General features: G+C 31.7%; 50 protein-coding genes and 1 riboswitch (2 of these 51 running past the window's edge). Of the genes, 27 read left to right on the forward strand and 23 right to left on the reverse strand.

Annotated features, from left to right (window positions below; all coding sequences use genetic code 11):
• Positions 1-536, forward strand: partial view of a helix-turn-helix domain-containing protein gene (locus QBK95_RS09810; protein ID WP_280933111.1) — the 3' portion only. The gene continues 337 nt to the left of window position 1, outside the view; the window shows 536 of its 873 coding nt (coding positions 338-873); its start codon lies off the left edge, out of view; the stop codon is at positions 534-536.
• On the opposite strand, the gene QBK95_RS09815 is transcribed toward QBK95_RS09810, so the two are convergent.
• Complete coding sequence (locus QBK95_RS09815) at positions 533-1,153, reverse strand: L-threonylcarbamoyladenylate synthase (RefSeq protein WP_280933113.1); 621 nt, start codon at positions 1,151-1,153, stop codon at positions 533-535. The two genes, QBK95_RS09810 and QBK95_RS09815, sit on opposite strands and share 4 nt — an antisense overlap.
• 393 nt (positions 1,154-1,546) lie before the next feature.
• On the opposite strand from QBK95_RS09815, the gene QBK95_RS09820 reads away from it, so the two are divergent.
• The 12 genes from QBK95_RS09820 to QBK95_RS09875 all read left to right on the forward strand — a co-directional run bounded on the left by QBK95_RS09820 (position 1,547) and on the right by QBK95_RS09875 (position 16,890).
• A complete protein-coding gene (locus QBK95_RS09820) occupies positions 1,547-2,668 on the forward strand; it encodes a hypothetical protein (protein WP_280933115.1) in 1,122 nt (373 codons plus the stop codon).
• Between the two features lie 9 nt (positions 2,669-2,677).
• Positions 2,678-3,184 carry a hypothetical protein gene (locus QBK95_RS09825; protein WP_280933117.1) on the forward strand — a complete coding sequence of 169 codons (507 nt, stop codon included), beginning with the start codon at positions 2,678-2,680 and terminating at the stop codon, positions 3,182-3,184.
• Between the two features lie 247 nt (positions 3,185-3,431).
• Entirely contained in the window at positions 3,432-4,790 is a 1,359-nt protein-coding gene (locus QBK95_RS09830) for a DEAD/DEAH box helicase (protein ID WP_280933118.1), read from the forward strand.
• A 36-nt stretch (positions 4,791-4,826) separates the two neighbouring features.
• On the forward strand, positions 4,827-5,429 hold the full coding sequence (locus QBK95_RS09835) for a hypothetical protein (protein ID WP_280933119.1): 603 nt from the start codon (positions 4,827-4,829) through the stop codon (positions 5,427-5,429).
• Positions 5,430-5,438: 9 nt separating this feature from the next.
• Positions 5,439-5,993 carry a metal-dependent hydrolase gene (locus tag QBK95_RS09840; RefSeq protein ID WP_280933121.1) on the forward strand — a complete coding sequence of 185 codons (555 nt, stop codon included), beginning with the start codon at positions 5,439-5,441 and terminating at the stop codon, positions 5,991-5,993.
• Positions 5,953-6,738, forward strand: a complete 786-nt coding sequence (bla, locus tag QBK95_RS09845; RefSeq protein ID WP_280933123.1) for a subclass B1 metallo-beta-lactamase — start codon at positions 5,953-5,955, stop codon at positions 6,736-6,738. Before QBK95_RS09840 ends, bla begins: the two co-directional genes overlap by 41 nt.
• A 3-nt stretch (positions 6,739-6,741) precedes the next feature.
• Positions 6,742-8,517: an ABC transporter ATP-binding protein gene (locus QBK95_RS09850; protein WP_280933125.1), complete on the forward strand. Its 1,776-nt coding sequence runs from the start codon at positions 6,742-6,744 to the stop codon at positions 8,515-8,517.
• A 390-nt stretch (positions 8,518-8,907) separates the two neighbouring features.
• A complete protein-coding gene (locus tag QBK95_RS09855; RefSeq protein WP_280933127.1) occupies positions 8,908-10,602 on the forward strand; it encodes a M66 family metalloprotease in 1,695 nt (564 codons plus the stop codon).
• Between the two features lie 97 nt (positions 10,603-10,699).
• Complete coding sequence (locus QBK95_RS09860) at positions 10,700-12,721, forward strand: DUF5060 domain-containing protein (RefSeq protein ID WP_280933128.1); 2,022 nt, start codon at positions 10,700-10,702, stop codon at positions 12,719-12,721.
• A 57-nt stretch (positions 12,722-12,778) separates the two neighbouring features.
• Positions 12,779-14,446: a DUF4832 domain-containing protein gene (locus QBK95_RS09865; protein WP_280933130.1), complete on the forward strand. Its 1,668-nt coding sequence runs from the start codon at positions 12,779-12,781 to the stop codon at positions 14,444-14,446.
• Between the two features lie 141 nt (positions 14,447-14,587).
• On the forward strand, positions 14,588-15,379 hold the full coding sequence (locus QBK95_RS09870; RefSeq protein ID WP_280933131.1) for a COG1361 family protein: 792 nt from the start codon (positions 14,588-14,590) through the stop codon (positions 15,377-15,379).
• Positions 15,380-15,555: 176 nt separating this feature from the next.
• Positions 15,556-16,890 (forward strand): DUF3179 domain-containing protein, encoded by a 1,335-nt coding sequence (locus QBK95_RS09875; RefSeq protein WP_280933238.1) that lies wholly within the window; start codon positions 15,556-15,558, stop codon positions 16,888-16,890.
• 78 nt (positions 16,891-16,968) lie between these two features.
• Here QBK95_RS09875 and metE read toward each other — a convergent pair whose 3' ends face one another.
• Positions 16,969-19,287, reverse strand: coding sequence for a 5-methyltetrahydropteroyltriglutamate--homocysteine S-methyltransferase (gene metE / locus QBK95_RS09880; RefSeq protein WP_280933133.1), 2,319 nt, complete (start codon positions 19,285-19,287; stop codon positions 16,969-16,971).
• A gap of 167 nt (positions 19,288-19,454) precedes the next feature.
• Positions 19,455-19,645, reverse strand: a riboswitch (cobalamin riboswitch).
• A gap of 154 nt (positions 19,646-19,799) precedes the next feature.
• Here metE and QBK95_RS09885 point away from each other — a divergent pair.
• The gene (locus QBK95_RS09885) at positions 19,800-20,039 is read left to right on the forward strand and encodes a CDGSH iron-sulfur domain-containing protein (RefSeq protein WP_280933135.1); all 240 of its coding nucleotides are present in this window, start codon (positions 19,800-19,802) and stop codon (positions 20,037-20,039) included.
• 57 nt (positions 20,040-20,096) lie between these two features.
• Here QBK95_RS09885 and QBK95_RS09890 read toward each other — a convergent pair whose 3' ends face one another.
• On the reverse strand, positions 20,097-20,510 hold the full coding sequence (locus tag QBK95_RS09890; RefSeq protein WP_280933137.1) for a MotA/TolQ/ExbB proton channel family protein: 414 nt from the start codon (positions 20,508-20,510) through the stop codon (positions 20,097-20,099).
• A 212-nt stretch (positions 20,511-20,722) separates the two neighbouring features.
• Between QBK95_RS09890 and QBK95_RS09895 the strand changes: the two genes are divergently transcribed.
• Both QBK95_RS09895 and QBK95_RS09900 read left to right on the forward strand, forming a co-directional pair.
• The gene (locus QBK95_RS09895; protein ID WP_280933139.1) at positions 20,723-21,799 is read left to right on the forward strand and encodes a sensor histidine kinase; all 1,077 of its coding nucleotides are present in this window, start codon (positions 20,723-20,725) and stop codon (positions 21,797-21,799) included.
• On the forward strand, positions 21,789-22,499 hold the full coding sequence (locus QBK95_RS09900) for a LytR/AlgR family response regulator transcription factor (RefSeq protein WP_280933140.1): 711 nt from the start codon (positions 21,789-21,791) through the stop codon (positions 22,497-22,499). The genes QBK95_RS09895 and QBK95_RS09900 overlap by 11 nt, the downstream gene beginning before the upstream one ends.
• Before the next feature lie 12 nt (positions 22,500-22,511).
• Here the strand turns inward: QBK95_RS09900 and QBK95_RS09905 are convergent, their stop codons facing one another.
• Complete coding sequence (locus QBK95_RS09905; protein WP_280933142.1) at positions 22,512-26,081, reverse strand: tetratricopeptide repeat protein; 3,570 nt, start codon at positions 26,079-26,081, stop codon at positions 22,512-22,514.
• Positions 26,082-26,619: 538 nt separating this feature from the next.
• Between QBK95_RS09905 and QBK95_RS09910 the strand changes: the two genes are divergently transcribed.
• The 3 genes from QBK95_RS09910 to QBK95_RS09920 all read left to right on the forward strand — a co-directional run bounded on the left by QBK95_RS09910 (position 26,620) and on the right by QBK95_RS09920 (position 31,953).
• On the forward strand, positions 26,620-28,212 hold the full coding sequence (locus QBK95_RS09910) for a hypothetical protein (protein ID WP_280933143.1): 1,593 nt from the start codon (positions 26,620-26,622) through the stop codon (positions 28,210-28,212).
• A 25-nt stretch (positions 28,213-28,237) separates the two neighbouring features.
• Entirely contained in the window at positions 28,238-30,346 is a 2,109-nt protein-coding gene (locus tag QBK95_RS09915) for a hypothetical protein (protein WP_280933146.1), read from the forward strand.
• Positions 30,347-30,588: 242 nt separating this feature from the next.
• A complete protein-coding gene (locus QBK95_RS09920; RefSeq protein WP_280933148.1) occupies positions 30,589-31,953 on the forward strand; it encodes a T9SS type A sorting domain-containing protein in 1,365 nt (454 codons plus the stop codon).
• A 389-nt stretch (positions 31,954-32,342) separates the two neighbouring features.
• On the opposite strand, the gene lpdA is transcribed toward QBK95_RS09920, so the two are convergent.
• A complete protein-coding gene (lpdA, locus tag QBK95_RS09925) occupies positions 32,343-33,749 on the reverse strand; it encodes a dihydrolipoyl dehydrogenase (protein WP_280933149.1) in 1,407 nt (468 codons plus the stop codon).
• Between the two features lie 248 nt (positions 33,750-33,997).
• Between lpdA and QBK95_RS09930 the strand changes: the two genes are divergently transcribed.
• The 7 genes from QBK95_RS09930 to QBK95_RS09960 are packed head-to-tail and all read left to right on the forward strand — an operon-like array spanning position 33,998 to position 39,346.
• Positions 33,998-35,566 (forward strand): hypothetical protein, encoded by a 1,569-nt coding sequence (locus QBK95_RS09930; RefSeq protein WP_280933151.1) that lies wholly within the window; start codon positions 33,998-34,000, stop codon positions 35,564-35,566.
• Between the two features lie 38 nt (positions 35,567-35,604).
• The gene (locus QBK95_RS09935) at positions 35,605-35,907 is read left to right on the forward strand and encodes a hypothetical protein (protein ID WP_280933153.1); all 303 of its coding nucleotides are present in this window, start codon (positions 35,605-35,607) and stop codon (positions 35,905-35,907) included.
• Positions 35,908-35,919: 12 nt separating this feature from the next.
• Positions 35,920-36,462 carry a GNAT family N-acetyltransferase gene (locus QBK95_RS09940; protein ID WP_280933155.1) on the forward strand — a complete coding sequence of 181 codons (543 nt, stop codon included), beginning with the start codon at positions 35,920-35,922 and terminating at the stop codon, positions 36,460-36,462.
• Positions 36,462-37,619 (forward strand): serine hydrolase domain-containing protein, encoded by a 1,158-nt coding sequence (locus QBK95_RS09945; RefSeq protein WP_280933156.1) that lies wholly within the window; start codon positions 36,462-36,464, stop codon positions 37,617-37,619. Before QBK95_RS09940 ends, QBK95_RS09945 begins: the two co-directional genes overlap by 1 nt.
• Positions 37,620-37,633: 14 nt before the next feature.
• Positions 37,634-38,173, forward strand: a complete 540-nt coding sequence (locus QBK95_RS09950; protein WP_280933157.1) for a hypothetical protein — start codon at positions 37,634-37,636, stop codon at positions 38,171-38,173.
• A gap of 46 nt (positions 38,174-38,219) precedes the next feature.
• The gene (lspA, locus tag QBK95_RS09955; RefSeq protein WP_280933159.1) at positions 38,220-38,738 is read left to right on the forward strand and encodes a signal peptidase II; all 519 of its coding nucleotides are present in this window, start codon (positions 38,220-38,222) and stop codon (positions 38,736-38,738) included.
• A gap of 2 nt (positions 38,739-38,740) precedes the next feature.
• A complete protein-coding gene (locus tag QBK95_RS09960) occupies positions 38,741-39,346 on the forward strand; it encodes a carboxymuconolactone decarboxylase family protein (protein WP_280933161.1) in 606 nt (201 codons plus the stop codon).
• 195 nt (positions 39,347-39,541) lie between these two features.
• Here the strand turns inward: QBK95_RS09960 and QBK95_RS09965 are convergent, their stop codons facing one another.
• Entirely contained in the window at positions 39,542-40,465 is a 924-nt protein-coding gene (locus tag QBK95_RS09965) for a hypothetical protein (protein ID WP_280933163.1), read from the reverse strand.
• Positions 40,466-40,830: 365 nt separating this feature from the next.
• Here QBK95_RS09965 and QBK95_RS09970 point away from each other — a divergent pair, with 365 nt between their 5' ends.
• Positions 40,831-41,880, forward strand: a complete 1,050-nt coding sequence (locus tag QBK95_RS09970) for a VOC family protein (RefSeq protein WP_280933164.1) — start codon at positions 40,831-40,833, stop codon at positions 41,878-41,880.
• 318 nt (positions 41,881-42,198) lie between these two features.
• On the opposite strand, the gene QBK95_RS09975 is transcribed toward QBK95_RS09970, so the two are convergent.
• The 17 genes from QBK95_RS09975 to QBK95_RS10055 form a co-directional block, all read right to left on the reverse strand.
• A complete protein-coding gene (locus QBK95_RS09975) occupies positions 42,199-43,614 on the reverse strand; it encodes an SDR family oxidoreductase (protein WP_280933165.1) in 1,416 nt (471 codons plus the stop codon).
• 87 nt (positions 43,615-43,701) lie between these two features.
• Complete coding sequence (locus QBK95_RS09980) at positions 43,702-44,097, reverse strand: VOC family protein (protein ID WP_280933166.1); 396 nt, start codon at positions 44,095-44,097, stop codon at positions 43,702-43,704.
• A 123-nt stretch (positions 44,098-44,220) separates the two neighbouring features.
• A complete protein-coding gene (locus tag QBK95_RS09985; protein WP_280933169.1) occupies positions 44,221-44,625 on the reverse strand; it encodes a helix-turn-helix domain-containing protein in 405 nt (134 codons plus the stop codon).
• Positions 44,626-44,768: 143 nt separating this feature from the next.
• Complete coding sequence (locus QBK95_RS09990; protein ID WP_280933171.1) at positions 44,769-45,896, reverse strand: DUF418 domain-containing protein; 1,128 nt, start codon at positions 45,894-45,896, stop codon at positions 44,769-44,771.
• A 277-nt stretch (positions 45,897-46,173) separates the two neighbouring features.
• Positions 46,174-47,646: a serine hydrolase gene (locus QBK95_RS09995; protein ID WP_280933173.1), complete on the reverse strand. Its 1,473-nt coding sequence runs from the start codon at positions 47,644-47,646 to the stop codon at positions 46,174-46,176.
• 119 nt (positions 47,647-47,765) lie between these two features.
• Positions 47,766-48,479, reverse strand: a complete 714-nt coding sequence (locus QBK95_RS10000) for a helix-turn-helix domain-containing protein (RefSeq protein ID WP_280933175.1) — start codon at positions 48,477-48,479, stop codon at positions 47,766-47,768.
• A gap of 665 nt (positions 48,480-49,144) precedes the next feature.
• Positions 49,145-49,564, reverse strand: coding sequence for an OsmC family protein (locus tag QBK95_RS10005; RefSeq protein ID WP_280933177.1), 420 nt, complete (start codon positions 49,562-49,564; stop codon positions 49,145-49,147).
• A 63-nt stretch (positions 49,565-49,627) separates the two neighbouring features.
• Positions 49,628-50,344 carry an isochorismatase family protein gene (locus tag QBK95_RS10010; RefSeq protein ID WP_280933242.1) on the reverse strand — a complete coding sequence of 239 codons (717 nt, stop codon included), beginning with the start codon at positions 50,342-50,344 and terminating at the stop codon, positions 49,628-49,630.
• A gap of 70 nt (positions 50,345-50,414) precedes the next feature.
• Complete coding sequence (locus QBK95_RS10015) at positions 50,415-50,966, reverse strand: OsmC family protein (RefSeq protein WP_280933179.1); 552 nt, start codon at positions 50,964-50,966, stop codon at positions 50,415-50,417.
• 24 nt (positions 50,967-50,990) lie between these two features.
• The gene (locus QBK95_RS10020; RefSeq protein ID WP_280933181.1) at positions 50,991-51,746 is read right to left on the reverse strand and encodes an SDR family NAD(P)-dependent oxidoreductase; all 756 of its coding nucleotides are present in this window, start codon (positions 51,744-51,746) and stop codon (positions 50,991-50,993) included.
• Between the two features lie 86 nt (positions 51,747-51,832).
• Positions 51,833-52,696: an AraC family transcriptional regulator gene (locus QBK95_RS10025; RefSeq protein ID WP_280933183.1), complete on the reverse strand. Its 864-nt coding sequence runs from the start codon at positions 52,694-52,696 to the stop codon at positions 51,833-51,835.
• Between the two features lie 141 nt (positions 52,697-52,837).
• Complete coding sequence (locus QBK95_RS10030) at positions 52,838-53,539, reverse strand: DUF3667 domain-containing protein (RefSeq protein ID WP_280933185.1); 702 nt, start codon at positions 53,537-53,539, stop codon at positions 52,838-52,840.
• Positions 53,540-53,741: 202 nt separating this feature from the next.
• On the reverse strand, positions 53,742-54,590 hold the full coding sequence (locus tag QBK95_RS10035) for a GNAT family N-acetyltransferase (RefSeq protein ID WP_280933187.1): 849 nt from the start codon (positions 54,588-54,590) through the stop codon (positions 53,742-53,744).
• Positions 54,591-54,673: 83 nt separating this feature from the next.
• Positions 54,674-55,123 carry a hypothetical protein gene (locus QBK95_RS10040; RefSeq protein WP_280933188.1) on the reverse strand — a complete coding sequence of 150 codons (450 nt, stop codon included), beginning with the start codon at positions 55,121-55,123 and terminating at the stop codon, positions 54,674-54,676.
• A 120-nt stretch (positions 55,124-55,243) separates the two neighbouring features.
• Positions 55,244-55,777, reverse strand: a complete 534-nt coding sequence (locus QBK95_RS10045; protein WP_280933190.1) for a ClbS/DfsB family four-helix bundle protein — start codon at positions 55,775-55,777, stop codon at positions 55,244-55,246.
• Between the two features lie 143 nt (positions 55,778-55,920).
• A complete protein-coding gene (locus QBK95_RS10050) occupies positions 55,921-57,309 on the reverse strand; it encodes a pyridoxal phosphate-dependent decarboxylase family protein (protein ID WP_280933191.1) in 1,389 nt (462 codons plus the stop codon).
• A gap of 198 nt (positions 57,310-57,507) precedes the next feature.
• Positions 57,508-57,671, reverse strand: the 3' portion of a protein-coding gene (locus QBK95_RS10055; RefSeq protein WP_280933192.1) for a hypothetical protein. It continues 319 nt past the right edge of the window; 164 of the gene's 483 nt are visible here — the last part of the coding sequence; the start codon falls outside the window, past its right edge; the stop codon is at positions 57,508-57,510.

Genomic DNA, 57,671 nt, shown 5'->3' on the forward strand with positions numbered 1-57,671 from the left:
ATCAATTATTGGAACAGGCAAAAAAAGGAATCGTATTTCATGGAGATACTAAACGAAGAATTGGTGCTCATATCGAAGCACTAGGAATGCTCGATTCTTTTGACAGATTGCTAGGTATTCTAAAAATCTTTAAAGAAATGCAACAAACCCAAGAGTATTCGATCCTCAATGCAGAAGGTTTTATCATAGAAACATCACTGCAAGATAATAATCGTATCAATCTTATTTTCAACTTTGTACAAAAAGAATTTACCAGACAAATCCCGCTAGAAGAAATTGCTGATATTGTAAGCATGAGTGTACCTGGTTTCTGTAGGTATTTCAAAAAAAATACAGGAAAAACATTTATTCAATTCGTTAATGAATACAGACTGGTCCATGCTGCTAAGTTGTTACACGAAAAGCAAACCAGCATAACGGATATATGTTACGAAAGTGGTTTTAGTAATTTTTCTCACTTTAATAAATTATTCAAGCAGTTTTCAGGTAAAACACCAAGTACCTATAGAAATGAGTTGAAATATGTAGTTTCTTAAATAATATCTATCGCACCTTTTCCTTCGCGAATCAAAATCGGATCTCCACTGGTTAAATCTATTACCGTAGAGGCAATGTTATCACCATATCCTCCATCGATAACAATATCAACAAGATTATTCCATTTCTCTAATATCAACTCAGGATCAGTAGTGTATTCTATTACCTCATCTTCATCATAAATCGAAGTAGACACTATCGGATTACCCAATTCTTCTACAATTGCTTTACAAATGTCATTATCAGGTACCCTAATTCCTACTGTTTTTTTCTTTTTAAAAACGGTGGGGAGATTATTACTTCCAGGAAGTATATATGTATAAGGACCAGGAAGTGTTCTTTTTAGAAGCTTAAAAGTACTATTATCTATTTGCTTTACATAGTCCGAAAGATTACTTAGATCACTACAAATAAATGAAAAGTTAGCCTTAGCCAGTTTTACGCCCTTAATTTTAGCTATACGCTCTAAGGCTCTGTTATTAGTGATGTCACAACCCAAACCATATACCGTATCCGTAGGATAAATCACTAAACCACCATCACGAAGACAATCCACAACTTGTTGTATCTCCCTTGGATTAGGGTTTTCATTATATAGTTTTATTAGTGTTGCCATACTCTAATTAAGTGGGATAAATATACTGTTTTATGATAAATAAACTGAAAATATATTGATGAGATAAAATATATAATTGAATATTAATTACAAATCAAAATTTCTTACCATATTGCATATTTTTAATAAAAGTTTTACCCTTATATATATGCATCTATATATTTAAAACCCTAATTTAAGAATTAATGTTTTCGTATTTATTTTTCAACCTTATCATAGATTTTTAATAAATTAATTAGGTAACAATTCTGGTTTAATGGTTACTATATAATACTAGATGTTGTTTTTATAAGATAATTTGTTAGTAATATAGATATAAAACTGTTGTACATCTTGTGGGGTAAGCTGAAAAACCTATAATAGAGTAGGCAGGAATTAAATTAATTAAGTTTTATGAAAATTTTATTAAAGTATGTCTCATTAGTATTGATAACCTTTGTAATTATGGGTTGTCAAAAAGATGAATTACCGATTACGGAAAGTAGTTTAAATGACGATGCAAAATCTTGGTATGATAAAAATCATAACTTAAAAATGAATGAGAACCCTAATTATTATGGAGAACCTAATTGGGAAAAATCATTTCAGATTGAAGGTAATGTATATATTCCAATTACTTCTATCCCAAAAAAGAAGAATAAAGGAAACCAAAAAGAATTCAAAAATAATTTAAACAAAATATACGTTACATCATATTTAATCCTTATTCAAGAAGATAATAATAGCTTTAAAGAAATTTTAAAAGTATTTATTACTGATGATGTTAATAGCACACAAACAATTTCTAAAACATTACAATTACCTTCTCTAGAATATGAATATACATCCAATGATAATTTTTCTGGAGTAAATGTTAAGTATAGAACCACTGAAAAAACAGGAATATTTTATGGGTTGCCAAGTTTGTCATCAAATACTCTTTCTGCTAAATCGGGTTGTGAAATGTACAATATTGTACAAACAATATATTACGATGACGGCTCTATAGAAGAAAATGTTCTTGGTACGTTTCAGGTGTGTGATAACGAAGATCCTCACCTTGGAGATGATGATGGTGATGGTGGAGGTGGTAATACAGGTAATACTGAAGAAGAAGAAGTTTTTCCTTTTGCAGATTGTTCGAGTTGGGAATATGCAAATATTGGAGGTGTTAAAGTAGCTGCTGTTTCAGGAATATCAGGAATTTTTTTTAATGGAGATATAGAAAGTAATGGTATAGGATATCATGGGCAAGATGCAAAGTGGGGTACTCTTTATTTCAGAGCACCTTCTTTATGGACTAATGGTAGAGCTTCAACACTGACTGCTATTGCTGTAACTACTGCTACTACCGAAACACAGAAATGGTATTTAGAAACAGAAAATGTTAGTTTAATGCAACTCGAGTTAAAGTGGTATAGAGAAATAGAAAAGGCTATGGAAAATATTGGTGGATCTGTATCAAGAAATAATCTTTATGGTGTTTTTAATGCTGCTCCTTATAGAGAAAGTGTTAAACCAACTAATTGTGGCTAAATTTTAAAAATGAAAATATATTTTATAAATATTATAGCAGTATTAATGATGATTAACTCTTTCCAACAAAACCTCATCGGTAAACATATAAGTCAAATACCCGAAGCTCATTTAAAGAAGGACAAAGAAAGTAATAGAATAAAGATTTACGATGTCAATAAAAATTATCATTTTTTTGGTGAAAAATGTAATTCCATCTCCATTGCTACAAATAAGAATGATATTATTCAATATTTTACTTTCTTTTTGTTTGAAATAGTAGATCAATCATTTTTAGATTTAGTTATTAAGGAATATGGTAATCCTAGTCTAATATATAATATTGACCAATTCGCAAGTGGTGAGGAAAAAATATCAAATACAGGATTCAGTTCTAGGCCAATAACTCTAAAAGAATGTGGGCTTAATGACAATCCATTTTTGATTATATGGGAAAAACAAGGATATAAAATAGAAATTCAATTACATCGCGAGAGTAATTATACTATGTTTACAATTGGTAATAGAGATTTTTAAATTACCAATTCTAAGTACTGTAAAGCCTCATTAAGTTGAAGCTTTTTATTAATATGCGTTCTTTATTTTTTTTTCTAGGATTAGATTAAAAAAATTCTGTTTTCATATCAAAATATAAAATGACCTAAATTTATTTAAAAGACTACTTGTTTTGTTTACTTTTTAGGTTTAAACTATTATATTATCCATGTTTATAGACACTTTTTGTGGTCAAATAAATTACTTTCGCGTATAAAATACTTTTAAAGTGACTTTTAGAGATCTAAATTTAAGTACACAGCTCCTCAATGCATTGGATGATCTGGAATTTGTAACCCCTACTCCTATTCAGGAGCAAGTTTTCTCGACAGTAATGTCTGGTAAAGATGTGGTAGGTATCGCGCAAACTGGAACAGGAAAAACATATGCTTATATGTTGCCCATTCTTAGAATGCTTAAATACTCAGTTCAGCAAAACCCTAGAATATTAGTACTTGTTCCTACAAGAGAACTTGTGGTGCAGGTTGTAGACGAAATAGAAAAACTATCTACCTATATTAATGTAAGGGTAACTGGAGTTTATGGAGGAACTAATATTAATACACAAAAACAAGCCGTTTCTGAAGGATTAGATATTGTAGTAGCTACACCAGGTCGCCTATATGATCTTGCCGTAAGCAGAGCACTGCAACTTAAATCAATCCAAAAAATAGTGATTGACGAAGTAGATGTAATGCTTGATTTGGGTTTTAGACATCAATTAATGAATATTTTTGATATTTTACCTAAGCAACGACAAAATATTATGTTCTCGGCTACAATGACGGATGAAGTGGATCAAATGATTACTGAAATCTTTACCAATCCAAAAAGAATTTCGGTTGCTAAAAGCGGTACACCATTAGAGAATATCAAACAATTTGGGTATAAGGTTCCTAATTTTTATACCAAAGTAAATTTATTGGAACACCTGCTTTCAGATAAAGAAACCTATCACAAGACATTAATCTTTGTAGGGTATAAGAAAATTGCAGATCGATTATTCGAAGCATTAGAAAAGAACTATAAAGAAGAAATATGCATCATACATTCTAATAAAACCCAGAATTACAGGCTTAGAAGTATTGAACAATTTAGGAAAGGTGAAAATCGTATTCTAATTGCAACCGATGTAATGGCTAGAGGTTTGGATATAGACAATGTAAGTCAGGTTATAAATTTAGATACACCTGAATATCCAGAAAACTATATGCATCGAATTGGTAGAACTGGTCGTGCAGAAAAAGAAGGTGTCTCTTTTGTCCTTACTACAGAAAAAGAACAAGAATATTTAGATGCTATCGAAGGGTTGATGGAAATGCAAATAGAACAAATCGACATTCCTGACTTTATAGAGATCTCTGAGCAACTTACTCCAGAAGAGCAACCAAAAATTAAAGAAATCTACAACCCTCATAAACGTCCCAATGACGAGGACGTCGGTCCAGCATTTCACGAAAAATCTGCAAAAAACAGTAAAGTTAATTTAGGCGGAAAATATAAACGCGAAATCAAAAAGAAGTATAAAAAGCCGAAAACCAAAGGTGACAAAACCTTTAATCTAAAGCATAAAAAAAAGAAGAAATAATCAATATTCAATTAAGAGAAATATAGAACACTAATTATGGAGAACAAAAAAAAGACTATTTTTCTTAAAGGAAGTATCCAAGAATATATTTACTTATCTTATCTATATCTATTAGTCGTTGGTACATTAAGCTATTCCATCTATTATTCTTTTTTGGGGATAAATATTATTAAATACTCTACGGTATTAGATATTTTATTAAGTCCAATTGTAATTTTAACAGAGCATATCAAAATTCCATTATTCATGGGAGGTTATCTATTAGTTATAGTGCTATTAATATGGTGGTCACAAAAACGAATAAAGAAGAAGCTAAAAAAGGATGTTACCCTAGAAAAAGAAATTAGTCTAAATAAACGATACGCATCCCTACAGTTTATTAAATTTTTAATCCCGATTATGGGTACGTTTGGTTTTTATATAGGGTATGCATTAGGTGGAGGTTACAAAGTAAATAAGAATATTAAAAATGGTGACTATAAAGTCAATAAAATCATCGAATTTACCGATGGAAACACTCAAAAAGTAAAGCTGATTGAATTAAATAGTCAATATGTTTTTTATGTAATCGAAAACGATAAAAAAGTATCTATTTCACCTATTTCTGGAAACATCAAAACAATACACCCAATTGACTAATCATTAACAATGGCTTCAATATTTGGACATGCATTTACAGCCTATGCGCTAGGAAAAGGGTTTAGTAAAGAAATCACAACCTGGAAATTTTGGATACTAGGCATTGCCTGTTCTATACTTCCTGATGCAGATGTTATTAGTTTTGCTTTTGGTATTCCGTATGAAAGTTTTTGGGGGCATCGCGGGTTTTCACACTCATTAGTATTCGCATTACTATTTGGTTTTTTGGTAACATTACTGTTTTATAACAAAAAATTAATGACTAAAACGGGAATGCTATTAGTACTGTATTTTACTATATGTACTGCATCTCATGGAATATTAGATGCAATGACCTCTGGAGGATTAGGTATTGCCTTCTTCTCTCCTTTTGATGATACTCGATATTTTTTTCCTTGGAGACCCATTCAGGTTTCGCCCATTGGTGCAAGTAAATTCTTTAGCATTTGGGGCATTAAAGTATTGTTAAGTGAATTGATCTGGATCGGTATTCCCGCAGGTATTTATATCTTAGCAATTAAGTATGTCAAAAAGCGAAAAATCCAATCCAAAACACAATCTTAAAAAAACCGCTAAACTGCTTCTGATTATAGTGTGTTTTTTATGTGTTGCCTCTTGTAAAAAAACATTCGATAACGAACAGATCCATATTTCTGAAGATCTTCAACTGATTCGGTTAAATGAGCATAGCTATATTCATACTTCATACATTACCTTAAAAAGTGGATCGACATTTCCCTGCAATGGTTTTGTATACCTAAACAAAAATGAAGCATATATTTTTGATAGTCCAGCATCCGATATAGCTACTACAGAATTAATTAGTTGGATACAAAAAGAACAAAAAGCAACTATAAAAGGAGTAGTTTATAATCACTTCCATTCGGATTGTACTAAGGGAATGTATATTTTTAAAGAAAATAAAATTCCAACGATTGCAAGTACTAAAACCAAAGAGCTTCTGATCAAAGAAAAAGCTCCGATACCCGATCAGGTTTTTAATGAAAAGATAGCATTACAACTACATACCAAAAGTATCTATAATTCATTCTTTGGAGAAGCACATACTATAGATAATATTGTATCCTATTTCCCTGAAGAAAAAATCCTTTTTGGAGGATGTATGATTAAAAGTATCGATGCTAAAAAAGGTAATCTTGCTGATGCAAATTTATTAGAATGGTCGAATACGGTTGCTAAGATTAAAAAAGTCTATCCAGATGTGGAAATTGTGATTCCAGGACACGGAAAATCGGGAGATCAAAGTCTCTTAGATTACACAATTAACCTATTCAATACCGAAAATTAAGATATGAGAGAATTCCAACAGAACCATACTTCCAAGAATAAAAAGAAACCAAAAGTAACCATCTTACAAGCTTTTAAAACGATAATCTGGCCAAGAAGAAATTTGGTGTTTATTGGTCTTATTCTAATTTTTTTCAATAGAGTTGCAGGTTTGGTTTTACCTTGGAAAAGTAAAGCTCTGTTAGATGATGTTGTACCTAGTCGAGATATGAGACAATTGTATGAATTACTTATTATTGTTGGGGTTTCAATACTGATTCAAGCAACTACTTCTTTTTTGTTAACCAGAGTTTTAAGTGTACAAGCACAATTTTTAATTTCTGAATTACGGGCCCAAGTGCAAAAAAAGGTACTCTCCTTGCCTATCAGCTTTTTTGACAATACAAAATCTGGAGCTTTAGTATCCAGAATTATGAGTGATGTAGAAGGTGTCCGTAATTTAATCGGAACAGGATTGGTGCAATTGGTTGGTGGTATATTTACCGCTATAGTTTCGGTTGTATTACTTATTGATATAAATTTATGGATGACACTATTTGTGTTAATCCCTATTACCTTATTCGGAATAGTGGCCTTAAAAGCGTTCAAGTACATTCGTCCAATTTTTAGAAAACGTGGTGTTATTAATGCAGAGGTTAAGGGACGATTAACTGAAACATTGGCTGGTGTTAGGGTTATAAAAGGCTTTGGTGCAGAAGAACAAGAGAGTAAAGTATTTGAAGAAGGAGTAGATCGTTTATTTCAAAATGTAAAAAAGAGTTTAACCGCTACTGCACTGATGACCAGTTCTTCTACCTTTTTATTAGCTGGTATTGCCTCTACAGGAATTATGGGGATTGGTGGATATTATATGATGGAAGGCGTTATGACTGCAGGTCAGTTTTTATCATTTACGATGTATTTAGCCTTTATGATTGCTCCTATCGTACAAATGAGTAATATCGGTAGTCAATTAACTGAAGCATTAGCTGGTCTGGACCGAACAGAAGAGCTCATGAATATGGATCCAGAAGAAGATCCAGAAAATCGTACTATACAATTAGAAAAGATACAAGGTGATATTATTTTTGACGATGTGTCTTTCTCTTATGAAGAAGGCAAAGAAGTATTGCATAACATCAGTTTTAGGGCTCCTTCTGGAACAGTTACTGCTTTGGTAGGAAGTTCTGGTTCGGGTAAATCCACCATTGCAGGATTATCAGCTACATTTCTGAATCCAAAATCTGGTCTTATTACTATTGATAGTCATGACATTTCTAAAGTAAATCTAAGTAGTTATCGACGTAATCTAGGAGTTGTTCTGCAGGATGAGTTTTTGTTTGAAGGTACCATAAGAGATAATATCTTATTTCCCAGACCAAATGCAACCGAAACTCAATTACAACAAGCTGTCATAGCAGCATATGTCAATGAATTCACAGATCGTTTTGATGATGGATTAGATACCTTAATAGGAGAACGTGGTGTAAAACTATCAGGAGGACAACGCCAGCGTATTGCTATTGCTCGAGCAATTCTTGCAGATCCTAAAATCATCATTCTGGATGAAGCTACCTCAAATCTAGACACAGAAAGCGAAGCATTAATACAAAAGAGTTTAAGTGAACTTATGAAAGGACGTACTACATTTGTAATTGCGCATAGATTAAGTACTATTAAAAGAGCAGATCAGATATTAGTTATTGAATCTGGAAATATCGCCGAACGCGGAACTCACGAAGAATTGATTGCTGCAGAAGGACGATATTTTGATCTGTATACATATCAGGCAAGAATTTAAATAGTATTACATTTTAATATCAATAGATCACATTCCTAATTCTCGAGGAAAAAAACTTCTCCTTTATTTCTAAATAAAGGAGTATCATAAAACTGTTTCTTACACGATGCTATCATCATACATAAAATCATGATGCTATTTAGGACGCTCAAGTTCTACTATATATAACTCTACATAAAACTGTTTGTTTGTTTTATAAAACTTATCCCCCTGATTATCAATTTATAATATGTAAATGTCCGTTTTTGGTAATCAAAGTCCGTTTTTGCAATTTTTTATAAATAACATTACCATAGATTTGTCGTTTTGACAGGGTATACAATTATTATTAATGATTGTAAATTATTAATTCAAACCAATAAGTTCCTAAAACCTACAATAATCTTAACCATGAAAAAAAACATTTTTATTCTATTATTATTTGCGTTCACATTGATTAATTGCAGTAATGATGAACAAATAGGATCCTCGGATTCATCCAATCCCACTAATTCAGCCGAAAGTATAGAGGTATTTCTTGGACAGACTCATATCCTTCAACCCGAAGACCCTTTATTTGGTTTGGTGAGTGAAAGGGATGCTTTAATTAAAGTACAAGTAATATCAGAAAATGGTGGTCAAGCGCCAATAGTAAATGCTATTTTATCATTAAACGGCACCACACAAACCTTACAATTAGAAGGTCCTTCAGAACTACCTACATCCTTTGAAATAAACCCTGGTAAAGTACAACATACTTTTGACGATAGCTTTACTGCAACCATTACTAAAGATTGGATCAAACCAGGGCTTTCAATTCGAATAGAAGCTGGAGATGAAAATAAACAAATTGATAATTTAAAAATTGGAGCGCCAAACAAAATCATTATGACAATGTTTGATACGCACTTTTTTCAATATTCAGTTGGAGATTATCCAACAGGTTGGAAAGAAGAACTAGAAGCCAAATGGCCATCTTCAGGAATTGAACTTATCAGAGTACCTAATGTTGTATTTTCTGAGTTAACAGTTCCACCCAGAGGAGGTAATATCATAGCTGCTCGAGTTTCTTCAAAAGAAGAATACAAAGATATTACAGGTTATAATTTTGATGGAGAACAAGCCACAGCCTCACAATGGAACAGGGCTCTAAAAGAAGCAGCAGGAAAAAAAGGTAGATACTCTTTGTTTTACACTAACATTTATGGTGTTTTTTCTGGAGGACAAGCAGGCGGATTTGCTGGAGTAGGAAATGGCAAAAAAATAGGGTTACTACATCATGAACTTGGCCATGCTTTTTCATTACCACATTGGGGTAACAATAATGAATATCCTTATAAAGGAGACATGCACGGAATAGAGGCTCCAGACATTCATAATAAAACACATGCAGGTCCCACTTGGGCTTATGATCCAGTTAAGAAGTACCTTATTCCACCAACTATACAGGAAAATACAATAGGATGGAAAGGCGAAGTCGGACAATACAAAATAGATCCAATGCAAGGTGGCGGAACAGGATCTCAAGAACAACAATATCTACTAAATCATTTTTCTGATTACTCTGTAAACAAAATGAGAAATTATCTTCAAAATCATATTGTTATCTGGAACGAACAATCAGGAAACTACGCCAGTTGGGACTCTAATACTGGGGGTTATAACAATATTTTGGATAATAATGGAGTGAATTTTGCTAAAGAAAGAAATGTTGAAGTTCTAAGTGTTATGGCTGGTGTGAGCTCTTTAACTCCACAAGCTAATATTATATATCCACCAATTGGTCCATACCAGAGTGGTCTTATAGATCTTTTTAATCCTGAAATTGAAGAAGATAGATTAAAAGCGGATGAAATATATTGTCCAAATGGTGGTTGTGATGTAAGCCTAAGAATAGTCCAAGGTGGAATAACCAAATTGTATATGTTACCATTAGAGATGGATACTTCTGTAGAACCGTCGAATGCAAGAAGCTACAAAACAAAAGCTCTTAACCTAAGAGCTAGTGAAGGTACTGTTACTAAAATAGAGTTATTATCGACGCCTGATGTTGAAAAAAACGGCTTACCTGATAGTCCAATAGTACTATACACTTGGAACAACTAATACAATATAATACTACCTCTATGATTTTTGATTTCTTCTATTTAACAGCTTCAAGGCAATAAATAGTTATTAAACAGAATTTAAATCAAACCATGTTATGAAAATTTATCTAATCTTGTCATTTTTGTTATTTTCTATTTTTATTAATAGTCAAACCATCACAGGTGAACTGCAAAAATGGCATCGGATCACACTCACATTCAACGGTCCTACAGTAGATGAAAACGATGCTACAAACCCGTTCAGAAACTACAGAATGAATGTCACTTTTACTGGTCCTTCAAATCAGGTTTATGAAATCCCAGGTTTTTTTGCCGCTGACGGAAATTCCGCTAATACATCTGCTACTACAGGCAATAAATGGCGCGTACATTTTGCTCCAGATGAAGCAGGCCAATGGTCATATACGACCTCTTTCAGAACTGGTAATGATGTTGCTATAAGCACTAATACATCAGAAGGAACAGCAACCTCTTTTGATGGTACTACTGGTACAATTACAATAAACGCAACCGATAAAACAGGAATCGATAATAGAGCCAAAGGTCGTTTAACTTATGTGAATCAACGCTATTTACAATTTGCCGAGAATAATCAATACTTCCTAAAAGCTGGAGCTGATTCTCCTGAAAACTTTCTTGCTTATGATGATTTTGATGATACCCAACCTTCTAAATCCTGGTCTCCGCATGAGATGGATTGGACCGCAGGTGATCCAGTATGGCAAAACAACAAAGGAAAAGGTATTATTGGTGCTATTAATTACCTTTCTTCAAAAGGGATGAACGTTTTTTCATTTTTAACCATGAATGTGAACGGTGATGGAGATGATGTATGGCCATGGATCGCTTCTAATACAAGAGATAGATTTGATGTTTCAAAACTAGCACAATGGGAAATACTTTTTGATCACGCAGATGCAAAAGGAATGTTTTTACATTTTAAAACTCAAGAAACAGAAAATGATCAATTATTGAATAATGGAGATCTGGGCATAGAACGAAAATTATATTATCGAGAACTTATTGCCAGATTTGGACATCATCTTGCATTAAACTGGAATCTTGGAGAAGAAAATGTGCAATCTGAACAGCAACGTAAAGATATGGCTCAATATTTCTTTGATACAGATCCATATAATCACCTTATTGTAATGCATACAGGTCTTGGTGGATACAATAATTATACACCTTTACTAGGCAACAATTCTAAATTAACTGGTGCGTCTTTACAAACCCAGATAAACGATGTTCATGAGGTTGTAAAAGATTGGGTAGAAAATTCTGAAAACGCAGGAAAACCATGGTGTGTTGCTAGTGATGAAATTGGCCAATCTTCTATTGGCGTAGCGGCAGACAGTGATTATAATGGAGACACAGGAAGTCAAAATGACAATCGCATTGCAGTAAGAGGAAAAACACTTTATGGAACTTTATTAGCAGGTGGTCATGGCGTAGAATATTATTTCGGTTATCAAACTGGTGAAACCGATCTGTCTTGCGAAGATTTTAGAAGTCGTGCACATAAATGGGAAGATGCAAAAATCGCCATTGATTTTTTTCAGACATATCTCCCTTTTACAGAAATGAATAGTAGTGATAATTTGGTCTCGAACACTGATGCATATTGCTTTAGTAAAAAAGACGAAACATATCTAGTATACTTACCAGCAAATGAAACTACTTCAATAAATCTAGGTACTAACGGAGATATATATGAAGTACAGTGGTTTAACCCTAGAAATGGTGGAAATTTACAAAACGGAAGTATTACCTCTATTACAGCTAGTGGTTCAACTACTATTGGGAATCCTCCTACCGAATCTGACAAAGACTGGTTAGTTTTAATACGAAACAACACGATCCTTTCTAATCCAGAATTTATATCTGATGGTTTTACAATGTATCCAAATCCAACAAACTCCTCGTTTACTATCGATGGATTAACCCAAGAGATGTATCATCTAAAAGTGATTAATGCTGCTGGACAGGTAATTTTTAAAACAACCGTATCCAATACTAGAAATAAGGTATTAACTAATAATCTGAGCAAAGGAATTTATTTTATCAAAATATCTGATGATCAGAATGAAATCTCTAAAAAATTAATTATTAACTAATTCAAATTTACTTTAAAACACACATATTATTTTACTCCAAAAAAAAGATCAAACCTAATGAAAAAGACTATTATTTTATTGCTATTAAGCATCGTCATACAATTTAAGAGCACTGCTCAGACTGAAATTAATCATACCTACACTAAAACTGAAGGTCCAGACAAAAACCCTTTAAAAGGTTGGAATTCTGGATGGTGGGATAGTTATGATATAGCATCTGTGGGTTTTCAATATTTAAAATGGAAAGATTTTGAGCCTACCAATGGAAATTTCAATTTTGATGCTGTAGAAGATGTTATAAATCGACCAGGATCAACTGGAAGACATGTTATCTTAAGACTATATGCAGACTGGTTTGGTGCAAATCAAACTTCTGATGCTGGACCTTCATGGCTTTACAATGATTTAGGAGTAGCCAGATTACAGTCTGGTGGTAAATATATTACCGATTATAATAATACAAATTATATAAGTCAAGCTATAGAAGCTATAGAAGCATTGGCTGATCGTTATAATGATGACCCTAGAATATATGCTATTCAATTAGGTGTGTTAGGATATTGGGGAGAGTGGCATACCTTTAGTTATGACGACCCTAATTTTGATATTTCTGAGACTGCCAGAACACAGATAATTAGTGCCTATAAAAGTAATTTTTCTAACAAACAATTGATGGGTCGCTACCCATGGAGAGATCCTTTATCTTCTACTGGCGGTATAGGTTTCCACAATGATTTTTTTGTTCCAAACAATGGACATAGTGATGAGTTTGATGATGCAATAGATCAAGGAAATAAATGGCGTCAAGGGCCTGTAGGAGGCGAAGTTCCTCCAATCGATAATAGTGAAGAATTTATGACTGCATTATATGAAACTCCTAAAGGAATGAGTATGATTGAGACAGGGCATTATTCTACCATGAAAGTTGGTAGTGATGAGAGACCTTGTGCAAACAACTCAAATAGTCAAAGATGTCAGGGTTTTATGGCGATGCATCGTAAAATGGGATATAACTTTCAAATCGAATCCGCTTTGTTTGCAGAACGTTTAGCAAATTCTGATAACCTATCTGTAACGATAACCATTTCTAATATTGGTGTAGCGCCTCTATACTATGATTGGGATGTTCAGTTTGCCTTAGTTGATCAAAATAACCTGCCAGTACAAGTGTTTGATAAAACATACGATTTGACAACTATAGTAGATAATTCATCTAAAACGATCACGCTATCAAGTGCATTAAATGTATCTGTAGGTGATTATCGATTAGCAATACGGTTAATTCAACCAGATGCTGATACACCCAAAAATGCACCTTGGAAATTAGATGCTAGAAATACCTATATTCTTTTTTCTAATGAAATGACTGTCATTGACGGGCAGTGGAATGCCAATAATGCTTTAGTTGGTGGATGGTCTATTTTAGGAGATGTTACGGTTCAAGATGCTACCTTGGGAGTAACTACTTTTGATCCACTAGAAAACGCTATAAACATTTATCCTAATCCGTCTAATAAGCATTTAACTATACTGGATAAGAATAATATAGGATTAAATGAAGTACAATTTATTGATATGACAGGACGAATAATTCAAAAAACTTATATAGAGAGTTTAACTAATAATACAAAGACAATAGATATTTCGCATCTGTCGGCTGGTGTATATAATTTAATTCTTAATGCTGACGCTGGTAAAGTCCAAAAACGATTTGTAAAACAGTAAAATATTATAAATCAAGGATTTTTTGCTATCTATAAAGAAGCACTTTATACAATTAAAACTACCGTTTATACATAGGGTAACGTTTCTGCTTTTAATTGTACATACATTAGTTCTTCATTAAGAATAACAAAAAAAGACCCTATGAAATTAATTAAAAAAAATGCGCACTTAAATGTTTATATATTATTGTTATCTATAACACTAATACAAATTAGTTGTGACTCAGATAATGATGATAGTATAGTTATACCTGATAGTAATCTTATTACTATTAGCCAATCCGAAATCAACTTTGGTGAAGTTGTTCAAAATACTTCTGGAAAAAATCAGAATGAAATAAGTGAAGTTACACTTACGTTGACTAATAATTCAGATGAAATTCTAAATAGCTTGGGAGCTTCTATTGAATTTCCAGGAAGCGTAAGTGTTAACCTTTCTTTTTCGCCATTAGATCCAGGAGAATCTATTGATGTTCCTTTTACATTTGCTCCTGGAAATCTTGAACCTGGAATATATACAGGTACAGCTACACTTACTCCATCCATTGGAGAACCATTAGAAGTAAAATTGGAAGCTACAGTTATTGCCGCTTCTGATAATGCTGGCAAAATTAGTTTAAGTTCGAACGTAGTAGATTTTGGTGAGGTTACCCAAAGTACTTCTGGAAAAAATCAAAACGAAGTAAGTGAAGTTACGCTTACCTTAACAAACAACTCAAATGAAATTTTGCAAGGTTTAGCATCTTCTATTGAATTTCCTGGAAGTGTAAGCGTTAAACTTTCTTTTTCTCCTTTAGCACCAGGCGAATCTATAGATGTTCCTTTTACATTTGCTCCTGGAAATCTTCAACCAGGAATATATACGGGTAAAGCTACTCTTACCCCTTCTATAGGAGAACCCTTAGCAGTTGAATTAAAAGCAACTGTTATCTGAGTTTTCAATAATTCAATTGTCAATGTTAAGCACGTTAGAAAATATTTTCTAGCGTGCTTTTTCATGAATTTTATATTCAGGAGATATTATAATTCAATGATTATCACATTAATTTTGTCGGGATTACTTCTATATAGCGACTGACTAAAAAAATAAAATCCTTGCACAAATTCTTGATGTACATATTGATGTTATTTACTATTGGTTCTTTGCAGGGACAAAAACAGTACTATGAGTACTTTTTGGATTTCTTTCGCACTGCAAATCCAGAAGTGCATAAAAATGCTCTAACTCATATTAAAACGAATTGGTCAGAAAGCTCTGAGGTTTTAGCCATCGAAACTTTATACTTCCTCCAAAACGCAAACAATTCGCTGAAAATTCTAAACTTACTTCAGAAAAAAACAAAAAAATACTATCATCTTGATTTTAATGCATGGTATGAATATATATGGAACAAAAATTATACATATACTGATGATTATTATACATTTAAAGCGCTTTTACATCAATCTATAGATCAGCGATTTAATAAATACTTTCTCAATCGTCAAAACCAATCTGATATTAGGCTTGATGAAGTACGTTGGGGCGGCGTACTTCAGGATGGAATACCACCCTTACGAAACCCTAAGATGATCCAGGCTTCTTCAGCACAATATTTAAAAGATTCGGATATTGTTTTCGGAATTGCTATTAATGGAGATATCAGAGCTTACCCGAAACGAATTTTAGCTTGGCATGAGATGTTTACTGATATTGTAGGAGATATTCCCGTTGCAGGAGTATATTGTACACTTTGTGGTACAGTAATCCTTTATAAAACACAAAAAGATGGTGTTCAATATAAACTTGGAACAAGCGGTTTTTTATATAGATCCAATAAACTGATGTATGACCAGAAAACACAATCTTTATGGAATACACTTTGGGGAAAACCTGTAATTGGCCCATTAGTTGGAAAAGGAATTGAACTAGAGTATCTAAGCGTTGTTACGACTACCTGGGGTAATTGGAAAAAACTGCATCCAGAAACTACTGTATTATCATTGTTCACTGGTCATAATAGAGATTATGGCGAAGGAGTCGCTTATAAAGATTATTTTGCAACGGATAAATTAATGTTTTCTGTCCCCAAAAAGGATACTAAATTAAAAAACAAACAGGAAATATTAGCTATTAGATTGCCTTCAGAAACTGATGAAAACATTGCAATTTCTTCTAAATTCCTTAATAAGAATAACATTTATAGAAATCAAATTAACACTAGAAACTTTACTGTGTTTACGGATAAAAGTGGAGCTCATAGAGTATATTTTACTTTAGAAATAGAATTTTCATCTTACAATAAAGAATCTGAAGCAATCGATGCTAAAGGAAATACCTGGGTTTTATATGAAGACGAATTAAAAAACAATATCACTGGTAAGGTTTTAAAACGTTTGCCGACCCATAATGCTTTTTGGTTTGGATATAAAGCAGCCTTTCCTGAGGTAAAACTTATTAAATAACTATAAATAAGAAGACCCTAATAAAATAGGGTCTTCTTTGGTTTAAGTATACATATACCTAAGTTGGTTAAAAAATAATTAAACTATTTCTAGAACTTCTTGTCTTAATTGTTTAGCAGCTGTAACCATGATTTCAAGAGCTTTTTTAGTTTCTTCCCATCCACGAGTTTTTAGTCCACAATCTGGATTAATCCATAACTGATCTTCAGAAATAAACTGTTGAGCTTTAGCAATTAATGAAACCATTTCTTCTATAGAAGGAATTCTAGGAGCATGAATATCATACACTCCAGGCCCTATTTGATTAGGATATTTAAAATCTGAAAAAGCATCTAATAACTCCATTTGTGATCTGGAGCATTCAATCGTTATTACATCAGCATCCATATCAGCAATGTGACCAATGATATCGTTAAATTCAGAATAACACATATGTGTATGTATCTGTGTTTGATTAGCTACTACACTCGAAGATATTCTAAAGGATGCTATCGCCCATTCTAAATAACTGTTCCAATCTCGATGTTTTAATGGTAATCCTTCTCTTAATGCTGGTTCATCGATCTGTATAATTTTAATCCCATGATCTTCTAAGTCTTTTACCTCATCTCTAATTGCGAGTGCAATTTCTTTACAAGTAATAGCTCTAGGCTGATCATCTCTTACAAAAGACCATTGCAACATGGTTACTGGACCAGTAAGCATTCCTTTTACTAGTTTAGGAGTTAACGATTGTGCATATAATGTCCAATCGACTGTCATAGAATTAGGTCTATGAATGCTACCATAAATAATGGGTGGTTTCACACAACGAGACCCGTAACTCTGAACCCATCCAAACTTGGTAAAAGCAAAACCATCTAATCGTTCTCCAAAGTATTCACCCATATCATTACGCTCGAATTCTCCATGTACCAGTACATCTAGTTCTATTTCTTCTTGCCATTGGATTGTTTGTTTAATTTCCTGTTTTAAAAATTGATCATATTCTTCTTTTGAAATGTCTCCTTTTTTATACTTATACCTCCAACTTCTAACTGCTTTTGTTTGAGGAAAAGATCCGATAGTTGTAGTCGGAAAAAGTGGTAATCCCAAATCTTCACGTTGTACTTCTTTACGAAGCTTAAATGAATTATCTCTAACCATATCTTTTTCTGAAATTGTGGTTACCCTCTTTTTTACTTCTGGATTGTGAATAAGATTAGAGTTACTCCTATTAAAATGTGATGTTATATTTTTGTCGAGCTTGTCTAATATTTCATCTTCTTTATTGAAATCCACAAGTCGTTTTAACACAACTACTTCATCTAGTTTTTGTTTTGCAAATGATAACCAATCAATAAGTTCTAATGGCAAATTCTCATTTTGATTTTCGAGTTCTAAGTCACAAGGAGCATGAAGAAGTGAGCAGGAAGGTGCTATCAAAATAGTATTCTCTTTTCTTTTTGCTATTGCTTTATAAATATATTCTAAAGATTTTTGAAAATTATTTTTCCATACGTTTCTACCATCTACTACTCCTAATGAAAGTTGCATGCGTACAGGAATACTGTCAAGCACTTTATCTAATTGTTCTGGACATCTTACCAAGTCTATATGGATTGCATCAATCAGCAATTCTTCTGATATCAATTCTAAATTATCCTCAATCCCTTCAAAATAAGTGGTTACCAATATTTTTAAATCAGGAAAGGTGCTTTTTAATTTCAGATAAGTTTCCTTGTATGCTTCTTTTTCTTTCGTTGTTATATCTAATCCCAAAAATGGTTCATCTAACTGAATCCATTCAGCTCCTAACGCTACTAATTTTTTGATTATATCTACATAAACTACTAACAATTTATCTATTAGTTCTACTCTATGAAAACCTGCTTCTTTTTCTTTTCCTAATAATAAGTATGATATCGGTCCGATTAAAACAGGTTTTGTTTGTATTCCCAATTCTTTCGCTTCATAGAACTCATCAATCACTTTAGAAGAAAATTGTTGGAATTCTTGATCTTTATAAAATTCGGGAACAATATAATGGTAATTAGTATCAAACCATTTGGTCATTTCCATTGCAGTTATATCATGTTCATCATTTTGATACCCTCTTGCCATTGCAAAGTATAAATCCATTGGATTAAGGTTTCTAGCTAGTAAATTTTGATACCTTTTAGGAATAGCACCAACCATTAATGACATATCTAATACATGATCATAGAAAGAAAAGTCATTGGATGGTATTAAATCTATACCTGCTTTTTGTTGCAATAGCCAATTTTCTTGTCTAATGTTTTTTCCTACCTGAAGTAGGTTTTTGTACGTAGTTTTTCCAGACCAATACTGCTCTGAAACTTTTTTCAATTCTCTTTTGCTACCAATACGCGGGTAACCAAGGTTGTGTGTAAGCATAACTTTAAACTTTTAAAAATTAATATTAACTTTTAAAGCTCTTTGGGTAAATTAGTACGCTACGAGAATGAAGAAAATTAAAATGGTGCATATGTAATTGTTCACCAAAAAGGTAATTATTTTTTTGGTGTGCATCCAACTTAACTAAAGCTTCAATTCGCGAAAGCATAGTCAATTCAATAGTAGGCAGGTCTCCTGACTTGTAACATTTTTATCATCCTTCCCATCCAGTAACTAAGACAGTGGATATATATTGATAAAAACTATATGGTTACTTACAGTTGCGCGACAGTTCGTGATTCTCACACGATTCCCTATTAATTTACACTTAAGTAAAACCTATATTGGTTGATCTAGAATTTTATGTAAAGAACTTTCTATACTATAAAAGTAACTTAAATAATGCTATGATCCTCCTAAAAAGACGCTAAAAGAATATTATTAAACATTCATAATTTAAAACCAATCTTAACTTGATATTTAATAATTTTAGAATAGAAATATTTAAAATCATGGAAAATAATATAAGAGGTGGCGATACTCCAATCCCTTGTCAATTAGAAGCAGATAAAAATTATGCTTGGTGTAGTTGTGGTCACAGTGTTGATCAACCATTCTGTAATGGCACTCATAAAAAAGAAGGAGGTACCAACCCTTTAATTTTTAGTGTAGAAGAAGCTAAAGAAGCCTATTTATGTACATGCAAACAAACCAGTAATCCTCCTTATTGCGATGGTTCACATAAGAACTAATTAAAAAACCCTATTCTATAATACAGAATAGGGCCTTATTTTTTTATACGATTGTAGTTACGCTTCTTTATCAATCCAAGTAAACACAATAGATGCTATCCTAGAAATAATAAACACAATGAACCCAAAAATTGGAGGAAGTGCTGAAACCTTTAACCCACCAGCAAATATAGTGGTAGAGATATTTCCTATCGCCTCCAACTGATCAAACATTCCGACAATACCTATAAGTTGCCCTAGCATTCCCCAAACTAATGTTAACAAACCTATAGAATTTAGTAGTTTAATATGTTTCTGTAGGTTATTATTGTTTTTTCTTATTGCTAACACACCTCTCACTATTAAAAAAAAGACGAGTAGTAACATGATTAAAATAGGAAACATAAAAAACATTCCTCCTTCTTCTAATCTTTGAAAAAACTGAACAAACAGAAATGGGTTCTGTGCTTGCACTGTAGTTAGTGATATCATAATTTATTTTTTGAATTAAACATATTCAAAACTAGAATCTAAAGTTTTTGAAATATATTTTTTTCGTTCACTTACCAAATCCACATAGTTTTTAGCAGAATCAATACGATTTATAGAAACACCTATCGAATCCTGCAATAAAGGAATCTAAAATGGTTATTCATCCAAAAATAAGGTATGGAAAATAAAAATTACTGATATTGTAGGCTAATATGGTTTCTAAAGACATTATTCTTAAAAAAGTTGCAACAATATTACTGCATACCATATTTTGGGTGATTGTGCTTTTCTCGTACACATATTTTTTCGGTTATAACACAGAAGACATTAATTATGTTTTCTCTTTTTCTCTTTTTTTAATGCCTGTAACTATTGGCACTACCTATACAGTTACCGATATATTAATACCTAAATATCTAATTAAAGAAAAATACTTTCATTGCATTCTGTATAGTGTTTATACAATGATTATCTCTGCTTTTTTTATTGTTATTTCCTTTTTTTACGGCTTGATATTCTTATCCTCACTTAAATATGAAGGAATGGCTCCGATGACCAGAAGTCCTTTTTTTCTATTTATTGCAGTGTACTTTGTAGTTTTTATTGCCAGTGCTTTAAGTTTAGCAAAACATAATTATCAGTCTACAACTGCCAATCAAGAACTGAAAAATAGAATTTTAGAAGCTCAATTGAAGCTAAAAGAACAAGAGTTGAATTATCTAAAAATGCAAATTCACCCGCATTTCTTATTCAACACACTAAATACATTGTATGGTTTTGCATTAAAGAAATCTAATCATACACCAGAAATGATATTAAAATTATCCAATCTATTGGATTATCTACTATATCAATCAGATAAACCATTGGTTACTTTGAAGGAAGAAATAGATCACATTAAAGATTATGTAGCACTAGAACAAATGCGTTTTAGTGATGTATTAGATATCTCTTTACAATTTGAAAATGTAAACGATACCATACAGGTAGCTCCGATGTTGTTAATCCCATTTGTAGAAAACAGTTTTAAGCATGGACAAATTGTAGATAAAAAGTTATCAATATATATGCGCCTAAAATGTGTGGATAATGAAATTCATTTTTCCATAACAAATTCTATCTATCCATCCGACGAAAAGGATAATAAAGGAATCGGGTTAAGTAACATCAGAAAACGACTATCATTAGTCTATAAAGATAATCACGATCTTAACATATCGAAAGATCAGAACCTGTATACTGTAGAATTAATCTTAAAAAACCTAAAAACTCCTACTAATGAGTTCTAAAATATCATGCATCATTGTAGACGATGAACCTACTGCAAGAGATATTATCGCTGATCATTTGACAAGAATTGATCGTATTGAAGTAGTTGCGATATGCAATAATGCATTAGAGGCATTTAATTGTATTAATTCTCAAAAAGTAGATTTGATTTTTCTGGATATCAATATGCCTGAAATATCTGGGATTTCTTTTGCTAAATCCATTAACAAAGAGATCAAAATCATTTTCACCACAGCATACAGAGAATATGCCATCGATGGGTTCGACTTACATGCGGTAGATTATTTACTAAAACCTATTTCTTTTGAAAGACTCCTTAATGCAGTCAACAATTACTTCGAGATACATCATAAAGCTTCACCTATAAAAAATCAGGAAATAAAACCAAATGAATTTATTTTTGTTCGGTCTGAACGTAGAATGAAAAAAATAGATTTTGCTGAAATTATCTATGTAGAAAGTTATAATGATTATCTCAAAATCCATTGTACTCAGGAAACCATTGTAACCAGAGAAACCATTAGTAATATTGAGGCAAAACTACCAGTTCAACAATTTATGAGAACACACCGTTCCTTCATCATCTCCATACAAAAAATTGATTCTTTTTCTAATGAAGAATTAGTGTTAAACAACAAATCCATTCCCATCAGTAGAAATTATAAGAGTGAAGTACTAAATAGATTAGAAAATATCTAAAGGATCATCTGCTTAAAAGTATGCACTTGGTTTCTTCCCGAACCTATCTTCATATAACTGAGAAAAGCGCCAGACATTACTCATACCAATCGTGTAAGCAACCGCTTTTACACTTCGATATGTTTTGAGTTCTAATAATTCTCTTCCTTTTTGTAATGCTACTTCCTGTTGGAATTTTTTCGGTGTTAATCCAGTTATTCTTTTGATTTTTCGTTGAAACTGTCGTTGACTTAGAAAAAATTTATCAGCCAAAGTTGCAATATTAAATTCAGTATTCTCCAGTTCTCCTCCTATTATAATTTCTACCTCTTTTAGCCAATCAACATCTGTCTGCTTTATATCTTGTTCAAAACTTAGTTCTTCGGATACGATACTTCCAATTTGTAATTCTTTTATTTCTTCCTGTATTTCTTTTGCAACTATTTGGCGTACTTTGTATCTCTGCAACAAATTATGAACACGTGCCATGAGCTCCTCTGGAGAAAAAGGTTTACTCAGATAATCATCAACACCAATGGTCAAAGCCTGTAGCCTATTATCCGAATTGTCCAATGCCGTAAGCATAACAACAGGAAGGTGTCTATAGGATTCATGATCTTTTAACTCTTGTAACAGCTCATATCCATCCATCTCTGGCATCATTACATCAGAGATTACTAAATCAATCTTCTCCTTACCAAGAACGGATAAGGCCTGTTTACCGTTATTAGCAACAAAAGTATGGTATTTATGATCCAACAATTGCTGAATAAATCGCTGCATATCTGGATGATCTTCTACAATTAATACAGTGTAAGGATGTGTATCTTTTGCTGTATCTTTTTCGATTAGTAACAGCTCACTTGCTTCTTCCTCTTCTTCATGGGAATCCCATCCAGATACAGAAGTATCTGGAGTTTCTATAGCTTTATATGCCAACGTTAGTAAAAAGGTGCTTCCTTCCCCTAATTTGCTTTTCACAGTGATCTCTCCGTTCATCAATTGCACTAATTCTTTAGCTAACGCTAATCCAATACCTGTACCTCCTTGTAAGCTATCATCGGATGTTTTGCTCTGAAAAAAACGATCAAAAATATAAGGGAGATCCTCTTCAGGAATTCCAGAACCTGTATCGATGACACTAAATTGTAATTGATCTTCATCAATGACAGCAGAAAATGTCACCGATCCTCCTGAAGGCGTATGTTTAATTGCATTAGATAATAGGTTATTAATTACTTTTTCAAGGCTATCTCTATCCAACAACACATAGGTATCTTCTGAGATATCTGAAGTCATTTTATAATGAATATCCAAATGCTGTGTTAACGAATCAAAATTACTTACGACACGTCGTAAAAAAGGAATGATAGCAACTTCATCTTCATGTAATTCTAATTTATTGGACTCCAGTTTAGAGAGGTCCAGAATATCATTCACCAAACCTTTTAATTGTTTCGCATTACGCTCCACCATTTTTAATTGTACTTTTTGGTTTATGCTCAAAGGATCCTTTTGACTAGAAAGCATATATTGAATGGGACTACTAATCAACGTAAGTGGGGTACGTAATTCATGAGATACATTAGCATATAATCGCGATTTAGACTCATCCAGTTCTTCTAATGCTCTTTTTTGTCGGGCGATTTCTTCATTCTGAGAACGCAATAAAGAATTTGCTTTCTTTTTGTTCTTAAAGTTTCGGTATAAAGTAAACGCAATACCAATAAAGGCCAGAGAGATGATAATAGCAATATAGGTAATCCATCTATTTCGATCTAATTTTCGTTGCTGTATGGCCTCTTCCTGTTGTCTTTGGAAAGCTGCCTGCTGCTGTTGCTTATCAAAATTATAGGACATCTCCTTTTGGACCAAAGCACGTGTATTGGATTCATTAAAAAGTGAATCTTTGGTTGATTGGTATAAATCCAATGCCTCAAAAGCTTTCTCATATTGTCCACTTTCTTTATATATTGGATACAAGTATTTCGAAACAGAGTTTATTGTAGAAAAATCATTAGTAGTAATAACATCTTGCATTGTTTTTTCAAAAAATCTAAGAGCATGATCTTTTTTCCCTTTTAATAAATAGTTCTTCCCAAAAGCGATATTAAATTGCGATGTAAGTTCTTTATTACATTTCGATGCAATAGGAATACCTTTATTTAAATTATACAAAGCAGAATCTGGTTGCCTTAACCCATGATATGCAAACCCTATTGCTAAATAACTATTAGCCATATTACAACTATCTTTAAAAACCTTATACTGGTTTAAAGCCTGTACAGCATATTTTAAAGATTCATTATACTTACCAATTGTAGTAGTCATTTTACTTAAATTATTTTTTGCAAAAGCAATGGCTGAAGAATCCTTTGCCAAAATATAGCTATCCAAAGATTTTTGTAGGTATTTTATCGCTTTCTCATCTTGGTTTTGGTCTGAATAAACGCTAGATATATTGCCATAATAAATACCTTTTCTATTATGATTTTTTAGTTTTTCAGCTCCTTTCAAAGCTTCAAAGTAATATTTAAGAGCAAGATCTATTTGGTTATACTTATCATACATAAACCCCAACGAATTATACAAAACGGAGGCTTTTTCTATATTTCCTTTTTCTTTATAGTAACTAGCACTCTTATTAAGATAATAAACAGCCGAATCCTTTTGACCCATCTTCGAAAAGTAGTGTCCTAATAAATACATACTATGATTTATAAGGTCATCATCACCTATTTCTTTGCGTAATTTTAAACTGGTTTGGTAGCTTTTTAATGATTGATCTTGTTGTCCATCCCTCAAATAAATAGTTGCTATATTATCTAATATACTAGCCAAATCTTTTTTATTTCCCAATTGCTCAGATATATCAGCTGCATTTTCGCAATTAATAATAGCATCTTTATAGTTACCCTGACTTGCGAAAATGATCCCAAGATAATTATATGCGTTAACCATATTTGATAAGCTTCCTTTAAGCTTACTATCTTCTAAATCCTTTTTCGCATAATACACTGATTTATCATAGTCTTTTTTGATAAATGAAATAGCACATAAGCTTGTATAAGGTGAATCTATAATTCTCTTGTTTTTTTCAGGTAGCTTATTATAAACAGTAAGGCTTTTATCAAAATATGTTTTTGCTTCTATAATATTTTCTATCCTTTCATAACTTACTCCAATAAGATTAAACATTCTTGCTGTTAAAGTATGATAATCTTTTACTTCACTAATACTTAAAATTTCTTGGTATAAGATTATAGCCTTCTTTATATTTTCTTTTTTTTGATTATCTGAATCATTTTTCTCTAGCAGAATATCTCCTCGAAATGATTTTATAAACAATTCAGATTCTTCATCATTTACTTTTCTAGCCAACTTCATACCTTCATTGATATACTCGTCAACAAAATCATAATCATATTCTCCTTCTAAAAACTGATTAATTATTTTTTTATATGCAAGTAGTTTCTTATCACTTGAAACGTCCGATTCAATCACAGAAGTCAAACTATCTATAACCTTCTCTTTTTGAGAAAAAATATGATTACTACCTAGTAAGCAAAGAAAAAATATGATTAGAGGGAACTTTGTTTGCATAAATCAGTTGTTAAGAATACGTTAATTCTCTTAAATATATTAAATATTAATGACCAAAAGCCCTTCTCATAGAAAAAAGCGGGGAAACCTACCTTCTATCATCTTTATACATTACATGCATGTCGCGTTTTGTCTATTCATGTCCAATCTTGTATAGAAATGTCCATCTATGAACGGCGATGTCCATTTTTGGCTATTCGCTAACTAACTGACATACTTATGTTTGCAATCATAAATCACAAGCTCTATTTATAAACAATATAAAAACTATGATTATGTCAATTACAACTATACATCTACGAATAAGTACATCTACTAAAGCTAAATATGAATTATTAGCTAAAGTTAACCTTATGATAATACTACTATTAGGACTTATTATCTATAGGGTAAACGCATAAGGTGGTAGTAATTTAGAATCCACAAAACCAGATATCACTAATGCTGGTAAAATTAATCAACAGTCAAAAGGATTCAATTATTCATCATTATAGCCTTCAAAAGAAACAGAAAATTAAAAAAATAAAATCCATTTATTATGAAAAATATCCACAAACAAAACAGTAATAATGTATTATTTACAAAAACCTTTACTTTACTTACATTCTTATTAGTAGGTTTCAATATAGGTAACCTTAACGCTCAAACATGGACTGATAAATTAGGAAATGCCGAGAAATTTAAATTGGATGAACTGGTCATTAATACCGATTTTACCTCGAATGATAGAAGCGCACATCTTATCCTTAATGCTGGTAAAAAAAATCCATCTAGCGGATATAAAAAATATCATACGTGGCTTCTATCCAGTGATAAGGATAATGGGAATTTTTATATCTCTAATGCGAGCTACAACGACAGTAATACAATACCAAAATTTAATCACCTAGCAATTTTTGAAAGGGATGGAGATTTAGCAATCGATGGCCGTCTGAAATCCAAAAATTTGCAATTAGATTATGACATGAGATTAAATGGTAGTGAACATAAGGGAGTATTTCTTGGAGAAGGGATTGGTGATTACATTTTATATAGTTCCCCTTACAAACGTTTTGTTTCATTAAATGCTGAACAAAGTATTTCCTTTGTCGTAGATAAGCCAAAAACCTTGGATGAGGTTGTAAATCCACAATTTGAAATTAGCGAAGGTTTGGCAGAAATGAAGGTTCCTTTAGAAATTGAGTCATCGGCAGCTATTGATTTAGATGTAAAAGGTGATATCAAAGCTACAAAAATACACTTAGAGGAACTAAAATTAGGAAATACAACTTTTACCGAAAGTAATTTAACAGGAGGGGTTTCTCATTCAACGATAGATCCCAAGGAATATAAAGAATTCGAACGCCGCACCAATATGGCACTTCTTGCACTAGGAGGAATATCTGCTGTTAATACAGCAGGAAATGTTTTAAATAGCTTGGCCATAGCAACTGGTGAAGCTTTTGATGCTGCTGAACTAGCTATTGATGCTATAGAAGGAGGAGCAGAAGTAAAAACTGATATAAAGGAAAAACTTGACAATCGTGCTACAAAGAAAAGATTACGAGCCCTTGAGAAAAATTTTAAAACAAAAACTGGCTTACGGGGTATATTGGGCAGAATAACAGGAAATAAGGAATGGATAAATTTTGAAATAAAAAACGATATTACTTCACAGGAAGGTTCTATTAGTGCCAAAAAGGGAATTATTACAGGAAAGACTATAGTAGCTACAAACAATATTACTGCAAAAAAATTAGTAATTGATGATAAGGGTTCGCAAGATGACGCTGCCGAAGTAGAGATAAAAGGGGATTTGGTTGCAAAACGTATCGCCTTAAGTAGTAATACTACAAATTTTAAGAAATGGGCAGATTATGTATTTGCTAATGACTATAGATTGCGCTCATTAACCGAGGTAGAGAGATATATCAAATCAAATAAGCATTTACCAGAGGTTCCTTCTGCAAAGGAAGTAGCAGAAAATGGATTTGATCTTTTTGATATGAATGCTACATTACTTAAAAAAGTAGAAGAACTTACTCTGTATACTATAGCACAAGAAAAACAACTCAAAAGACAAACAAAACATATAAAAAGGCAAGAAGAGCGTTTGCAAAAGTTGGAAACACTTTTGCTAGAGGAAAAATAAATTAATTTTTAAAAGATAAAAAGTAATGAAAAAATTAATAAATAAATCCATTTTATTGTTAGTTGTATTGTTTTGTTGTAATCAACTTATACAAGCACAGGAACTTCTTAAGCCAAACTATAAAGATGTTTCCCCTTTAAGAGCCCAACCTCCTTTAACAAGTAAATACAATATAAATAATTTAGACACTGCAAACCCTAATAATTATTTTGATTTTCTAGCCCATAATGATGTTTCGCAAAGATCTCGAGACCCAAAGGACAATTATATTCAGTATACCTATAATTCGCCTATAACTGTATCAAGAATTAAAATAGGTCTACCTAATCTTAAGTCCCCAGATTATGATCATCTAAGGATAAAAGAATTTAGGATACAAGGAAGTATTGATGGTAAAAATTGGAAAACATTACAACTTAAAAAAGGACAAAGTTATAATTTCGGTGGCTCAGGAAGATTAAATATTTTAACCTTAAATTTTGAAAATAGTTTAGCGTTTCCTGTTAAATTTCTTCGCTTCTATCTTGTTGATACGTATGCAAAAAAAGCTTTTCAGGATTGGGATGCAGGAACCAAAGTATTAATTGGTTACTTTCTGGTATATGGAAACAACATCCCTTTTGACGAAAACCTAAGGCTTAGTATTAACCAAATACCCGTAAGTAAAGGACATGCCACTCTGGTAGTAACAAAAGACATTGCAACTACACCACCTAAAATAATTTCTTCTGTATTAATAGATGCAGGATATGACAATACTGATGCTATAAAAATAATAAATGTAATTAATAAAGAAGCTAAAGGTCGATTAGATAGAGTGTATATTACGCATGTTGATCAAGATCACTGGGGTGGTTTACGAACATACGACCCCAAAGAAAAGGAGTTTAACGATAATAAATTAGGGATTTTAGCATATAGATGCGATGCTACATCACTTGGAAACCCCTATTCGATCTTTCAAAAGAATACAAACAAGTTATTAATTTTTTACAACGAAGAAGAAGAGAAATCTCCACTTTTTCAAGGTAAATATGATAATTTTCCAATCGCTAAAATACAACTCAACCTAGCACAAAAACTCTGGAAATCCGACCAAAAACACTTAGTCCTTGGAAACTCACAAGATGGTAAACCGATCTTGTTAAAAACACTTGCGGTCAATCTTGAAATGAAAAGTAGTACTTCAAAAATAGAAACTAGCACTCTTGGTAGCGGGGCGAGTAAAAATGATCGTTCAGGAGTTATAATTATCACATGGGATCATTTTAGTTTTTTGATTCAGGGAGATTTACAAGGTGATCCCTTATCCAACAATCGCAATAATCCAGCTTTACATAGTGAAGTTTCGCGTACTATAACAAGTTATACAAGTCGGAACAATTTTTATAATTATAGAGAACTTAGACTTCCCGAAGAATATGAATATAATAAAGAAAAAGATAATCCTGCAGCTAAGTCTCTTACTTTTGATCAAATAGAAGCTATAAACCCAGAATTAAATACAGGGTTTTTTAGAATCCCTCTCATTAATTTTAATTACTTGACTAAAGAACAAGAAGATAAGTTAAGAAAAAAAACACCTAATAAAGTCTTAAACATTCTAGATAGTGACTATGTTATGAGTAATAAAGATTACATAGCTTCAGTTGATATATCAAGACATAAATTAGCAGAAGTAATTGAGACTCACAATGGAGATAGCGGTTATGGCCATGCTTGTATTGCTTTAGCACCTCATCATGGTGGTAACACTGCTAATCTATGGTTTGATACAGGTATTGCCATCATTGGTACTAATAATCGGAACGAATATGGTCATCCTAGACCAGAAGCATTAAGAAGTCTTTATACAACTTCTGGAGTCCGAGATTATTATTTTACATATTTATTAAATAAGGGAGGACATAACAGATACGATTTTGTTACCAATTATGCAACGAAATGGCCCAATTTGGCTAGATATGCACTGAAATATGAAACAGGTAAATCTAATGGAGATTATATAAAATTTGAAGTACAAACAGATCCTATAAACTCTGATTTTAAAGTTTATACTTCATCTTTTGAATATGTATCTAACGTTAATAGTAAAAAATTGAAAGAACTAGAAAGGTGCACAAGAGATCACTAATAGTCATAAAACAAGAAAAAAATAGAGCTAAAACTTTAGAGAAATTCTTAGAATAAATCAATAAAAATAAATAGTCGCACAATGAAGGTCTATTTAAACAGAGGTTACCAAAGAAACCTGGTTTAAAAAACAAACCTAATATACACGCAATGTATTATAGAGGTCATATATGATAACTTTTTTGAATGAACCTGATTGTAAGAAGATAAAACACTCTTTTAGAGTACAAAAAAATTAAGAAGATGAAATATATAAATATACTTGATTATTGGATAGTCCTGGTTTTAGTAAGTTTATCTGCAAACACATGGTCACAACATGTAAAAAAACCTACACTAAAAATTGCTATCTATTACACAGCAAATTCAAAAAGTAGTTTTGATAATTACATTGCTACTCAAGAAAAAAATGTAAAAAGTGTACTTGCAAATATAAATAAAGATATCATAACAAAATTTGATATCAAATTTATAGGAAAGACTCAACTTTCTTACATCGAACCTAAACATAGAAGTAATGATTATTCTAATAAGATCTTCGCTGATGGGTACAATCAAGTTTTAACCGAACTGGTATATCATCCAATATTCGATTACTATTATAAGAAAACAGCAAGTACATCTCACCCAGATTTCAAATTGGATAAAAATGAATTGGATTACAATTTTCTAAATTTAGATCCTATGGTTCAAAGTGATATTAATATCATACTAGTAGATGATGTAGGGAGTTATGATATAACTCTAAGAACTAACGTCCTATATAATGATAAAAATCAACTTATAAAAAGTAAGTTAGATAATCCATTATATGCGGTAATTAGCACCTATAGATTTAAAAATGACCCTCAAGCTTTGGCAATAGCTATTTATAGCATACTAGCTGACCCATCTGAAGCCGAAGCTACATCAGGGACTTTATTAACGGTTTGGCAAGAAAACGAATTTAGCCAAATAGGTGTTAACAATAAATTATCCCCCAACAATGCTAAATTGTTTCAATGCAATGTTTCTGAAATGATATTAGAGTCAAAAGATGAAAAAACAATTAATAGCTCTATAAAAAATATCGAAACAAAAAGTATTATAGATGCTGATGATAGGGTTTTGATGCTTCCTAAAAGTGGTACTGAATCAACTGTTTTATACCCTAAAAATGATAAAAATAGCTATATGGTATTTACTACGGACCTATATAATGTGGCTTCGCCAAAAAGTTGTCCATATGTCGCAACAAAGGCACCCAACAATGCAGGTAAGTCTGCTGGAAATGAAAATTTCGGTGTTCATCAGGATGATGATCTTGATACAGATATAGAGATTACTAGTAATGAGGAAATAGAAACTCTTACAGAAACTCTTATAGTCTACCCTAACCCAACAAGTGGTGATGTTACTTTTGATGTAAACGTATCAAAATCTGGAGGATATAGGTTAGCATTATATAACGTCTATGGACAGCAAGCCATGATACTAATGGATGAAAACCTAACAAAAGGTGCACATCAGATTAGGGCGAATGTGGCTGGGTTAGTAACAGGAATATATATTTATCGATTAGAATCAGATACATCAGAACCAATATCTGGAAGGATTATTGTAAAATAGTAATTAGCCATAAACACAAATCCTGTATAAAACCCATCTGCTTTTTGTAGATGGGTTTTTATGTATATTAAAAATCTTAGTTCAATTAATCCTAAGCGTGTCAGTTTAAGTGAAGTTCTGACAAGGGTTTTATGTCGAAAACAACGGTTTAGGATTTAGAAACCTATTCATTGATCATTGAACTTAGATTAAATAATGAAATTTGTAATTAATTCCAGTACTAAAAGAAACTACCTGAAAAGCTATAAAAACACTAAGATGTCAGTTTGAGCTTGTTGAAGACATTTTAAAAATCAACAAGTTAAAACTTCGACAGGCTCAGTTTGACAATAATGCTTTACTTTTCGGTCAGATTCTTCAGTATATATGCTAAAAATTTAATCCGAATCTTACACGTGCAACGGTCTATTATCCGTTGCCGCTAATGCCGCTTCTTTGATTGCTTCGGTAAAAGTAGGATGCGCATGAGACATTCTACTAATATCCTCTGCGGATGCTCTAAACTCCATCGCAGTAACTGCTTCTGCAATTAAATCAGCACAACGAGCACCAATCATATGTACTCCTAATACTTCATCTGTCTTTTCATCTGCTAATATTTTTACAAATCCATCAAGATCCGCACTAGCTCTTGATCTACCCAATGCTCTAAAAGGAAACTGTCCAGATTTGTATTGAACACCTGCTTCTTTTAGTTCTTCTTCAGTTTTACCAACTGCTGCAACTTCTGGCCAAGTATACACTACTCCAGGAATTAGGTTATAATCTATATGTGGTTTCTGTCCTGCTAATGTCTCTGCTACAAAAACGCCTTCTTCTTCAGCTTTATGTGCTAACATTGCACCTTTTATCACATCTCCTATTGCATAAATATTAGAGACAGAAGTCTGTAAATGATCATTCACTTCTACTTGTCCTCTATCAGTAAGCTTCACTCCTGCTGCATCTGCGTTCAATCCATCTGTATATGGACGTCTACCTACAGATACCAAACAATAATCTCCTTTAAACTCTACAGGATTTCCTTTTTTATCATCTGCAGTAATTGTTACTTGCTTAGCTGTAGCTTTTACACCTGTAACTTTATGAGAAGTATAAAACTTTACTCCTTGTTTTTTCATCACCTTTGTCAACTCTCTGGATAAAGCCTTGTCCATTCCTGGAATAATTCGATCCATATACTCTACTACAGAAACCTCAGCTCCTAAGCGACGATATACTTGTCCTAATTCTAATCCTATAACACCTCCACCAATAATCACTAAATGTTTTGGCACTTCTTTTAGTTTCAACGCCTCAGTAGAAGTAATTACTCGTTTCTTATCAAGCTTGATAAAAGGTAGTGTAGATGGTTTAGATCCTGTAGCAATAATAGTATGTTTTACCTCAATCGTTTCTACAGCATTATCTGCTTTTGTTATATTGATATGTGTCGCATCTTTAAAAGAACCAACACCTTCAAAAACATCTATTTTATTTTTTTTCATTAAAAAAGCAACCCCATCACAAGTCTGATCTACCACAGTTTGTTTACGAGCGATCATTTTTTCAAGATTGATCTTTACATCACCTGGAATTTCAATTCCGTGATCTTCAAAATGCTTTACCGCATGTTCATAATGGTGAGAAGAATCTAATAATGCTTTACTAGGAATACATCCTACATTAAGACAGGTTCCTCCAAGCGTAGAATATTTTTCGATTATTGCAGTTTTCATACCTAGTTGTGCGCAACGGATAGCTGCAACATATCCACCAGGTCCAGAGCCGATTACGGCTACATCATATGTACTCATAAGAGATTATTATGTTGGCGTATTAAAATATAAACGTTTAAATAGTTCTTATTCTGAAAATAAGATAAACAAATGTACAAATGTTTTACTTCTTACAGAAGCGATGCTTTGGTCAAATTTTTATTAAAAAAGCAATATTAGTACTGATTAAAAAGTTATACATTTAGTCCTTTGATATGATTTCAAAATTTTAACCACTTTTTGATGCTACATATCTAATATATTTTAACAATTATAGAAATTAAATAATGCGTTATTTATCTACTCTGCTCTTACTTGCCATTATCATTTTATGGAGTTCTTGTCGTAATGATTTTGAATCTGATCCCAGTATCGGGAATCTGGAATTCTCTACAGACACCTTATTTTTAGATACGGTCTTTACCAATATTGGTTCCAGTACTTATAACTTTAAAGTATATAACAGAACGAATGATGATTTTACAATACCTAGTATTGCTTTAGAACGAGGAGAAACATCGAACTATCGTTTAAATGTTGATGGTATTCCTGGAAAGTCTTTCGAAAATATCCAGGTACTAGCTAAAGACAGTATTTTTATTTTTGTAGAAACCACAACTGATATAACTCAGCAAACTGGAGATCTGGAATTTCTATACACCGATCGCATACTTTTTGATCCTAATGGCAGTCAACAAGATGTAGATTTAGTCACTCTAGTAAAAGATGCTGTGTTTTTATTTCCTGCTCGTGATGAAATGACAGGCGAAGTAGAAACATTACTATTAGGTGAAGATGATAATATGGAAGAGATTCGTATTGAAGGATTTTTTCTGGAAGATGATGAATTGAATTTCACCAATGAGAAACCCTATGTTATTTATGGATTTGCGGCGATTCCATCTGGTAGAACGCTTACTATCGATGCTGGAGCACGAATACATTTTCATGATGGATCTGGATTAATAGCTGCAAATAATGCTACTTTATTGGTCAATGGAGAAGTTAGTACAGATCCCGAGGTAATGGAAAATGAAGTGATTTTCGAAAGTGATCGATTAGAACCTGGATTTAGCGATATCCCTGGTCAATGGGGGTTAATTTGGCTTACTGCAGGTAGCACAGGTCACGTAATTAATCATGCAACTATAAAAAACGGTGCTGTGGGTATCTTAATGGATTCAAATGATGGAGGAACTGATCCTACACTTACTATTACCAATTCACAAATCTATAATCATTCAGCTTATGGAATCCTTGGAAGAACAGCAAATATTTTAGGTGAAAATGTTGTGATAAATAATGCTGGAATATCCTCTTTGTTTGCATCTTTTGGAGGTACATATAATTTTAACCATTGTACATTTGCTAACTATTGGAACACTAGTTTTAGGAATACTCCTGCTGTTACAATAGATAATATATTTGTAGTACGAGATGATAATGGTAATATTATTGATGTACTCTCTACAGATCTGATAGAAGCAAACTTTACGAACTGCATCATTTATGGAAATGAAAATCTAGAATTAGGTCTTACCAGAGCAGATGAAGCTGCATTTAATTTTAATTTCAAAAATAGTCTAATTCGTTTTAATGATTTTAATGGGCAGTTTGATGATAATCCATTATACGATTTTACAAATACTAGTATTTATGAAAATGTAATTCTTAACGAAGATCCAGATTTTAAAGCTCCTTTTGAAAATATGCTAAACATCGGAGAAGATTCTGCAGCAAATGGGCAGGCCTCTACTCCTACTTCTGGTACGGATATTTCGGGAACACCTAGAAATGCTACTGCACCTGATATTGGAGCTTATGAAAGTATCACTTTTGAGATGGATGGAAACTAAATGTTATAATAGTATCTAAATAATAAAAACAACAACTAATGAGAAATGTATCTTCTAAAAACAAGGAATTATTTATTCTAGGTATAAGCTCTATTTTGATCACATTGTTTCTTTTCTTTATTGATGAAGGCAATTATGATTTTAACTGGGTAGCAGAACCCTTTGTATGGATCATTTTTCTAATCTATGCAGTGCCCATCTTTTTAGGTCAATTGTTGGTTTCTAAAGTAATGCTAAAAAATATTAGCCAAACTAATAAGATGCTTCTTAGTATATTGATCGGATCGGTGATCGGTATCACTTGTACTATCGGAATTTTGTTTAGCGGATTTCTTAATTAGTATTTTTTTATTATGAACGATTATCTATTTTCTTCTGAAAGATTAGGGTTTCGTAACTGGACACTTGATGATTTGGATACCATGGCAGCTATGAATAATGACGATGATGTTATGGAGTTTTTTCCTTTTAAACCTACAAGAAAAAACACTAAAGATTTTATAGTCGGAATGCAGCAACAGTTTGCTAAAAATGGTTTCTGTTATTTTGCAGTAGATATTTTGGAATCAAAAGAATTCATAGGGTTTATTGGGCTTTCAGAGCAATCATATTTAGAAGATACACCTGTATTTGTGGATATTGGGTGGAGGCTAAAAAAAAGTACATGGAATCAAGGTTTTGCGACAGAAGGTGCTAAAGCTTGCTTAGACTTTGGGTTTAATCAAATTGGTTTGGATCAAATATATTCGGTTGCTCCAGAAATCAATATCAAATCCGAATTAATCATGAAAAAGATAGGGATGGAAAGACTCAAAGTTTTTAAACACCCTAAACTAATGAATGACAAAAGATTAAGGAATTGTGTACTGTACCTAACTAGCAAAAACAAGCAATAATGTATTTTAAAAAGGCATCATTACTTTCTCTTATTACAAGCATTCTGTTTATTTTTCAATCTTGCGGACAACAAAAAACAACACCCAAAAAGACAATAACTACAGCGCTAGACTCTATTTTCTCCAAAGAATTTCCCTTAGACCAACCAGGAGCATCGGTACTATTGATAAAAGGAGACACTATATTATTTGAACAATCATACGGTCTTGCAAATATTGAAACCAAAGAAAAGATAACATCGAATACCGTATTTAATACTGGATCCATTTCTAAAACTTTTGTTTCTAATGGGATACTGATACTTCAGGAAAAAGGACTTCTATCTGTAGAAGATAGTATTTATAAATATTTTCCAGATTTTGATACTCCTGAAATTGCTCAAAAAGTTAAAATAAAACATTTACTTTCTCATACTTCAGGTTTACCTGATTTAAGAAATGTTCATAAAAACATAGATTTCTTTATTACTGCAAAAGACACAGCCAATTTTGAACCTATAAAACGAGCTGATTATTTATTGTTTGAACCAGGTGAAAAATTTGCGTATTCTAACCCTTCATATAATGGTTTGGCACTAATTATTGAGCAAGTAACCAATCAAAAATGGCAACAATTTATTATTGACAATATTTTTGTTCCTTCAGGAATGAATACTAGTAAAATTACTGATGGAGATCACCCAAAAAAAGGTGTAGCTCACGCATACATTAAAGATTCTACTGATAAGTTTATCGAATATGATTATGGAGAAGTACCCACTTTTGCTGCTTCAGGAAATGGAGGAATATGGAGTTCTGTAAAAGAGTTAGCTAAATATGAAATCGCACTAAGAAACCACACTTTCTTATCAGAAAAGACAGTAAAACAATCCAGAACAATCTTTAAACCAAAAGCATGGAACGATACCATTTCTCCTACTATTGGTTATAGTTGGTTTATTGGTACTAAAGGAATTATACGATCACCGATCGAAAAAGAATATACCACAAAAATAGTTTCTCATACTGGTTCTCAAGGAGGTTTTAGAGCATTCTTCGTTTCATTTCCAGAAAAAGAAATTACATATATCATGCTAGCGAATCGTCCCGTTGATGGATTTAGGAAAATTATCAAAGAGAGTTTTACTATATTTCATAAATATGGTTTCATCGAATAAAAAATTAAAAGTTCATGTTTAAAATCAAATATTTACATACTTCGCTACTCCTATTGTTCATTAGTTCTTATGCTATTGCACAAGAAGAATTACTACATCAAAAAATCAATCAGGATATGTATAGTAATTTTTCTGAAGCTTTTTCAACATTAGATTACTCATTATTCGCATCAATTCATAGCGAAGAAATGATTAGAATATCTGGCGGTAATGGAGGAGAAATTAAAGATGTAAAAAAATATCTGGAAGGTTATAAAAAACGATGGAACGATCCTAAAAGGAAAGCATCACCAATTGATTTTAGGTTATTCGAAAGAATAACTTCGGATTCACTAGTATCTGATCGAGGTATTTATAGAGTTACTTATCAAAATGATAAAAATGAAACACAATATTCTTATGGGCAATTTCACGTATTACTGCGAAATGAGAAAAATACATGGAAAATCCTTATAGATTATGATTCTAATGAGCAAAACACCATAAATAAGCAATCATACGACGCGGCTTTTTCTCTTTTAGATTACAAAAAATACTGGAAACATAAGAACTGATCTGATTTCCTTAACACGTTTAAAAAATATATTGTTACGTAAGTAGATGAAAAAAATAACTGGAAAAATAAGAATACTCTTAATACTGTCTCTGGTAATGCTCAACATTGGTTGTGATCAAATTTCTAAGACTGTAGTAAGACAAACGATAGCATCCAATCAAAGAATTGAAGTATTTGAAAACAACTTTATACTAACCAAAGTAGAAAACAGAGGCGCAGCATATAGCTTAGGGTCTGATCTTGGGCCTGCATTAAAAGTTATCTTATTACAAGTGTTGCCTATCATTGTATTAGTATTCTTGTTAAGACTTATACTTATAAAAACTACATATTCTAAAGAAACTATTATTGGTTTTTGCTGTATTATTGGTGGAGGAATCGGTAATCTTTTTGATCGTATTGCATATGGATCTGTAACGGATTTTATGATTATGGATCTAGGAATTATAAAAACTGAAATATTTAATATGGCAGATGTTTCTATCATGGTTGGATCATTTATTATATTAATAACTACCATCTTTAATAAAAAAGGATCCTTTTTTAAAGAAGCAACCCCATAGATATGAGTTGGATTCAGGAAATATCTTTTGAAAAAGCTACAGGTCAGCTAAAAAGAATATACAATCGAGTTAAGGGACCTAATAACAATATTGATAACGTATTATCTATTCATAGTCTTCGACCACATACCTTAGTCGGACATATGGGTTTGTATAAAAATGTACTACATAATTCAAACAATACGTTACCTAAATGGTACTTAGAAACTCTTGGTGTTTATGTTAGTCAACTCAATCAGTGTAGTTATTGTGTAGATCATCACGCTGCTGGATTAAAGCGTTTGTTGGCTGATGATGAAACTTTTCTCAAAATAATAACATGCGTCAATAGTGATCAAATGGGTTCTTTTTTTAAGGATCAATATTTAGAAGGATTACGATATGCAAAAAAACTAACCCTATCACATCATACTATTACTCAATCTGATATTGAAAACCTAAGAAACTATCACCTCACTGATGGAGAAATCCTAGAAATCAATCAAGTAGTGAGTTATTTTAATTATGTAAACCGCACCGTAGTTGGTCTAGGAGTTAATACAGAAGGTGATATTATTGGCTTATCGCCTCATGATAGTGAAGACCCTGATAATTGGGGACATTCTTGATTCGTAAGTATTATTTTATTCTACCTAAATCCTTAACTATTCACACCTAAACAGAGAAACTATAGCATAGTAACCGTAGTAATTATATCAAGTGTTTTTATTGCAAACTACAAATCCTAAGGATTCATTAAAAACCTGTGTAGTAATTAAAAGTCAAAGTAATAAGTTATACTTAATCCTATAGCTTATTTTTATTTATTGTGAGAATATGGCATTCCTTTTATACTTCTTGTATATATCCCTAAAATCAATAGAATAAATATTCGTATCAATACTTTTTAGACTATCACTACTAGTATAATAAAGTAAGGTGTCCTTTTCAATTAGTTCAGCATAGAGATCACTACCTGTTGTATTTATTTCTCTAATATTTTGAGGTATTGACCAATGATCATTGGATTTAAAACTTATATACAAATCTCCATATGACGATAGATTCTGTTCTCTTCCAGAGGATTCAAAAATAAGTACATCACCATTGTCATTTATTTCTAAATTCCATTCTCCATTATTAGAATTAACAATATTTCCCATGTTTACTGGTAACCCAAAAGTATCTTTTTCTTTTTTTGCTACATATAAATCGCCTTGACCGTATCCACCTGAACGATTTGACGCAAAATATAGATTACCAAATTTATCCGTATTTGGACTGAACTCGCTGTCTTTGGAATTAATAACATCATTCAATCTGATTGGAGTTCCCCAAGTATTATTAGCTTCTTTTTCTACCTTCCATATATCATTTGAAACATATTTCGCATTCTCCAAAGGTCTACTGGAAATAAAATATAACGTTTTTCCATTATTACATAAATGAGGGGAACTATCATCATATTGGCCAGAAAAGGAAGCAAGCTTGGGTATAGACCACTTCCCCCCTTTTTTGACTGAAAAATATATTGAACTTTTCATATCTCTTGTCCCCCATTTATCATTGCTTTTAGCAAAATAAACCTCAGAGTCATAGATCGAAAAAGTTGGTGAGTACTCTACTGACTTCGTTGAAATTATTTTTGGCTCAAAAATACTGGGGTTCAATTGTTTCGATTCATCTGTACAGCCCATCAAAATCAACAAACTACTTAAAATAATAAGTACAATTATAAATCTTGCCATGTTCATTGCTATTATTTAGTGTGAAACAATGTTTCTTACTTCCAATTTGGAAGGATGTGTATACAATATACAAATTGTTCCAGTTAGTTTTTAAAACTAATAAGTTCACGTTTTCCAGATTCTCCATTCTTATGCTACCAACAGCATTTTTCAATTTTTCTGACAGTTTTAGTGTTAAATTTAGAATTACGGTATTCACATATAATTAACCTTTAACAGAATAATTTAAACATATTAAAGCTATTTATTATAAATAATTTAACATTTTATAGAAATTAACATAATTATTTCATAAAAATTCATTAACATTGCGCCGGTCAAAAATTTTGACCACCAACCTAAATAAATAAATATTTTTTTCAATTATGAAAACACAAAATCACACACAAATTTTTAAAAGGGTATTATTGGCATGCTTTGCTGTCTTAACAAGTTGTACTGTCGACACTGACAAAGACATTGATCCCAATTTAAATCTCAAAAACAATAACGAATGTGTTTCCGTTATGGTTTCTGATGCAGACATTAATTCATTTTATGACAGTAATGTAAACATTCCAAGACCAGAAGACACCCATTTAAAAGCTTTATTACATTACAACATCAATGTAAGCGACTTTGCAGCTTCAAAAAAGTTCTATAAGTTGTTAGCTTTCGCTAATTTTATTGATCTAAATATCGATGTAACTGATCCTGATGAAGCACAAGGTTTAGATCTTCCTCCATACTCATTAAAAACGACACCAATGAGAGCGAAGGATGGTTTTATTATAGATCTTATTAAATTTAACTCACCGTATGATGGAGAGGCTCCTCATAGTGATTATAATAGTATCGGATTTTCTTCACTTCATTTGAAGTCAAGTAACCTAAAAAAGGATAGAGCATATTTAGCAAGAAATGGTGTGTCATCTACAGTAATAGTAGGTACAGAAGATACTCCTGAAAAAATACAGTTCGCGGATCCAGACGGTACGACAATTTTAATGTCTCAAGTAGGTCCTGTATCTAATGTTTATTTCTTTCAAAGAACTAAAATAGATGGTGTATTTTCTACGAATATTAACGTTACTGATCTTGCTACTTCTGTTGATTTTTATCAAGAAGTTGGTTTCGAACTTGTTGATCAAAACGAAGATTATGCTACAATCGCATTATCAAAAGGGCGCCATATTACACTTACTGAATCTTGTAGTCCTAACATGGCTTATGAGAAGGTAAATCACCTTGGTATTGCAAGAATAGCTATTACTACTAGCGATCTTGAAGCTGATATGGAAATACTAAGTGCTAAAGGAATAGAGTTTTATTCTCCTGTTCCAATCCAAGGTACTGGTGTATTTTCTATAATTCGTTATGCAGCATTTGAAGATCCAGATGGTAACGTATTAGAATTGGTAAAATTACCTTTATAGAAAAATAGATAAAGTACTCATTCAAAATGTTACTTTTTGAATGAGTACTTTTAAAACTATTATGTTATTCACTTTCTGAAATATTTAAACATAAAGTTGCTTGTTTAATTAATCATCATAGAACTTTTCTACAGTTAATAAAAATCTATAGCAACAATCATAGTGGTCGCAATATCAATAGTAAAAGATTCTAACACACACTGTTTTTAGAATATTGCTCTTACTTTTATCATATCATCTCTTAAGGATTTATTATAATAGTCACTATTACTGATATTCTGTACTATTGTCACTTTTTTATTCAGTCCAAGTCTTGTTTCACTTAGTTAGTTTTTTTATCATACCGCTGAATATCATACCATGAAAGGGTAATACAGAATACCAATACAATCTACCCAATAAACCTAACGGTCTAAATGTTGCTGTCTGCTCAAGTTGGTCATCAACTATTTTAAATTCTAGCCAGGCTTCACCAGGTAGTTTCATTTCAGCAAACAGAAGCAAACGTCCTCTATTTTTATCTGCATATAATACTCGCCAAAAGTCCACTGCATCACCAGTATTGATTGAATTAAGATTAGTTCTTCCCCGCCTCAATCCTACTCCACCCACTATTTTGTCTAACACCCCTCTTAATCTCCATAACCAATTAGCATAATACCAACCTGTTTCGCCTCCTATACTCCAAATTCTATTTAGGCATATTTGGCGATTATCTATTTTGCTTTTTCTCTTATCTATGAAACATCCATATATTGGTACTTTTATAAACTCAGAAATATCAAAACTAATTCCGCTACTTGAATAAGAATCCTTCCAACTAGAAATAATAGTATTATTTTCAATTTTATTAAAAGCTCTTTCTAGAGATTCTTTGTAGTTAAGTGGTTTAATTCCGATTATAGAATTAATTTTATTATTTCGACACACAACTTCAACCTTCATACTACTAACAAGTGATACAGCAAGCTTATATGATGTAGAGGTAACAAAATAAAGCCAATAGGAAGAAAGTCTTGGCGTCATAACGGGAACGACAAAAATGGTCCGTTTCAGATTACGAATTTTAGCAAAACCTAAGAGCATTTGTTTGTACGATAATATATCAGCACCTCCAATATCAAAATTTTGATTATAGACTTCAGAATTGAATAAAGATTTAGATAGAAACCTAATAACGTCGGCTACACCTATAGGTTGACATCTGGTTTTTAACCATTTGGGGGTAACCATAATTGGAAGTTTTTCTACTAAATCTCTTATTATTTCGAAAGAAGCACTGCCAGATCCTATTATTATTCCTGCTCTCAGCGTTGTAAAACTATAGGATCCCTTACCCAATTCAATTTCAACATTTCTTCTTGAACTTAAATGTTTAGATAGCTCTGATTCATTTACTATTCCGCTAAGGTAGATCACATGCTTAACATTTGTTTTTCCAAGGGCATCTCTAAAGTTTAGAGCAGATGTTTTTTCAAGGGTTTTATAGTCACTAGAAGAAGACATTGAATGAACTAAGTAGTAGGCTCCTTCAATATCTTCTGGTATCATTTTTAGTGATTCTTTATTTAATAGGTCGATTTCAATTACTGAAATCTTATGTTGTATAGAACTAGGAGGGTTAAATCTCTGAACATCACGAACGCAACAAACTACTTCGTGTCCCGCCTCAACTAAAACAGGTAATAATCTTTTTCCTATGTATCCAGTTGAACCAGTTAAAAGTATTTTCATGTTTAATTAATACAACAGTTTCTATATTAAAAAGTATCTTTTTTTTGAATGAACACTTTTACATCATTCGTTGTTTGGATTTTCATTTTATAGTGTTTCGACAATTTGAATGTTATTTCCACAAGTATGGTTAAAGACTGCAAATTTTACGGTTCCCATTTTAGTAGGTGCTACACTAAAATCAACTCCAAGTTTTGTTAGTCTGTCATGTTCGGAGTCTACATCGTCTACATCGAATTGAGTGTAAGGAAATCCAGCTTCCATTAATGCATCCTGAAATATCTTACATGGTTCGAAATGGTTAGGTGCAGGTTCTAATAACAATTCTGGTCCATCTTGCCATTCTGGAGAAACTAGAGTCAACCATCTATTACCGCCTTCTAATGGTACATCCTTCTTTTTTAGGAAACCTAATTTCTCAGTATAAAATTTAAAAGCTTTTTCTTGATCTCTAACGGGAATGCTAATTAGTGTTACTTTCATATGTTAGTATTTATTGTTAACTCAAGGATCGCATAGAGCATCCTATCGCAATTTCGTTGCATGATTTAAAAACTAATATCGGTAGTTGTAATATTGATTTATTTTTTAATCATTTTCCAAAGTTTAGAAATCTTGCTCTAATTTACTTCTCGAAAATTGCTCTTTTTGAAATTCACTTGGTGATTTTCCCGTTTTCGTTTTAAACAACGTGCTAAAAGAACCTAAACTCTCGAATCCAACCGCAAAACAGGTTTCGGTTACCGTCATTCCATATATTAAGTTTTCTTTTGACTTCGCTATTCGTTTATCCATTAAGTATTGTCTTGGTGTTAAGCCATAATACCTCTTGAAAAGCCTTAGTAAATGATATTTTGATGTAAATTGTATATGCGATAAAAAATCTAACTTCAGGTCTTTTTCAAAATTATTATCAATGAAATTGCGTGTTGCTATCACAGTCTCTATCTGTTTATCATTAGAATAACAGAGACTTCTTATTCGCTTTATTTTTGATTCGTAAAATGTCATTTTACTTACTAGTTTCTTAGTATAGTTATACCAAATATTTGTTAAGATACATCTTTTACATAAAAAAGATTAGACTTTACACCAACATTGTAAGCGATTTTGCAAATAATACCAGACCAAATTTTTATTACAAACTCTTAATATTATACTATAACATCACTAGATATAGTGCTTTTTTTCTTTATCGGCAATAATTCTTTATATGTTAAACATCTCCAAATCCATTCTAACGGTCCAAATCGGTAGTGGTTTAACCAAATTTTACTTAGTATTACTTGAAAGCTAAAAACAAAAACCGCTGTCATAAATGTCTCCGAAGGACTTAACCTTTCGTATAGTTTAAATCCGATGGATGAAAATAAAATTAATCCAATAAAGCTTTGCATTATGTAGTTAGTTAAAGCCATTCTACCTACATATTTTAATGGCAACAAAATCTTTTTCCATTTAGAGTTGTAGTACAACCAACCAATTGCCCAAAGATAGAATAACCCCATTGCAACATCCGAGAGCACCATTAATTTAATACATGTCTGTCTATAATTTTCTATCGAAAAAAAATCCTGATTCACCAATACAAATAGAAATATTACTCTGTAAACATTTGTAATTATTGCTATCAGTATCATTGGTTTTTTTATTCGTAGAATAAATAATTCTAACGAATTGTAAATTTTATTTTTACCAAGATAAAGCCCCAAAAGAAACATTGAAATAGCAATTGGGGATAAAAACCCGAAAAGCATTGGGATATTAGAAAGGTATTCTAACAATCTTAATTTAACTCCTTCTAAATATGTACCATTGCTTATTATTTGATTTACTGTTTCTCCTGTATAATCTTTTAAATAGATTTCTGGTTGGAAATTTAAAATATTGAACAAAAATTCAAAAACTTGGTCATAAAAAGGAAAGAAAAGGAAAATTGCTGATAACGTAAGAATTAATTTGTTTGACCGTTTTATCATAAGTGTCGTAAACAATCCAAGAATCGCATAAAGATTTAAAACATCTCCTGACCACAAAAACGTGATATGTAAAACTCCAAAAACAAACAATATTAGCATTCTTCTCCCAAAAAAGGAGAATGAAAGTTTATTTTTATCAAACATATTTAACGCTTGCATTGAAATTCCTAACCCAAAAAGCAGTGAAAATATCGGGAAGAATTTAGTATAAAAAAACAGTTGAAGTATCTTCTCCGAAATTTGATCAATACTAGAAGTCCATTGTTTCGCAAATTCGTCCTGATTCAAAAAGGTTGAATTCATGATTACAATATTTACAACAAAAATTCCGAGAATTGCGAATCCTCGGAATATATCTAATATATCAATTCGTTTTTTTACTCTAGTTGGTTTTTCGTTCAATTTTTGATCGTTTTTTACATATTGTGTCTAACAGTTTAGGGATGATTTCGGGTTAGATCACAAGAAACATCTAGTCGTTGGCTAAGTTAATTAATGTTCACGATTTTTCGAAGTAAAAGTCTACAGCAATTAATTATATATATTGACGTACTTAGCATTTATTAGTTAATGAAGTTTATTACTCTTTATTAAACTTAATAGGCTCTTTTTGAGCATACATTTTTAACATTGATATTTTTCCTTTTGCATTATCAACAAATTTTATCGTAAACTCAGGATTGAATGATTCTTTAAAGTCTTTCATCCCCTTTAGGTAAAAATTATTATAATTTGAATGCTCTAATTTAAATGTATATGTAGGGAAAACTGCACGTAGTTTACCTTCCTTTTTGATAATTTCTATTCTTCCGAAACCATTTGCATAATAAGTACCAAGAAAATCATTTATAGAATGAGTAGGCATCTTAGCTCGGTTAAATGATTTGTCTTCTCCTGGTTTGTAAATGTCTGAAACAAGAACTGGGTATTCATTTTCGGAAGGTAACTGGAAGAGTTTCTTTGAAATCATATCCGATATGATATAGGGAAGCGTAGAATTGCTTTGATTACATAAAACAACAATACCGATTTTCTCAAAAGGAAAGAGTTCCATTACACTACTAAATCCGTGAGTGTTTCCTCCATGACATAATCTATAATATCCATTCCAAGATCTTATGCGCCAACCAAATCCTTCACTAAACAGAAATGAATCTTGTGTATATTCTTCATTATACTTCACATTTTGAGGCCTAGATGCCTTATAAATATATTCTTGCGGTATTATTTGATTTCCATTAAAAACTCCTTTGTTTAGCCAGATACGCATCCAGTTAGATAGATCTTTTATAGAACTTTTAATTGACCCAGCAGGACCAAAAGCATAATAATTTTGATAAGGTACTTTTTCTGATTTTCCGTTATACATACCATAACCTAAGGAGAAATTATTTGACCGCTTCATATCCTCGAGTGTGGTACAGGAATTATTCATTTTTAATGGACTAAATATTTTTTCTTGAATATTAGCATCCCAACTTTTGTTAGTTATTTGTTCTACTATAGTTCCAGCAAGTGTGTACCCCATATTACTGTATTCCCAACTATTTTTAACTTCTGCTTCAGGTTTTAGATATCGTAAACGTTGTACCGTTTTTAATTTATTTTCAATAGGAAACAATTCAAGAGAAACACCTTGAGTTCCAATTCCACTTTTATGACTAAGCAGGTCTTCAATTGTAATTAGATTATTCATTTTATCATTATAGAATTGAAAATTAGGCACATACATTTCTGGTTTATCTTTTAATGACAATCGATTATTTGATTCTAAGACACCCAATAAAGAGCCTGTAAATGCTTTTGACATTGAAGCAATATGAAAAAGTGTGTGTTCTGTAACAGGTAACTTTTGTTTGAAGTCTCGATATCCAAATCCCTTAGCGTACAAAACTTTATCATCTTTGACAATGGCTACAGATAAACCAATGGTATTATATTCCTCCATCAATTGAATGATTTCATCATCTATTCCTTGTAACTCCTTTGGTAGTTGTTGGCTAAAACCTAATTGAGTAAATAATACTAATGCGAGTGCGTAAATAAATTTCATCTTCGTGTTTTATTTGTTTACAGCAAAAGTGAGGAATCATACATGCTTAAAAGTCCGAGTATACAAAGTCGAACCAATTTTACTCAAAATAATCAGTTCGATTTAAAGTCGGACTGCGTTTAACTGTTTGATTTTCTATATTCTGAAGGTGTTTGATGTGTTGCTTTCTTAAAAGCGGTATAAAATGAAGATTTAGAATTAAAACCTACCTCATATAAGATTTCTAAAACAGTTAGCTCTTTTTGAGCTGGATCTTTTAGAAGTATTTTTGCATCATTTATCCGATACTCATTTATAAAGTCAAAAAAATGTTTGTTTAAATGATGGTTGATTAACAGCGATAATTCTTTTTCTGGAATATCTGTTTGAATAGCCAGTTTTTGTAATGTCAATCCAAAATCCAAATAAGGCTTTTCTTTTTGCATTACTGAAGTAAGTTTTTTTAGATATTCATTTTCAGCTTTATTTTTTTGAGCATTATCTTTCGTAGTTTGTTTTTCGAGAAATGATTTTACTGGAACTAAATCTATGCTTATACCCGTAAACAGTGCAGGTTGGTATAATGCCTTTAGAACAAAAAAGATAGTTATTGATAAAACAGAAAGGCTAATTACAATATTTGTATTTATAACATATTCTTGATATATAGAATTAGATAAATACCATCTTATAATTACAAACGAATGCGCTATACAAGAGAAAACGGTAATCTGAAATAACCACTTATAAATAGCGTAATTAGCATTTGAATAATTTTCAAGATATACTGTTTTATATTTTTTTAAAATTATAAAAACAGTAACAATGTAAACTATAAATTGGATCTCTCCCACAATTTCATAAAGCAATATACTTAAGTCGGAGAAGCTTGTAATATTGAACAGGATAAAAAATAACAGGAATAATAAGAAATGTAAAATGTGTTTTCCTTTGATCTTAAAATTAGAATAACAAGCCGATAAAACGTACAGAAAAAACAAGGGTAATTGTAACAGACTAGAAGAAGTTTTTAAACTTTGGATGATAGGATATTCTACAGTCTTGTTCGTAAACAAACCAATTAAGTCAAATGCGATGACTAATAAATAAATACCAAAAAGCCTATTAGACAGCTTGTTTTTTGTTTTAACCGTAAAAAGAAAAAAGGAAAGAAGTATCATTATAAAAACAACAATCTTTCCAATGGTTTCAATAATTTCTATTTTGTTTTCCAATAATATTGTGTGTATTTCTTATTGTTCATTAAGATACATAACTTCTACAAGTTAAAAATTAGATATTAAATTCTAACATTATTAATTGTTTATTAAAGTATCCTGAATTAAAGTTCTATAAAGGAATTCCCAAATTCCATTTCCCTGTTTATCTATTTAGATTAGATTCTATTTTTTTTAAGTTACAATGTATTAACTAAATTACATTTTAGCACATTATAGGGTAAAATTATTCTATTAACCCAATGAGTTACAAATAGTATATTTCTCATAAATAAATAATTCTATTTAACTAATTGTAATGAATCAGATTCTTGAAAATCCCATTCTCCTTGTAATAAACGCGTTACATAACAATTATCCGCTTTTTTAATAAGGTATGCATGTTGTTCATCTGTAATAGTACCTTCAATACTAATTTGGGAATTGACACTAGTTTTAAAACTTTTACCTTCTTGCCTATGTACATCTTGTGTTAACTGTGCGTCTACTTCTCCAATGTCCCAACCTTTTCTTCGAGCTACATTACGTATAGTTGCTACTTTACACATTGCAATTCCAGCTAAGACAAGTTCTACGGGTGAAAACCCTAAATCAGTTCCTTGTGATGGAATAGGTTCATCACCGATAATTGCATGCTTTCCGTTACTTATTATCGATTGGTATCCAACTGATAAATTTTTGACATTTATTTTAGTACTCATATTATTTTGTTTTAAAATTCCTTTCAGGTAATTAGACCCTGAAAGGAATTGATTCTTAAATTACTATTTTTTAAAATCCTTAATTTCTTTTACAATTTCTTCTGTTGTAAATACATGACTAGCAATCATTTGAAAGTTTGTTACTGCAGCTGAGTATCCATCTAAACCTGGTAAAACTGCTGCTGCAGTAGCATCCTTAACAACAGCTACTCTAAATCCTGATTCTACGAGGTCTCTCATATGAGATTCTGTACAAAGATTGGCAGACATCCCTCCAAGTATTACATTACTATAACCATGCTTACGTAGTTGAAGCGCTAAATCATTAGATTCTGGCCCATATACTTTATGAGGACTGGTAACGATAACATTTTCTCCATCAATGTATTCTTTATATTGCTCTAACCAATCTGCACCAGAACCTTCAAAACCATCTGTTTTTAATGTATGACTTCTATCAAACATTCCAATTTTGTGCATTAAAGTTTCTAAAGCACCTTCAATTTTCCATTCATGATCATGCTTAAAATAGTAATGAGGTGACACAAAGATTTTGATGTTTTTCTCTTTAGCTACTTTAAATAATGCTTCAAGATTCTCTACCGTTTTGTTTTCTGTAACACTTTGGCCTACAACGCCCCAAGTAACTCCATCGGGACTTAGGAAATCGTTTTGTGGATCTGTAATTACAATTGCTGTATATTCATCAACTGTAAAACCTGGATCCGGAAGTTGTGCATAAGAGTTCATATTTATCCCAATCAATAGGGTCATAAGCATTGTTAATTTCAAAATTTGTGTTTTCATTTTTTTATAATTTTTAATGTTAATAATGTATTCTCTAAAGAATTTAATTCTTAACAACTGTCATTTTTACATTGTCAGTCATTGTTCTATAATTAGGAGAAGTCTTTCTCACATTTTCTATGATAGCATCATAATCTGCTTGAGTTCCATTGCCTTTAACATCATAGTTAAATTTGAGCTCTTCGAAACCTACAGGTGCTTGTTCATCTACACTTAAAAACCCGCGAAGATTTAAATCTCCATTGATTGTAAGTGTCACACTTTCTAATTCAATGTTATTATTTGCCGCACCAGCTACAAAACCAACCATCATACATCCAGCAAGACCTCCTAATAGATAATCCTGAGGAGTAGGATAGCTATTGGTCCCCAAAAGTTCGTTTGGCTCATCAATAGTAAATTGAAACTGTTTTTCAATTTCTTTATCACCTACTTTTTGATTGAGTGTTGTAATTTCTGTTTTTACACCTCCTTTCCATTCTGCCTTAATCCCATACTTTGAGATAGCTTCTGAAGGCGTTTTCGTGATGGTATCAACATATTGTTGTAATCCTTCAATGTCAATACCATTTATTAATTTATCTATACTTTCCATGATTATTTAATAAAATGATGTGAATTAATTTCTACCCGCCATTACACCTCCATCAATATCCCAGATTGCTCCAGTTACCCATGAACTTTCATCTTTTAATAAGAAGTGTATGGTTTGTGCAATTTCATCGGCGCGACCAACACGACCAATAGGATGAAAATCATTAAAACCTTGTAGATTTTCTTCGATTTTATCTTTATCCATAAATGCACCGTAAATCGGAGTAACTACTACTGCAGGAGATACCGCATTTACACGTATTTTGTTTTCGGCAAGCTCCATTGCCAAATGTTGGGTTAATGAATGTAAACCAGCTTTAGCCATAGAATATGCAGATGATGGAGTAGCTTTAATTGCCTGTTTAGCCCACATAGAACCAATATTCACTATAGAACCTCCTCCATTTTTAGTAAGTACTTTAGCGGCTGCTTGATTGATGAAAAAAAATGCACGATTGAAATCGTGATAGATATCATAATCTGCTTCTTCATGTTCTAAGAATGGCTTAGGGCTAAAAAAACCTGCTGCGTTTACAATGTATTTTAAATTGGGAGTAACACCTTCAATGGATCGAGCAAAAGATTTTACGGCCTGCTTATCTGTTAAATCTACCGCTATACCTTTTATAGAACCGAGTTTCGATAATTCTCTTTCTGTATTGTTTAAATTAGAATCATTACGACCTATAATGATCACTTCAATTCCATCTTTTAATAATAGTTCTGCGGTAGCTTTTCCCATTCCTGATGTACCACCAATAATTAATGCTTGTGTATTCATGTTTTTTACTTTTTAAATTAATACTGGTACAAATTTCAGTATAAACTCAAGTAAAAAATGGTAATCTAGAAACTGAGAATGGTAATTTAGAGATAAGCCTTTTGAAACTGTTTGGGTGTATAACTAGTTCCTTTTTTAAAATATTTAGTAAAGTAAGTTGGGGCATCAAAGCCTAAGCCATAGGCAACTTCTTTAATAGAAGTAGATTGATTTGACAACATACGTTTTGCTTCTAGTAGTTTACTTTGCCTAATTATATTGGCTGGTGTATCAAGTAGAAATTCTTTAGATACTTCGGTAAGAGTTTTTGTGTTGGTACCTAATTTATGTGCAAAAAAATCCATACTATGAAAGCTTTCGATTTCCTCAAATACAAGTTTTTTAAATTCTGCGGCTAATATATAACTAGAGTTTTTTTGAACATCTAAATTATCATCAAGTTTTCGCATACGTTCTATTTGAAATAAAATGTTTTGAAAATAATGATAAACCTGCTCTTTATAGTAGTTATCTTTTGTCAATATTTCGGATTCTATGAAGGAGGTAAGTAAACTTATTTTCTTACTATCTTCTTTTGAAAGTTTTAAACAGCTACTACCAATTTCATTAAATATAGATAGTGATAACCTATCCATCAGTCCCTCATTTCCTTTGTTAATAAAATGATCATTAAAATGAAATAAATAACCTTCATTTAAAGCATCTGTACAGAAGTAATGAATCTGATTACGATTTATAAAAAATATTGTATTTGCATCGTGATCAATTACTTCATAATCTACATAATGGCGTCCCGCTTGTTTAAACCAGATAACCTGATAAAAGCTATGTCTATGTGGAATAGAAGCATGTTTTTTATTAATATCAAAATAGGACTTTGCATCTTTTATTTCAAAGTGGAGTTTTGAGTAATCATCTTTATGTAGGTCGTATGTTTTAATTGTATCCAATGTCCTTTAGTTTTTCCGACGATTATATTTATCTGGTAAAACAACTAATTTAGCGAATAAAAACTGAATAGAAAACACAAGAGAGTTTTCATAGATAGACTGGTGCAAGCAATGAATTATATACGTTTGGTTAAAAGTATTTTACGCCATAATTATTCCAATTCCTGTTGCTATTATAACCAACTGTAAAACAAACAATACTAAGGCTCCAACTGACATCAGAAATGTTTCTAATTTGTTATTTTCTGTCATAAAAATTCGATACATTAACCATACTATTAATAAATATACTAGCGGGTTAACTGGTAGGTCTATTTTTAATATTATATAACTAATTACACCTATTAAAGTTGCTTGTCCTAGGATGAATGAATTAATGGCTAAGTGTTCTATAAAATTATATTTCCTAAAAATTAATTTAGTAGAAATTGCTAAAGGTACAATAGATAATATCCAAAAATATTTTAAATAAACATGTACATATTTCCCAGCTGCATATGCTACTTTTCCCAGATACACATCAGGAAGGTTTTGTAGTTCGGTATTTTCTCTGGGAACTCTTAATAAATTCTCTATAATCAAATACATAGTAACAGAAAAAATTAAAAAGGAAATTGGGTTGAGTATTCCTTTTCTTTTACCAAGAATATATTCGTTTGCAATAGATTTAGGATTCATAAACAGCATCTTAAGATTATAAAGAAATCCTTTATCCATATTCGTAATGGTCAAAAAGGTATCTTCGATAATTGACTTAAAAGTAATTTTTTTAATTTCAGACTTTTCCCCACAGTTAGGGCAAAAATTTGCATTATGTTCGGTATTACAAGAAACACAAATCATTTGTTCTGTTTTAATAAATTAAATCTTTGTATTTTCATTAATATTGATGCTTAATAACTTACCTATTGTTGTTCTATATTTTTGTTCACACTCGACTATGATTAGGTTGTAGGGCGATCTACAAGTCTAACTTGTCAAAACCCTATTATTTGATTATAAGTTTATCGCCATCATAAATTACAGACATATTTAGCAGTAGTTTCTATTGATTATTAATTTTTAATTCCATTTCTAATTGTTCCAGATAATTTTCAAACCCTATAGAGTTAAAAAAGCTGGTCATGTTTTCAGCCTTTTTATCTACATTAATAATAGAAAAAGCGTTTCCATATTTTTTTGCCAACTCGGTTATTAACTTTGAAGCTATTCCTTTTTTTCTAAAATCTTTATGTACAGCTATTTGTTGTATTCGATTGGTTTTTGGATTGAGAATAACATATCCAACTAATTCGTTTTCAACATAAGCTCCATATGAATCATTGTCTGTTTTCAAATTATTCATTACGTTTTTTGAGTTTTGCCACGTAGTATTTATATCCCAAAAAGACTCCATCCGTTCCCAAGGATAGGTTTTTAGCCCTCTAATATCAATAAACTTGTTAGATTTAATGGACTTAAAATTTCCTTTAAAACAAGCTAATTCCCTTGTCGTTTTAAAACCAATTTTTTCATAAGACTTTATTGCTTGAATATTTTGAGTGATTACTTCGAGTATAATTTTATCAATTCCCTTTTTTTGTAATACTGGTAAATTATAGAGATACATTTGTTTCGTTAATCCTGAGCCTCTTTTTTGAGGAATAACGCCTGTTCCTCCATTATAAGCAATTTTTTGATCGTTAATGGTATCAAATCCGTGCAGAATGAAAGCAATCAGCCTTTGATCTTCAAAAACACCAACTGACAATTCAAGGTCCGTTTTATCAGCTTTCATTTTTGATATTAACTGTTCTTTGGACAATTTAAAAGGAATAAAATAGTCAGAAAAGGACTCATTGAAGACATTCAAAATATCTTCATCATCTACTCCTTTTAAACTTCTAATATTCATTTTCTTGTCTAATTACTGCTAACATTCTCTATAAAGTGAATCCGTTTTAATGGGTTTTTACATAGTCTGATGTTTTCGTTTTTTTATTTTCCGAATTTCCACCATTTTTTTGACTTCTTCACCCGAGGATTTGTTTCGTTACTTTCTAAGTTTGATTGCTGTTCAATACTAATCGAATTAGAAAATATTGATTCTTTAAGGTCATTCAGATTTTCTGAAGAGAAATGAAAATAACCAATTCCTACTATATCCGACTGATAAGATTTAGTTTCATTTTCAAAAGTATCAAATGCACTTGCAACTAATCCTTCAACGTAATTTTTTCCAGCACCAAGTTTAGTCAGTTCGGATACAGTAAATTTTGCAATCACTTCTGCATCCAAAAAACATAAATTTCGTCCGACACCAAAAGAAAATCCAGAAAGTGTTAAGCCAAAAATTTGGAACATGGTTTCATTGGTAAGATCCCATCTATCATCATTTATTGTTAGAGTAATAATTTTCTGTAGTTTATTTTGTAATAATTCTTCCATACTAATTGTTCTAGTTGCTTACTAATTACAATCTAAGATTCTTTAATTGAGTATAACATTTTATGCGAAACGTAAGGTGTAAAAGATACTATATTTTGGAATTAACACAGAGCCAAATTTTTATATTTTGTTGTGCGTTCGTATTTTTTCAGCATTCAGTTTTTTCCATTTCCGAACTCTACTTCTTGCATTTTTATATGGCGATGATGTATTCAATTGTATCATTTTGCCTTTTGTCCATTTATCATACCAAGGTTTTTCATACAATTCCGCGTTTTCGTTTGCTTTTATTAACTCCAGAATTCGGTCAACATTGTTGTCTAATTTTGTCAAAAGTGATTTGTAGTCAAGGCTTTCATAATCTATATAAAATTTTTGTGCAAGCTTTCCTAGTTGATTCCATTTATATCCTGTTTCCGGAAAGTCAACATTTTGTCCATCATCTTTTTTTTGATTCCATTTCAGAACAAGTTCAGACCAACCAATAAGATAAGCAACTAAATCAGAAATACTCATTTCTGTTCCTTTTGCGTGTCCATCGAGTTCTTTTGTTTTAGTTAATCCGATTGGGATATCATTTAAATCCATTTTCAATTTAGAATATGAATTTTCGATAGCTAGAATTAGTTCGTTTTTGTTTTTTGGTATTGACACTTTCGTTTTTTATTGCTAACAACAGTCAAGTGTATAAGTAGTAGCGAATTTCTAATCGCTATCCTTTCGGTTTTGCACTGATTATTATTTTATGTTTATACTTTCGTTTTATAACTTAAACCCCCTATTGCTTACACACAATGTTAAGCACAGGCTTCCTTTGCTTTTTTAAAAAGTTCAACTGTTCGACTAATATCTGATTCATCTGTTCTCCATGAAGAAATACTGATTCTAATAACGGAACTCCCATTCCAAGTCGAACCACCAAGCCATAATTCTTTTGAATTCTGTAAATATTCTAATACTGCATTTGTTTTACTATCGTTGTCTAAATAAACAAGAATCTGATTAAAAACTACTTCATTTAATATAGTAAATCCGATATTTTTAAGTTCAGTTGCCAATCGTTTTGATTGTTGGTGAAATGTAAAAATCATTTCATCAATTCCATTTTTACCTAAATATTTTAAAGTAGCCCATAATTCAAATGCTCTTGAGCGTTTTGACATTTCTGGTGTGTATAACATTGGATCTCTTTTACCTTTACTATAGATAATATATTCACCATTTGCTTGTAATGCATTAGCTAGTGAATTAGCATGTTTACATAGAACAATACCTGAATCATAGGGTACATTTAGTGTTTTATGAGCGTCTAAAACCCAAGAATCTGCTTTTTCAATGCCTTTTGTCAAATACGAAAGCTCTTTTGAAGTTGCTGCCCATAAACCAAAAGCTCCATCAATATGAGTCCATGCATTCGCTTTATTTGCAATAGTACAAATAGTGTCAAAGTCATCAAACGAACCTGAATTAGCATTTCCAGCCTGAAGAAAAACTATACATGATTTATCTAATTCTGGAAGTTCATTGACTATTAGTTTGCCTTGTTCATCAGAAGGAACATATTCTATATTCTCATCTCCAAACCCAGCTAAAACAAGGTTTTTTCTTATGCTGGCGTGAATCTGTTGATGAGTAACAATACGAACTTTTGGGGCTCCATTTAGTCCTTTTTTATTTACATCCCAACCTAAATTTTTGAGTATATGATATCGAGCAGCAATTATAGCACTGAAGTTGGCCATTGAAGCACCACTAACAAAACCTGCTACAGTTTCTTTTGGTAACTTTAACAAATCTTTTATCCATTTTTCGCAAATCACTTCCAATTCCGCATTTATTGGTGATGATACATAAAGGCCTCCACACTGATCCCATATGTCAGTTAGCCACTTTGTTGCTAAAGAGATTGGGGTTGCACCTCCGATAATAAATCCGAAATATCGCCCTCCAGTATGAGCAACCGTTCCTAAAGTCCCTATTTCATGAAGTAATGAAAGAATTTTTGATGCAGAAAAAGATTCATTTTGTAAGTCTTCTTTTAGTACTTTAAGTTCCTCCAAATTCTCCCTACTTGGATATACATCACAATCATTTATTTTATCAATATATTCGAAAGCATAGTCACGAGCTTGATTAAAAATTTCTTTTCTATTCAATTCGTCCAACATTTGTTTTTTTATATCCATCTATTTTTGTTTTGCTTGTGTCTAACGGTTACGCGTATGAATAGTAGCAGATTTCTATTCACAAACCTTTCGACCTTTCTGTCTACTTTGTAATCTATTTATACTTTCGTTTTATCGCTTTAATCAATATTACTTATAAACTTTGCATTAAGCACCAAACCTATATTATCTATAGGCATTGTTACCTATTACAATTTTCTATCCCACAAAAGTTGAATGATTATTTCTTGGATCATACTGAATTTCTAAGTCTGAACCATTCCAAATTGCTTCACAACTTTCAAGACGGTATGTGTCACCTTGCCAACTTGCACCAATGTAATCTTCGATTAAATCTTCAATAAAAACTCTTTCACCAATTT

The sequence above is a fragment of the Aquimarina mycalae genome (assembly GCF_029906345.1).
Taxonomy (GTDB): domain Bacteria; phylum Bacteroidota; class Bacteroidia; order Flavobacteriales; family Flavobacteriaceae; genus Aquimarina.

Coding starts and splice junctions, on each gene's coding strand:
- QBK95_RS09815 (WP_280933113.1), bottom strand. CDS start 1,153: ATGGCAACACTAATAAAACTATATAATGAAAACCCTAATCCAAGGGAG.
- QBK95_RS09820 (WP_280933115.1), top strand. CDS start 1,547: ATGAAAATTTTATTAAAGTATGTCTCATTAGTATTGATAACCTTTGTA.
- QBK95_RS09825 (WP_280933117.1), top strand. CDS start 2,678: ATGAAAATATATTTTATAAATATTATAGCAGTATTAATGATGATTAAC.
- QBK95_RS09835 (WP_280933119.1), top strand. CDS start 4,827: ATGGAGAACAAAAAAAAGACTATTTTTCTTAAAGGAAGTATCCAAGAA.
- QBK95_RS09840 (WP_280933121.1), top strand. CDS start 5,439: ATGGCTTCAATATTTGGACATGCATTTACAGCCTATGCGCTAGGAAAA.
- bla (WP_280933123.1), top strand. CDS start 5,953: ATGTCAAAAAGCGAAAAATCCAATCCAAAACACAATCTTAAAAAAACC.
- QBK95_RS09850 (WP_280933125.1), top strand. CDS start 6,742: ATGAGAGAATTCCAACAGAACCATACTTCCAAGAATAAAAAGAAACCA.
- QBK95_RS09855 (WP_280933127.1), top strand. CDS start 8,908: ATGAAAAAAAACATTTTTATTCTATTATTATTTGCGTTCACATTGATT.
- QBK95_RS09860 (WP_280933128.1), top strand. CDS start 10,700: ATGAAAATTTATCTAATCTTGTCATTTTTGTTATTTTCTATTTTTATT.
- QBK95_RS09865 (WP_280933130.1), top strand. CDS start 12,779: ATGAAAAAGACTATTATTTTATTGCTATTAAGCATCGTCATACAATTT.
- QBK95_RS09870 (WP_280933131.1), top strand. CDS start 14,588: ATGAAATTAATTAAAAAAAATGCGCACTTAAATGTTTATATATTATTG.
- QBK95_RS09875 (WP_280933238.1), top strand. CDS start 15,556: ATGTACATATTGATGTTATTTACTATTGGTTCTTTGCAGGGACAAAAA.
- metE (WP_280933133.1), bottom strand. CDS start 19,287: ATGCTTACACACAACCTTGGTTACCCGCGTATTGGTAGCAAAAGAGAA.
- QBK95_RS09885 (WP_280933135.1), top strand. CDS start 19,800: ATGGAAAATAATATAAGAGGTGGCGATACTCCAATCCCTTGTCAATTA.
- QBK95_RS09890 (WP_280933137.1), bottom strand. CDS start 20,510: ATGATATCACTAACTACAGTGCAAGCACAGAACCCATTTCTGTTTGTT.
- QBK95_RS09895 (WP_280933139.1), top strand. CDS start 20,723: ATGGTTTCTAAAGACATTATTCTTAAAAAAGTTGCAACAATATTACTG.
- QBK95_RS09900 (WP_280933140.1), top strand. CDS start 21,789: ATGAGTTCTAAAATATCATGCATCATTGTAGACGATGAACCTACTGCA.
- QBK95_RS09905 (WP_280933142.1), bottom strand. CDS start 26,081: ATGCAAACAAAGTTCCCTCTAATCATATTTTTTCTTTGCTTACTAGGT.
- QBK95_RS09910 (WP_280933143.1), top strand. CDS start 26,620: ATGAAAAATATCCACAAACAAAACAGTAATAATGTATTATTTACAAAA.
- QBK95_RS09915 (WP_280933146.1), top strand. CDS start 28,238: ATGAAAAAATTAATAAATAAATCCATTTTATTGTTAGTTGTATTGTTT.
- QBK95_RS09920 (WP_280933148.1), top strand. CDS start 30,589: ATGAAATATATAAATATACTTGATTATTGGATAGTCCTGGTTTTAGTA.
- lpdA (WP_280933149.1), bottom strand. CDS start 33,749: ATGAGTACATATGATGTAGCCGTAATCGGCTCTGGACCTGGTGGATAT.
- QBK95_RS09930 (WP_280933151.1), top strand. CDS start 33,998: ATGCGTTATTTATCTACTCTGCTCTTACTTGCCATTATCATTTTATGG.
- QBK95_RS09935 (WP_280933153.1), top strand. CDS start 35,605: ATGAGAAATGTATCTTCTAAAAACAAGGAATTATTTATTCTAGGTATA.
- QBK95_RS09940 (WP_280933155.1), top strand. CDS start 35,920: ATGAACGATTATCTATTTTCTTCTGAAAGATTAGGGTTTCGTAACTGG.
- QBK95_RS09945 (WP_280933156.1), top strand. CDS start 36,462: ATGTATTTTAAAAAGGCATCATTACTTTCTCTTATTACAAGCATTCTG.
- QBK95_RS09950 (WP_280933157.1), top strand. CDS start 37,634: ATGTTTAAAATCAAATATTTACATACTTCGCTACTCCTATTGTTCATT.
- lspA (WP_280933159.1), top strand. CDS start 38,220: ATGAAAAAAATAACTGGAAAAATAAGAATACTCTTAATACTGTCTCTG.
- QBK95_RS09960 (WP_280933161.1), top strand. CDS start 38,741: ATGAGTTGGATTCAGGAAATATCTTTTGAAAAAGCTACAGGTCAGCTA.
- QBK95_RS09965 (WP_280933163.1), bottom strand. CDS start 40,465: ATGGCAAGATTTATAATTGTACTTATTATTTTAAGTAGTTTGTTGATT.
- QBK95_RS09970 (WP_280933164.1), top strand. CDS start 40,831: ATGAAAACACAAAATCACACACAAATTTTTAAAAGGGTATTATTGGCA.
- QBK95_RS09975 (WP_280933165.1), bottom strand. CDS start 43,614: ATGAAAATACTTTTAACTGGTTCAACTGGATACATAGGAAAAAGATTA.
- QBK95_RS09980 (WP_280933166.1), bottom strand. CDS start 44,097: ATGAAAGTAACACTAATTAGCATTCCCGTTAGAGATCAAGAAAAAGCT.
- QBK95_RS09985 (WP_280933169.1), bottom strand. CDS start 44,625: ATGACATTTTACGAATCAAAAATAAAGCGAATAAGAAGTCTCTGTTAT.
- QBK95_RS09990 (WP_280933171.1), bottom strand. CDS start 45,896: ATGAATTCAACCTTTTTGAATCAGGACGAATTTGCGAAACAATGGACT.
- QBK95_RS09995 (WP_280933173.1), bottom strand. CDS start 47,646: ATGAAATTTATTTACGCACTCGCATTAGTATTATTTACTCAATTAGGT.
- QBK95_RS10005 (WP_280933177.1), bottom strand. CDS start 49,564: ATGAGTACTAAAATAAATGTCAAAAATTTATCAGTTGGATACCAATCG.
- QBK95_RS10010 (WP_280933242.1), bottom strand. CDS start 50,344: ATGCTTATGACCCTATTGATTGGGATAAATATGAACTCTTATGCACAA.
- QBK95_RS10015 (WP_280933179.1), bottom strand. CDS start 50,966: ATGGAAAGTATAGATAAATTAATAAATGGTATTGACATTGAAGGATTA.
- QBK95_RS10020 (WP_280933181.1), bottom strand. CDS start 51,746: ATGAATACACAAGCATTAATTATTGGTGGTACATCAGGAATGGGAAAA.
- QBK95_RS10030 (WP_280933185.1), bottom strand. CDS start 53,539: ATGATTTGTGTTTCTTGTAATACCGAACATAATGCAAATTTTTGCCCT.
- QBK95_RS10035 (WP_280933187.1), bottom strand. CDS start 54,590: ATGAATATTAGAAGTTTAAAAGGAGTAGATGATGAAGATATTTTGAAT.
- QBK95_RS10040 (WP_280933188.1), bottom strand. CDS start 55,123: ATGGAAGAATTATTACAAAATAAACTACAGAAAATTATTACTCTAACA.
- QBK95_RS10050 (WP_280933191.1), bottom strand. CDS start 57,309: ATGGATATAAAAAAACAAATGTTGGACGAATTGAATAGAAAAGAAATT.